Raw genomic sequence first — 56,213 nt, forward strand, 5'->3', positions numbered from 1 at the left:
GGGTTTCCGGATCGAGTTGGGGGAGATCGAGGCGGCGCTGCGCAGCCATCCCGGTATCGCGGAGGCGATCGTGGTGGCGTGTGCCGACGATGCCGGCCGCAAGCGTCTGGTCGGGTATGTGGTGCCGGCCGGTGGCGAGGCGCCGGAGACGGCGGCGCTGCGGGCGTTGCTGGGTGGGTTGTTGCCGGATTACATGGTGCCGTCGGCGTTCGTGACCCTCGAGGCGCTGCCGCTCAACGCCAACGGCAAGGTCGACCGGCGGGCGTTGCCCGCCCCGGACTTCGCCGCCGCGGCCGGCGATGGCTACGTCGAGCCGCGCACCGAGACCGAGCGGGTCCTCGCCGGCATCTGGGCCGACGTGCTCGGGGTGCAGCGGGTCGGCGTCGAGGACAACTTCTTCGAACTCGGCGCGGACTCCATCCTGACCATCCAGGTCGTGGCGCGGGCCCGGCAGGCCGGGCTGAACCTGGCGGCCAAGGACCTGTTCCTGCACCAGACAGTCGCGGCGCTCGCGCCGAACGTCTCGGCGGCCGACGACGGGGCCGGCGCGGAGGAGCCCGTCGTCGGCCCGGTGCCGCTCACCCCGATTCAGCACTGGTTCTTCCGGACCCATCCGGCCAACCCGCACCACTTCAACCAGTCCACCCTGGTCGAGCTCGTCGAGGAGGTGGACCGCGACCTGCTCGGGCGTGCGCTCGAGGCGCTGCTGACCCACCACGACGCGCTCCGGCTGCGCTACGAGCGCATGGACGGGCAGTGGCGGCAGTACAACGGCCCGGTCGAGCCGGTGGAGGTGCTCCAGCGGTACGACCTGTCGACGACGGATCCCGACGCGCAGCAGTGGGCGATGGAGCAGACGGCCGACGAGGTCCATGCGAGCCTCCACCTCGAGCGCGGCCCCCTTTTCAGAGCGGTGCTGTTCGAGCGCGGGGCAGGACGATCACCCGTCCTGCTGCTGGTCGCGCACCACCTGGTCGTCGACGGCGTCTCCTGGCGGATCCTGCTCGACGACCTCGGCGTGGCCTACCAGCAGGCGGCCCAGGGCAAGGACATCAACCTCGGCCCGAAGTCGACGTCGTTCAGGGAGTGGTCACAGCGCCTGGGCGAGTACGTGGCCGCCGGTCACCTCGACGCGGAGGTGGACTACTGGGCCGGCGCGGTGGACGCGCCCCCGCTCCCGGCGACACCGCCCGGGGCCGAACCGGACGCCGACGCAGAGCCGGTGCCGGTGGCGCTGAGCGCCGACGACACCGAGGTGCTGCTGCGGGGTGCGCCCTCCGCGTACCGCACACGGATCAACGACGTGCTGCTCGCGGCTCTCGCGTGGGCGCTGGCGCGCTGGACGGGGCACAGCCGGGTCACCGTTGACCTGGAGGGCCATGGCCGCGAGGAGATCCTCGACGGGGTGGACCTGTCGCGTACGGTGGGGTGGTTCACCACGATCTTCCCGGTCGCCCTCGACGTGGCGGCCGCCGACGAGCCCGACTGGCGCGCCCTGGTCAAGTCCGTACGACGACAGTTGCGTGCCATCCCCGGCAACGGGTTCGGCTTCAGCGCGCTCCGCTACCTCGGCCCCCCGTCGGTGTGCGACCGGCTCTCCGCCGGGGCCGGCGGCCCGCAGATCGTGTTCAACTATCTGGGCCAGTGGGACGCCCGGTCCCAGGAGGACGCCGACGGGCTCTACCGTGCCGTGCACGGCTCGCTGGGACAGGACCACGACCCCGCCGACGTCGGCTCCCATCTGCTGGACATCGCGGGTGAGGTCCAGTCGGGCCGGTTGGAGTTCTCGTGGTCCTACCGCCCGGACGTGCTCACCCGATCTACTGTGGCGGACGTCGCCGCCGACTTCGCCGAGGCGCTGCGGCGCATCGCCGACGACTGCCGGAGGGCGCGGTGACGACGTCGCTGGCGCGAAACCGCAACTACCAGCTGTTGTGGGGCAGCCAGGCGCTCGCCGAGTTCGGCTTCAACGCGACGGCGATCGCCTTCCCGCTGCTCGTGCTCTCGGTCACCGGTTCGCCCGCGGCCTCCGGCCTGGTGCTGGGTGCGATCGCCGTCGCGCAGCTCGCGGCCGGGCTGCCGGCGGGCGCGCTCGTGGACCGCTGGAACCGCAAGAAGATCATGCTGGCGTGTGAGGCGACGCAGGCGGTCGCCGCCGCGAGCCTCGTCGCAGCCGTGGTGTCGGGCCGGGTGAGCGTGGCGCACATGCTGGTGGTCGCCGCCGTGATCGGGCTGTGCGCCGCGCTGTTCGAACCCGCCGAGGAGGCCACGCTGCCCGGCATCGTCCCCGTCGAGCAGGTCGCGTCGGCCGTGGCCATGAACTCGGCACGGGCGTCGCTCGGGCACCTGTCGGGCACCGCCGTGGGCGGGTTCCTGTTCGCCGTGGGCCGGGCGGTCCCGTTCGTGGTCGACGCGGTCACGCACAGCGTGGCGTTCTGCGCCCTGGCGTTCCTACGCCTGCCGCCGCGCGAACCGCGTACCCGACCCGCCGGCCACCTGGGCCGCGAGGTGGCCGAGGGGCTGCGCTGGGTGTGGCGGCACCGGCACATCCGGGTCACGTCGCTGTGCGCGGTCGCGCTCAACCTGTTCTTCAGCGCCTTCTACATCGTCGTGATCGTGCTGGCCCGCGCCCGCGGCGTGCACGCCGGCGAGATCGGCGTCATGGCGGCGATGCTGGGCCTCGGCGGGGTGGTCGGCGCCCTCGCCGCGCCGTACCTGCACCGCCTGCTCACCCCGTACGCGTCGATCGTCGCGGTGTTCTGGGTGCTGGCGGCGCTCACCCCGCTCGCCGTCTTCGCCCGCAGCGGGTACGTCATGGGCGCGCTGTTCCTCGCCATGGCGCTGCTGCCACCCACCGCCAACACCACCATCACCACCCAGCAGCTGCTGCTCACCCCGGATGAGCTGCGCGGCCGGCTGAGCAGCGTGCTCGGCCTGATCGTCGGCGTCTCGTCCGCGGTGGGCCCGGCCCTGGGCGGTGTGCTCGTACAGGCGCTGACCCCGACCGTCGCGGTGATGATCTGCGCCGGCGGCATCCTGACCGTGACGGTCGTGGTCACGTTCAGCGCGACGCTGCGGACTTTTCCCCGCCACGCGACCGCGGACGAGCCCGCGGTCAGCGTGTGAGTTCCCCATAACAGTTCACCCCACGGAAGGAGACAGCAAGGTGGACGACAACGCCAGGTACCAGGTGCTACGCAACGACGAGGACCAGTACTCGCTCTGGCTGGCCGACGCCGAGGTGCCCGCGGGCTGGCACCCGGTGGGCAAGGAGGGCACCAAGGAGGAGTGCTCGGCCTACGTAGACGAGGTGTGGACCGACATGCGGCCGCGGTCGCTGCGCGAACGGATGGACAGCGCGACGCAGTCCTGACCACGACGGGTGCCTCGCCGCCGGCACGCCGGTGGCGAGGCACCCGTCGTGAACACACGACCTGGAGGGAGGAGACATGGTGATGCGCAACGGCGTCGACGTCCGCGCCGGGCACCCCGCCGAGGCGACGCGCTGGATCGTCGGCGACGGGCCGCAGGCGGCCGGTGGCGCGCTCGTCCGGCTGTTCTGCTTCGCGCACGCCGGCGGCGGCGCGGCGTTCTTCCGCCCCTGGCGGACCGCGCTCGCACCGACCGTGGACGTGCGCCCGGTGCTGCTGCCCGGACGGGAGGCGCGGCTGGACGAACCCCCGTACCGGCGGATCGAGCAGCTGGTGGACCCGCTCTGCGCGGCGCTCTCGCCGCAGCTGGACGCACCGTACGCGCTGTTCGGCCACAGCATGGGCGCGGCGGTCGCGTTCGAGGTGGCCCGCCGGCTGACCGACGCCGGCCGGCCCGGCCCGATCTGCCTGCTCGTCTCCGGGCGGCAGGCGCCGCGGGCGGTATCCGCGCGCCGGACACTGTGGACGTTGCCGGACGACGACTTCGTGGCGGCGGTCGGGCGCATGGGCGGCACCCCGCCGGAGGTCCTCGGCGAGCCCGACCTGCTGCAGATGTTCCTGCCGGCGCTGCGGGCGGACTTCGAGCTCAGCGAAACGTACCGGCCGCTTCCCGGCGGGCGCCTGCGCTGTCCCGTCGTCGCGTACATGGGGGTCGACGACCCGGAGGTCGACCGGAACGGGCTGCTGCGGTGGCATGAGGAGACGAGCGGGGCGTTCACGCTGCGGCTCTTCGCCGGTGACCACTTCTATCTCAAGGGCGGCCGTGCCGACGTGCTGAGCGCGGTGCGCCACGACCTGCAGCGGGCCGCCGAGCTGCGCTGAGGCGGGTGCCGCCGGCTGACGGCCGGCGGCACCCGCCCCTGGTACTCCCCGGTGGTCGCGCTACCCGTGTCGGGCGGCGTGACCGGCGTGGGCGAACGGCACCGTCAGCTTCTCCAGTTCGGCGGCGAACGCCTCGCCGATGGCGCGCATCTGGGTGGTGGCGCCGTCCATCTGGGTGGTGGCGCCGGACACGGCCGACAGGATGCTCCGGCCGAGCGCGGCCAACCGCTCCGCCTGCTCCCGGTCGGCGTTGTACTCCACCCCGGCGACCGCGCGATAGGTGTGCGCGGCGCGGTCGACCTCCTGCCGCGCCCGCGCCACGATCGCCTCCGCCTGGGTGCGGGCGTCGTGCTGCATGGCGCTGGCATGGGCCTGGGCGTCGGCGATCAGACGGTCGGCGTGGGCTTGAGCGCGTACCAGCACGGTGACGGCCTCGTTCGACAGCTCCTGGGCGCGCCCGGCCTCGGGGTCGACCCCCTGGTTGCGGAAGTAGTTGCGCAGCCGGTGGACCTCGTTCTGCGCCTCGGCGTAGGCGGCGGTCCACCGGTCCACCTCACTGGCCACCCGGTTGAGGAACAGGTGGACCTCCTCCGGGCGGTAACCGCGGCGCCCCAGCGGGGTCTCCCGGAAGGTCTGGTGGCGGATCCGTTCCGCCGACAGGGGCACCCATTCATGCGCATTGGTGTGTTGGTGGTTTCCGTTGACGGTGGACCCGGTCATCGGGTCGGCACCTCCTCAAGTTCGGTGACCGCGTCGCCGGCCATCGGCCGGTACGGGTCGTTGTTGTAGTCCTCGCACCGGATCTGCTCGGCCGGAACCCCGCCGGCCAGCAGCGCTTCCCGGGTCGCCGTCGTCATCTCCGCCGAGCCGCACACGTACACGTCGTGGTCGTGCCATCGGCCCAGCCGCTGGGCCACCTCGCCGACGGTGCCCCGTTCGCCCGGATACCAGGGGTCGTGTGACAGCGCCGGCACCACCGTCAGCCAGCCCGCCTGCCTGGCGAGGGCCTCGAACGCCGGCAGGTCGTAGAGGTCGGGCTGGGTACGGGCCCCGACGATCAGGGTGACCCGGCGCCGGCCGCCCTCGGCGGCGACCTGCTCCACGAGCGCCTTCAACGGGGCCAGCCCGGTGCCGCCGGCGAGCAGCAGCAGGTCGCGGGTCGCACCGGGCGCCAGGGTCAGCTGCTGACCCACGGGTGCCGAGAGCTTCACCACATCGCCGGGCTGCAGGCCGTGCACGATCGCCGTGGAGATCTGCCCACCCGGCACGGCCTTCACATGCAGGTCGATGCGGCCGTCCGGACGGGGGAGGTTGGCGGGGGAGTAGTAGCGCCACAGCCTCGGGCGATCGGGGATCTCCATCGCGCAGGACTGCCCCGCGACGTACGGGTACGGCTGCTTGGGGTGTAGCTGCACCACCGCGATGTCCAGCCCCCGCCGCTCGTGGCCCACGACGGTGGCGGTCCAGTACGCCGGGGTCGAGGCGGCCGAACGTTCGGCCGCCTCGCTCATCACCTGGGCGACGAGCTGGTAGGCGGCGCCCCAGTCCTCGGCCAGCTGCGGTGTCCACGCCTCGCCGAGGAAGTGCGCGAGCGTGCGCAGCAGCGCGTCGCCGACCATCGGGTAGTGCTCGGCCCGTACGTCGAACCGCCGGTGGTCGCGTCCCAGCCCTTGCACGAACGGCACCGCGGCGTCGATCTGGTCCACGTTGGACACGATTCGGCCCAGCGCGGACACGAGGCGGTCGCGCTGGGCCGCCATCGACATCGGGAACATCGATCTGAGCTGCGGGTGCGCCATGAAAAGGATGGCGTAGAAGAAGCTGGGCACGGCGTCGCCGTGGCGGACGACCGCCGCCCAGCTTCGTTTGAGCGCGGCCGGATCCATTACCCGACCTGACCGGCCAGCCCGCCCGCGCCGACCATGGATTCGGCGACGATCTGGCTGCGGGAGGCGGTGAGGACGTCGCCGACGGCGTCGATGATGTCACGTGGGGCGTGCGCGACGAGCAGCGCCGCGGTCAGGTAGTCGCCGACGCGCGCGTAGTGCTCCGCGGTGATGCCCAGCGGGGCGTGGGCCACGGCGAGGGCGCGGCCGTCGTACTCCTTCGGGCCGCCGAGCACCTGCGACAACAGCGCGGCCATGTGCCGCTTCTGACTGGCCAGGTCAACGTTGTCGAAGTAGCTGTGCAGCTGCTCGTCCTCGATGATCAGGACATAGAGCCGCTCAACGACGGACCGCACCACCTCGCCACCACCGAGTCGGTCGTACATCGACCTGGTAGCGGGTGATACGTCCATAGCCGTGTCCATTCGTCTCCCGTTCCTTCCCTCTGGTGCCCGGGTCTGACTCGTGTCGCACCTGTTCGGGCAGCCACCGGCCGGTGGCTGCCGTCAGTTGCCGTACCTGGAACTGGCCGCGCGGGACCGTCGCGATCAGGTAGATCGTGGCCTCGTCCGCCGGGTTTGTGAGCTGCTCACCGGCGCCTCCGATCGAACCCCATCGCACGGTAGTCGTCCGGTGACGGTTCAGGGACCCCTCAGCGCCCAGTTTTCGTGAATGTTCATCAGCGCCGATGCGCACATCACGCAAAAGTTCGAAGGTTTCGCCCCGCGCCCGGGCGGTTCCCGCCAATCGCGCTGAATTCGCAGGTCGCGCGGGTTCGCCCGGGGTTGGCCGCGTTGGCGAACCGGACGGCGCCGCTGCCTGAGTGCGGCCCCGGTCATGCTCGTGGCATGAACCCGGGGCCGCGGGTGAGCGGAGGTGACCGTACGGCGGGTGCCGGTGCCCTACCCGTTCACCGGCACCGCGCCGCGTTCGTAGAAGATCCGGTCGAGGGCGACCGTGGCCGCGCCGAGGACGCCGACGTGCTGGCCCAGGGTCGACGGCTCGACGGCGACCTGACCGCGCAGCACAGAACAGATCTTGGGGCTCGTGGCCGACAGGATCCGCTGCAGCACTTCCTTGGGGGCGGTGGCGAGGATGCCGCCGAGCGCCACCCGGGTGGGGCTGAAGACGTTGACGTTGAGCGCGATCGCCGTGCTCAGGTGTTCGATGAACTCCTCGAGCAGGTCGCGCGCGAGGCCGTCATCGGCGCGCGCCGCCGCGTCGAGGGCGTCGAGCAGGCCACGGTACTGGCGCTGGGCCCGCGCAAGGGTCGGGCTGCGCTGCGCCGCCTGCTCGACCCGCCCCCGCAGGTTCGGCTCGCTCAGCACCGCTTCCAGGCAGCCCACCGACCCGCACCGGCAGCGGGGGCCGTCGCCGGCGACCTGGTGATGTCCGAGCTCGGACACCCCGTGCGCGCCCTGCCGGAACGGCTGGCCGTCGACGATGAAACCGAAGCCGACACCTTCGCCGACGTGGACGTACAGCAGGTTCTCGGCCAGCTGCCCGACACCGTACCGGGCCTCGGCCACGGCCATCGCCCGGACGTTGTAGTCCACCACGGTGGGCCGGCTGAACTCCTGCTCGAAGCGGTCGGCGATGTCCACCTCGCGCCAGCCCAGCGCGAGCGACAGTGCGCACCGGCGCCGGTCGGGGTCGACCGGACCCGGCACGCCCACGCCGATGGCGATCAAGGTACGCCCCGCCGACTCGATGAGCGGCGCCGCGGTGGTGGTCGCCAGCTCCAGTACCCGTCCGGGCGACGCGCCGCGCTCGAACGGCGCCCGGGTCGTCTGGGTCACCAGTCCGGACAGGTCGATCAGGCCCAGCCGCACCTCCTCGGGTCCGATGTCGACACCGAGGAACGTGTACCCGTGGCGCGACAGCGTCACGACCGAGGCGCGTGGACCGCGGCGTACGGGCCGGTGCACGCGCGGGATCGACTCGGTCAGGTACCCCTCGCTGGCGAGGTCGGTGACGATGGACGACACCGTCGGGATGCTCAGGCCGGTGCGGCCGGCGAGTTCCCGACGCGACAGGGGCCCCTGCTCGGTGAGCAGTCTTAACAGCAGGCCCCGGTTGTGCGCGCGTACGTCTTCCGGTAACCAGGAGCGTCGATCCACCCGGTGCCTCCCCAACGGCCGGAGTGTTCCAATCCGCGAGCACTGTAGCGGCAGCGACACGAAGCGTGGAACAAGAAGACCACGTGACGATTTACACGATCATCGATTCGATGACCGTAAGTACGTTGCCGCTCGGCCGCTCGGCCAGCGGTAATTTCCGGTCCGCCGGCGGGTCGGAAAGCACCACCGTACGATGCGTCACCCGTTGCCTGTCTGCGCAGAAATGCCCTTGATGGGACCCGACAGCGGCAGGCGCGGGGTTACGCGGTCTTCAATGCGTCCATACGGTTGCGCCGACCACACACCTGGGGCGTCGGTTCGCGACGGCGTACCGGCCGGGCGGGTCGCGCCCCGCAACCGGAGGGAGCCCACACAGTGCGACAAGCGCTCGCGGCAGTCGTCACCGCTCTCGCGGTCGTCCTGGCCGGAACACCGGCCAACGCCGCCGTACACAGCGCGGCCGGCCCGGCGCCGGGCAGCGCCGGCCTGGGCGACAGCTACTTCCCCGACTACGGCAACGGCGGGTACGACGTGTCGCACTACGACGTGCGGCTGCGCTACTGGCCCGACACCGACCGGCTGGCCGGCACCACGACCATCCTCGCCCGGGCCACGCAGGACCTGTCCCGGTTCGAGTTCGACTTCGCGCTGTCGGTCACGTCGGTGCGGGTCAACGGAGCGCCGGCCTCCTACGCCCGGGAGGGGGCCCACAAGCTCGTGGTCACCCCGGCCCGCCCGGTCACCGACGGGCAGCCGCTCACCGTGGTGGTCCAGTACGCCGACACGCCCTCGGCGGTGAAGGTGAACGGCGCCACGGCGTGGGCGCGTGCGGCCGACGGCGCGGTCGCCGTCGGGGAGCCGGAGATCGCCTGGTGGTGGTTTCCGAGCAACGACCACCCGCGCGACAAGGCGACCTTCGACGTGTCGGTGCTGGTACCCGACGGCACGCAGGTCGTCAGCAACGGTGTGATGCCCGCGCCGGCACATCGGGAACTGCCCGGCTGGAGCCGCTGGAACTGGCGTTCCGTCAAGCCGATGGCCACCTACCTGGCGTTCCTCGCCATCGGCCATTACGAGATCCGCACCGATGTGTCGGTTTCCGGCCAGCCGGTCGTCACCGCGTATTCACAGAACCTCGGTGAGTACGCCGACGCGGCGCACGCCGCGGTCGAGCGCACCTCCGAGGTGGTCGACTGGGAGAGTGGGCTGTTCGGCCCGTACCCGTTCGAGGCGCGAGGCGGCGTCGTCGCTCCACCTGGTACCATCGGGTTCGCGCTGGAGGACCAGACCAGGCCGGTGTACAGCAGCAAGTTCTGGCAGGGCGGCGCCAACGTGTACGTGGTGGTGCACGAGAACGCCCACCAGTGGTTCGGCGACTCGGTGTCGGTGGCGGACTGGCGCAACATCTGGCTCAACGAAGGCTTCGCCAGTTACGCCGAGTGGCTGTGGTCGGAGGCTCAGGGTGAGGGCACGGCCCAGGAACTGTTCGACTACAGCTACGCCGCACACCCGGCCGACGACCCGTTCTGGCAGGTGAAGCCGGGCGACCCCGGCGCGCGGGACCCGTTCGACCGGGCGGTGTACACGCGCGGCGCTATGGCGCTCCACCAACTGCGCCTGGCGGTCGGAGACGAGGTGTTCCTTCGCATCCTGCGCGGCTGGACCGAAAACCACCGGTACGGCAACGCCACGATCGAGCAGTTCGAGGAGTTCGCCCAGGGGGTGTCCGGCAAGAACCTCGGCGCCCTCTTCGCGACCTGGCTGTTCACGCCCGGCCGGCCAACGCTCGGCGCTACGGTGACGCGCGCCCCACGGGTGCTACCGGCCGCGCCCCGGTCATGGAAGGCGATCGAGCAGGCGCACGAGGCTCTGCGCCGCTGATCCCGGCCCGCCGCCCGGGCGGACCCGCTTCGCGCCGGTCCGCCCGGGCGGCGTCCCGCGTCAGCCCAGCGGGGCGCCGAAGTCCTGTGTCCACACTGGAGTGGAACCCTGGCGGGTCAGCCCGATCCCGAGATGACGGAAACGACAGTTGAGGATGTTGGCGCGGTGCCCGGGGCTGTTCATCCACGCCCGCATCACCGCGGAAGCGCTCTGCTGCCCCTTGGCGATGTTCTCGCCGGCCGCTGAGAAGCGGTACCCGGCGGCGGTGATGCGGGCGCCGACGGTGACGCCGTCCGGCGTGTCGTGCGCGAAGTAGCCGCGCCGGGCCATGTCGGCGGAGTGCGCGCGGGCGGCGGCGGTCAGCCTCGGGTCCGCGGTGAGCGCCGCGCAACCGGCCGTTGCCCGTGCCTGGTTGACCAGGGTGAGCACCGCCGTTTCGGTGCCGGCGTCGCCGGATGGCGGCGTCGGCGGTGCGGGTCCGGGCGTCACCGACCCGCCGACGGCCCCCGTGTCCGTCGGTGGGCTTGTCCGCGCGGGCTCGCCGGCCGTCGTTTCGTCGGCGGCCGAGACGCCGACCCGCGCGCCTCGCGACGATGTCGCGTCGGCCGGCGCACCCGCGTCGACGACCGGCGCTGCCGTGTCGGGGCCGGTGGCGTGGCGGCCTGCGACGTGGCCGGAGGCGACCGCGCCGACCGCGGACGAGACCGCGACGGCGACTACCGTGGCCGCCGCGACGACCACTGGCCGCATCGCCCGCCGCCGCCGGCGGGGCGGGCGCCGCGTGGGCGCGGTGGCCACCTGCGGCGGCGGATCGGGTACCGATGCGGGCCCGCGGGCCGGTTGGTGCGACACACAACCTCCGGTGAACGCCGATCAAGGACCCGCAGAGCGTAGACCTGGATCGTTGTGGTGCGGTCGAATGCTCAGGCCAACTTCACCGCAAATTAACGTCGATCTATATCCTGCCCTGTCCCGTCGGTCGGGGTGGGCAAGGATGGCTCCGTCGCGGCCGTCGCACGGGCGGGGGAAGGCGACGGCCGCGACGGAGCCTGCGGTCCGGCATCGCCGCGCGCGTCGGCAGGTGCGAGCGCGGGCCGGACGACTCGGATGGTCGGCCGGCCCGCGCCCATGGGCGTCGCGGTGAGCCGGCTCGCCGTCACGGTCAGTTGCCAGGGTTGTTCGCAGCCGCCCCATTCGCCGGCGGCGCGGCGGCCTTCTTGCCCTGCGGTGTGACCGCGTACCACACGTTGCCCACGCCCTGCCCCATCGCCTGACCCGGTGCGGCATCCCCGGCGTACCGGTAGACGGGCCAACCGCCGATCGTCACCTGCCTGGTCTTGGTGGGGTCCTGGCGGATGAAGCTGCCGACCTGGGCCTGGTCGATGCCCTCGATGCGGACGTCACCGGTGTCGATCACCGGTGGCCACTTCATCCAGCAGTCGTCCATGCAGTTGCTCGTCGGTGGCTTGGCGCTGTCCTTGTCGTACCGGTACAGCGGGTAGCCGTTCCCGTCCACCACCACGGTGCCCACCTGCGGCAGGTTCTGGACGCGCAGCACCAGCACGCCCTGCACGTTGGCGGCCGGCTGGGGGCTCGCCGGGGCGGCGGTGGCGACCGGGTCGTGGCTCGGGGACGTGCACGCCGCAGTGGACAGGGCCGTGGCCAGCGCCACGGCCGCCAAGGTCGCTCGGCGCACCTCGGGTACTCCTTCGTCGAAGTCGGTGTATCGATCCAAGGTACGCATGAACCCGCCCACCGGTTCACCCCGTGGGCGGCGGACGCCGGGGGAAAGTTACGCGGATGTGATTGAGCCGGCCGCGCCGTCCGTGCGTACGTAGGGGCGACAGCCACGCAAGGCTACGGAGGTGGTGGCGGTGGTCGGAGTGACCCCTACGCTGGCAGTGCGCCGATACAGCCCGCACCGGCACTGATGGGCCAACGCGCGACGCACGGCAGGCGTGGGCAGGACCAGGATTGCGACGCGGCCGCACGCGAGGAGGAACTGGTCCGGTCGCTGTACTCCGAGCACGCCGAGGGCCTGCTCCTGTTCGTGCTGCGGCTCACCGGCGGTGACCGTCAGCGCGCGGAGGACGTGGTCCAGGAGACGCTGCTACGGGCCTGGCGCCACGCGCACGAGCTCGCCGACGGCGGCCGGGCCTCGTTGCGGCCCTGGCTGGTCGCGGTCGCCCGCCGCATCGTCATCGACGGCTACCGCAGCCGGAAGGCGCGGCCGCCGGAGACCGACGACGCCTCGCTGGCGACCGTCGCCGCCCCGGACGAGACCGACCGGGTGCTGCAACTGCTGGTGCTCAACGACGCCATGCGGGGACTGACGGCGGCCCACCGCGAAGTGGTCTTCGAGACGTACTTCCGCGGACGCACGGTGCAGGAGGCCGCCGACGTTCTCGGCCTGCCCGTCGGCACGGTCAAGTCACGGGTCTACTACGCCCTCCGGGCACTGCGGATAGCGCTCGAGGAGCAGGGAGTGACGGCATGATGACGCCGGAGGACATCCACCGGGATGTCGGCGCGTACGCCCTGGGCGTCCTGGGCCCGCGCGACACCGCGCGCTTCGAAGACCACCTGATGGTGTGCCGGTCGTGTCCGCGCGAGCTCGAGCAGCTGTCCACCGTGGCCTCCCTCCTGTCGTGGGTGGACGCGGAGAGCCTCGCCTTCGCCCAGCACGCCGGAAGCTCGCCGGGCGGCGCCGACGCGCTGCTGTCCGCGGTACGGTCCGACCGGCGGCGGGCCAGGTCGCGCCAGGCGCTGGCGCTGGCGGCGTCCGTCCTCTTCCTGATGGCCGGCGCCCTGGTCGCGGTGAGCCTGGGCCTCGGGCGGACCGCGCTGCCCGGCCTGCCGCCCGTGTCGCCGGCGGCGCAGAAGCTGCACGCCGTCGACGACCTCACCGGTGCGGAGGCCACGGTGCAGGTGGAGCAGAAGAAGTGGGGCTCGCAGGTGACGCTGCAGATGGCACGCGTCAAGGGGCCGGTGACGTGCCGGTTGGTGGCGGTCTCCAAGACCGGGCAGAGCAACGTGGTGATGGGTTGGAGCGTGCCGCCGGCCGGATACGGGACGGCGGCCCAACCGGACCCGCTCGTACTGCACGGCGGCACCGACCTGCAGCTCGGTGACGTGTCCCGCTTCGAGGTCCGTACCGTCAGCGGCAACCTGCTCGTGAGCGTCCCCGGCTGACCCCGGAGCTGCCGGACGAAGATCCGTAAAGCCTCGTGAAGGTGCGTCATAACTCCTCCTTAAGTGCCTGTTCCTGGTCATCCGGGCGGCCTAGCTTTTCGGTGGAACGTGATCCGCGAGCCGCGCACAGGGCCCGCGGGCGCGGCACGCGCGAGACAACGACATAAGGGAACGGAAGGGGAGTGTTCAAGCCGGTGTTCAACCGCTTCTGGGCCAGGCCCGCCCTGTTCGTGGTCACGGTGGTGACGGCGTGGACGATCGCGCCGGCCGCCACCGCGTTCGCCGCCCCCGCCGCGCCCGGCACTGACCTTCACGCGGCTGACCTTCACGCGGCTGACCTGCACGCCCCTGACCTGCCCGCCGCCGGCCGTCCCGTGGCCGCGGCACCCGACCCGTTCAACGGGGCCATTCCCGGCGACGTCAGCGATGGCAAGGGCGCGCTCCCGCCCGCCAACAACCCACCCGGCTCGGGTCAGGTCGTCACCAGCGCGATGCCCGGCGCCAACGTGACCCAGACCAGGTTCGGTGTGATCGACGATGTCGACCGCCTGTTCCTGGTGAAGGTCCGTCAGGCCGGCCTGTGGGAGCGCCCCACCTGCCTGCGCGCCCAGCAGTACGCCGCCAGCGCGCGGGTCAAGGAGATCTGCCAGGTGCTGGCCTCCGAGCATGTGCAGCTCGACGACGAGGGCCGGTTCGTCGCGCGCGAGCTCAACGTCGCCCTGCCTGACCAGCCCGCACCGGATCAGCAGTCCTGGATGCGGGAGATCTGGCAGGCGCAGGGCCACGACTTCGACGTCACCGCGGTCAAGTGGTTGCGCTTCGCACACGGCGGCGTCTTCTCCGCGATCGCTTCGGTGCGCGCCAGCACCCGCAACGAGACGGTGCGCCTGCTGGCGGAGCGCGCCAACATCATGGTCAACAGGCACATGGCGCTGTTGGAGAGCACCGGGCTGGTCCAGTTCGACAACCTGCCGCACGCGGCGATCGGGGTGCCGGCCGCGGCCCTGGCCGCGCAGACCGCCCTCGCGCCCAAGGACACCAACGTGTTCCGACTTCCGGTCGCCGCGCTCGTCGTCGTCGCCGGCCTGCTGGCGCTGGTGAGCATTCGCCGCGTCGTCCGCGGGTCCTAGAACCCGCCTGCCACGAAAGAAAGAGAGGTCTCCCGCGTGCTCGCCGACGCGCACTGCCGGGTCCTGATAGCCCCTGACTGCACCGCCCCGCAGAGTGTGCACCTGGTCGCGATGACCGCCGGATTCCTGTCGTACTTCCTGCTGTGGGTCACCGTGATCTGGGGCATGATGCTCGGCCGCGGGTGGGGAATGACCCGGTTCAAGCATTCCCAGCTGTACGCCACCCACATGACCCTCGCGCTGGTCGGCATGACCCTCGGCTGGGGGCACGCCTTCACGCAGCTGGCCAACCCGCTGCACACCGTCCATCCGATCGACGAGTTCGTGCCGTTCGTCAACGGCCGCGACCCGATCGGCATCGGCGTCGGCGTGATCTCCATCGAGATCATGACCGCGCTGCTGATCTCGATACCGCTGCAGCGACGGCTCGGCTACGCCCGCTGGCGGATGCTGCACTCCCTCGCGTACGCGTCGTTCACGCTGGTGGCCGGGCATGTCCTGCTGTCGGGCTCCGACGTCGGACCGCTGTTCGTCAGGATCCCGATCCTGCTGATGTGGCTGAGCACCGTCGTGCTGTGGCTGGGCGTGTCGAAATGGGCGCTCGCGCGCAAGCGCGCGCTCACCGACCGGGCGACCTACCGGATGCGCGGCCAGATGGCCGAGGTCGCCGTGGACACCCGCAAGTGCGTCCGGTGCGGGCTCTGCGAGCAGGAGGCGCCGACCGTATTCGAACTGCGCGCCGATGGGCGGCTGGGGTACCGGTCCACGGTGCCGTCCGAGGAGATCGAGGCCGTGTCGCGCGCCGTCAGGATGTGCCCCGCGCGGGCCATCCGGATCAACCGGGCCGGGTCCCGGGTGTACATGCCCAAGATCGAGAACGAGACCGTGGAGACGACCGGGGAACGGCCGGCGGAGCATCTCGCCGCCGTCACCGGGCTTCACCGCCGTGGAGGTAAGTGACGCATGCGTCGCGCTAGGCAATCGATGGCGTTCGGCTGGTCGGACCGGATCCTGGTGATCGGAGGTGGCCCGGCGGGCATGGCAGCTACCGAGGAACTGCGCCGTCGGGGTTTCACCGGCGACATCACGCTCCTGTGCGACGAGCCGGACGCACCGTACGACCGGCCGGCCTGCTCCAAGAGTCTCCTCACCGGGCACGCCCGCCCGCAGGACGTTCGGATGCCCATCGACGGCAGTCTCGACGTGCGCTGGATGCACGGGCGCCGCGCCGTCGAGGTCGACATGCGCCGGCGTACGGTGCTCACCCAGACCGACGAGGAGTTCCCCTTCGACGGCCTGGTGATCGCCAGTGGCAGCTACGCCGCGCTGCCCAAGGGCTGGCCCGACGGCCCCGGCATGCACGTGCTCCACACCGTGGACGAGGCCTGGCAGCTGCGCCAGGACCTGCGCCATGCCGAACGCGTCGCCATCATCGGCGGCGGGATCACCGGCTGCGAGACCGCCTGCGCGGTGCGTGAGCTCGCCCGGGAGGCCGTGCTCATCGATCCGAAGCCGTACGTGATGGGCCGCGCCGTCGGCGAGCCGATCGGCTACATGATCGCCGAGGAGCACCGGCGCTTCGGCGTCGAGATGCGGCTGGGCCGGCGGGTCAAGGAGGTCGAGCGCCGCCGCGGGCGCTGGCGGGTGTCCCTCGACGACGGCTCGTACGTGCACGCCGACGTCGTGGTCGCCTCGCTGGGGGAGAAGCCCGACACCGCCTTCCTCGAGGGCACCGGCATCGACATCTCCCGGGGCATCCTCTGTGACGAGAGCCTGCGGGTCGTCGGCACCGAGGGCGTGGTCGCCGCGGGCGCGGCGGTGCGCTGGCCGAACCTCCTGTACAGCAGCGAGCCGATGATGGTCGGCCAGTGGATCGCCGCCGTCGAGATGGGCCACGCCGCGGCCCGTACCCTGCTCGCCGGCGACCGCGAGGTGCCGCCGGTGGGGATCGTGCCGCGGTACTGGACGCTGCAGAACGGCCTGCGCGTCATGGTCGCCGGCGACTTCAAACCGACCGACCACATCGTCATGACCGAGATGCGTCCGGGGCGCAAGGACACCGCCCGGGCGGGGGTCATGGCCAGCTACTACCGCGACGACGAGCTCGTCGGGCTGATCGCGGTGAACGCGGCCCGCGCGTTCACCGAGGTCACCCGCGCGATGCTCATCGACACCCCGGTCCGGGTGCAGCCCGAGCCCGTCAGCCAGCCGCAGCGGACCCGTACCGGCTCGGAGCGGCGGCTCGCGGCCGTGAGCTGACCCCCGGCGCGCCGCGGACCGTCGACGGTCCGCGGCGCCCGTCGATGGGAAAGATCCGTCGGCAACCCGTCACATCGTCGGCCAGCCGGGTCCACCGGCGCACAATCAGTGCGGGTGGCAACCCTTGCAGCTTCATGGGGTGGAGGCTGGCGTTGACGTTCACGCAGCGGGTGCGCGCGGATGGGGCGGGACTGGTGGTCAGCCTGCACGGCGAGATGGACGCCGACGGGTCCGACTCGTTCGAGCGCGCGACACAACGGCTCATCGCGCAGCGGCGCCCGCGACTGCTCCACATTGACCTGGCCGACCTGCGCTTTCTCGACTCGGCCGGGGTCAGTGCGATCGTGCGGCTGTGGCGGCTCGCCCGCCGGGAGCGCTGCTCGCTGCGGGTGGTGAACCCGACCGGGGCGGTGCGCCGCGCCCTGGAGATGACCGGGGCGCTCGCGATCGTCGGAGGCGGCTCCGCGTCCGCGCCGCCGCCCGGCCCGACACTCTGACCGCAACACCGGCTGGCCGTTGCCCGCAGACCACCGGTTGGCCGACGATCGTGCTGTGTCGGGCATCGAACAGCCGCTACCGGGCAACGCGACGGCGGGCGTCGTGCGGGTCGGTGACACCGTTCGCCGTCCGGTCGGTCCGTGGACGGATACCGTCGACGCGCTCCTTGCGCACCTGTGGACGGTTGGTTTCAGCGGCGCGCCGCGTCCGCTGGGCCGCGACGACCAGGGCCGACAGGTGCTGGAGTACGTCCCGGGCGAGATCGGCCCGGAGGCGGGCACGTACCCAACGGCACAGCTGAGGCAGATCGGTGGACTGCTGGCCGACCTCCACCGCGCGGTCGCCGGCTTCGTGCCACCCGCCTCGGCGGTATGGAACGTGGTCATCGCCCCGGACGCCGAAGAGATCATCTGTCACAACGACGCCGCGCCCTGGAACCTCGTCGACTCCCCGCGTGGCTGGGTGCTGATCGACTGGGACGCCGCGGGACCCGGCTCGCGGCTGTGGGAGCTTGCCTACTCGGCGCAGAGTGTGGCGGGCCTGCGACCGGACCGCGCTCCGCGCGAGTCGGCGGTGCGGCTGCGCGCCTTCGTCGACGGGTACGGCCTGGACGGCGCGGCCCGGCCCGCGCTCGCGGCGATGCTCGGACGGCGTGCGGCGGCCATGTACGACTTCCTGCGCGCCAGCTCCCGACAACGGCGCCAGCCGTGGGCCCGGATCTGGACCGAGGACGGCGCGTACTGGCGCGCCACCGCCGCGTACCTCGACGCACACGTCGACCTGTGGACCAGCGCCCTGCTCAGCGCGTGAGTCAGGCCGCCTGCTGCGGCGGCAGTTGGGCGAGGGCGCGCATGGCGTCCTGCAGCGAGATGGGGTGATCGTTCTCCGCGGCGGCCAGCATCTGCTCGACCCACTCGCGCATGAGGGTGCCGGGCTTGGTGCCGCGCTTCTCGGCGTACGCCTGCAGCCGACGCAGCGTGCCCAGCGGCAGCCGGAGCGAGGTCGTCACCAGCATGGCGTCGGTGGTCTCGGCCGTGACCGGCTCGGCGGGCGCGACCGGCAGGTGCTCCCGCAGCCGGACCGTCGCCGCCTCGTCCACCGGTGCTCCGGCGAGACTGGTGGTCAAGGCCCAATCGACGGCGCGGCGCTCCGCGGCCTCGGCGGGTGTGACGGGGACGGTGTCGTGGTGACTGCGATCAGCCATGGTGCGCCTCCCAGGCGGCGAAGATGGCGGCCTCTGCCTCGTCCATGTCCCGCACTCCGCGGATCAACCACTCGAACGGCTTCTCGGTCGCGCCGAGCACGACGATCAGCGGCCGACCGGAGCGGGTGCGGCACCAGACGGTGGGAACCAGCAACCCCTCCGCGCTGCGCATGCTCTGCGGCAGGCGCGGCCGGTCGTCGTAGAGCGCCTGCATCACCTCGTACGGCTCGACACCGAACAGGCGAGGCAGGTACCAGGGGTCCCACTCGTATCCCACCCACCAAATGTAATGCGACTGCATTACAACGGTCCAGCGCGCCAGGTCGCGCCCCACGAGCGGCGCTCAGCGCCGAACCGGTCGCCTCGTCTCGTCGTCCACGGGCGGCTGCGGCAGGTACGGCTTGGTGCCGGGGACCTTCACCTTGATCGCACGGGCCGGGCAGATCTTGGCGGCCATCACCGCTTCGTGCACCTGGCTGGCGGGTACCGACGGCTTGTAGTCGATCCGGTCGCCGACGAGCTTGAAGATCTCCGGCGCCTCGTGCTCGCAGAACGCGAACCGCATGCACTTGCCGGGATTGATCTCGACTTCGGCGCCCTTGGCCCGAAAGAGGCCGCCGCGCTCGCGCGTTGCGGGCTCGTCGACTCGATCATCGCGTACGGGCGGGGCGTCGTCCGGGAGCGGAGCGTCGTCCCAGTCCCGGGCTTCGTCGTCGCGGCGCGGGACTTCGTCGTCCCAGCGCCGGTCGTCCTCCCCGCGCGGGCCGCGCGAGCCCGCCCGTGGCCGATCCCCGATGTCCCGTGGCCGATCCCCGATGTCTGTCCGGTCCGCGATGTCCCGCGGCCGGTCCGCCAGGTTCCGCGGTCCGCGCCGGAACTCCAGCGGCTCGGGGTCGTACTCGCGAGGCTCGCGGTCCAGGTCGTCCGACTCCGGGCGGAGCCGGCGTGGCCCCCGGCTGATGTCGCGCGGCTCGCCGTCATAGTCCCGACGTCCACGGCTGATGTCGCGCGGTTCCCGGTCGTACTCGCGTGGGTCCCGGTCGTACTCGCGTGGTTCCCGGTCGTACTCGCGTGGTTCCCGGTCGTACTCGTCCGGCGCGGAGCGCAGCCGGCGCGGCCCGCGGTCGAACTCCCGGGAGCCGCGGTCGTACTCGCGCGGGTCGCGGTCGTACTCGTCGGGTTCGGTGCGCAGCCGGCGCGGCCCGCGGCCCGCGTCGCGCAGCCCGTACGCGGGGCCGCTCTCGCGGTCCATCTCGTCAGCCAGTCGGGAGCGACGCAGCTTCCAGGCGATCACGCCGAGCCATGCCAGCACGGTGGCGACCGTCAGCGGAATGATCGGGTCTTTGAACAAGTGGGACCGGCCTCCGATCGGACGTCCGTGACACCGCAGCGGACCGGACCCGGCCCATGTCCGGGTCCCGCCGGACAACGTACGACGCGGGCGGACACCGGCAGTAGGCACTTAAAAGGAACTTCAGGCCGTTTTCAACCCGGTCATCCGCGCCCATCGCCGCTGGTCGCGGCCAGCAGCGCGCGGACGGCGGGCAGGGCACGTTCCCGGTCGGCCGGTACGAGTCCGATGCGGGTTCGCCGGTCGAGCACGTCGTCGGCATCGAGCGCGCCCTCGTGTCGGACCGCCCACAGCACCTCGACCCCGGTGACCGGCACGCCGGCCGCGATCGGGCGCAGCAGCGCCGGATCGTGAGTGGCCAGGCCGGCGACCGAATCCGCCTCGGCGCCGTAGCGGGCCACCAGCCGGGCCGGCGGGCCACCCGTCGCGCCCGTCGCCGGCCACGCCGCCGGCCCGGCGCCGACCAGCGGCAGCCGGGCGGTCCGGCACGGGCCGGCGCGCAGCCGCCCGACGGCCACCGCCGCGTCGACCGCGTCGCGCGCCATCCGCCGGTACGTGGTGAGCTTGCCGCCCACCACGGTGACCAGCCCGTCCGCTGAGGTGCGTACGGCGTGGCGGCGGGACAGGTCGGCGGTGCGCTCCGCCGTGCCGGCGAGCAGCGGGCGCAGCCCCGCGTACGCGCCGAGGACGTCCTCGGCGCCGACCGGCACGTCGAGCGCCCCGCGCAACGTGTCCAGCAGGAACGACACCTCGCCGGGGTCGGGCTGGGCGACGTCGGGGACCGGGCCGGTGACCGGCTCGTCGGTGAGCCCCACGTACACGCGGCCGTCGGGCTGTGGCAGCACGACCGCGAAGCGGTTGCGCGCGCCCGGCATGGGCACGGTCAGCGCGGCGGTCGGATGGCCGAGCAGGTGGGCGGGCAGGACCAGGTGGGTGCCGCGGGACGGGCGCAGCCGTACCGACGGGTCGAGCTGGTCGGCCCAGACCCCGGCCGCGTTGACCACCACGCGGGCCCGCAGGTCGAAGCGCCGGCCGGACACCGTGTCGAGCACGGGCACCACGCCCGCGCGCGGCTGCTGCGCCCGGCAGCGGGTGAGGATCGCGGCGCCGTGGCCGGCGGCGGTACGGGCCAGCGCCACGACGAGGCGGGCGTCGTCGACGAGCTGGCCGTCCCAGTACAGCAGGGCGCCGCGCAGGTCGCGGCTGCGGACGGCGGGGAACAGCCGGCGGGTCTCAACGCTGCTGATCCGGCGGCTCGCCGGCAGGGCCGACCGGGGGGTGCCGGCGGTGGCGCGCAGCGCGTCGGCGGCGTAAAGGCCGATACGGGTGGTGGCGGCGCCGACGTGGCCGACCTCGGCGGTCAACGGCAGCACGAACGGCAGCGGTGTGACCAGGTGGGGCGCGGTGCGTTCGAGCAGGATCCCGCGCTCGACGGCACTTTCGTAGGCGAGCCCGACCGCGCCCGCGGCGAGGTAGCGCAGTCCACCGTGGACGAGTTTCGAGCTCCACCGGGACGTCCCGTACGCCAGGTCGTGGGCGTCGATGGCGGCCACCGACAGGCCGCGGGAGGCCGCGTCGAGGGCGACCCCGGCGCCGGTGACGCCGAGCCCGATGACGAGGACGTCGACGGTGCGGCCATCGGCGAGTTCAGCCAGCTCACGGGCGCGGCGGTCGGCCGACAGGTAGGTGGCCGTCATGGCAGCAGGACGCCCGGGTTGAGGATGCCTTCCGGGTCGAGGGCCTGTTTGACCGCGCGCAGCGCGGCGGACCCCGGCGCGCCGATCTCGTCGCGGTACCACGGGATGTGGTCGCGACCGACGCCGTGGTGGTGGGTGATGGTGGCGCCGGCGGCGGCGATCGCGTCGCCGGCCGCGGCCTTCGCGGCCTGCCACTGTGCGACCGGGTCCGCCGCTTGGGCGGCGACGACGGTGAAGTACAGCGATGCTCCGCTCGGGTACACGTGCGAGACGTGGCAGAAGACCAGCGGCGGCGTGCCGAGGTCGGCGAGGCTGGTGGCGAGCGCGTCGCGGACGGCGACGTACGTGTCGGGCAGCGCGCCCCAGAACGCGGCGGTCTCCACGGTCTCGACGAGGGCGCCGGCGTCCAGCAGTGCGTCGCGCAGGTATGGCGCGGCGAACCGCCCACGCAGCCAGGCCTGGCCCGGCCGCGGGCCGAGCGCCTGCGCGCCTAGGCCGGACAGCCGATCGGCGAGCGCCGACTCCATGGCGGTGACCGCGCCGGCGGTGCCCTCGAGGCCGGTGATCATCAGGCAGCCGTCGTCGGCCGCCTGGGCGCCGTCGCTGACCGCGTTGATGGTGGTCTCGAGCTCGTCGGAGCAGCGCAGCACGGCCGGCAGCGGGCCGTCCTGGGCCAGGGCACGGGCGGCCTGCGTGGCGGCGGTGAAGTCGGGAAAGCGCCAGCCGAGGTAGCGGCGCTCCGGCGGGGTGGGCCGGATCTGCACGGTGACCTCGGTTATGACGCCGAAGGCGCCTTCGGAGCCCAGGAACACCTGCCGCAGGTCGGGTCCGGCGGCGGTGTGCGGCGCGCGGCCGACCCGCAGGTCACCGGCGGGGGTGGCGACGCGCAGGCCGACGACCATCTGATCGAACCGCCCGTAGCCGGACGAGGCCTGCCCGGACGACCGGGTCGCCGCGAAGCCGCCGAGCGTGGCCCGTTCGAACGACTGCGGGAAGTGGCCGAGCGTGAAGCCATGGCCGGACAGCAACTCCTCGGCGCGCGGCGCGCGTACGCCGGCGTCGAAGGTCGCGGTACGCGAGACGGGGTCGACATCGTGCAGTTGGTCGAGCCGCGCCAGGTCGAGGGCGACGACCCCGGCGTAGCCGCCGCGGCCGGCCCGCAGGCCCCCCACCACCGAGGTGCCACCGCCGAACGGGACGACCGCGACGCGGTGGGCGGCGCACGCCGCCAGCACGGCGACGACCTCGTCGTGGCCGGCCGGTATGACGACCGCGTCGGGGGCTCCGGTCGCGTCGCCTGCCCGCAGCCGAAGCAGGTCCACCGTCGACATGCCGGCGGCGTGCGCGAGCCGAGCGGCCTCGTCGGTGCGCACCTGCGGACAGGCCGCGGTCAGTGCCCGTAGGGCGCTGTCGGGCAGGGCGGCGGGCGGCAGCGCGGCGACCCGCGCCGGTGGGCGCGGTTCGCGGACACCGAGGGCGTTCGCCAGCAGGGCGCGGACTCCGTCCGGCAGGTTGACGGAGCGGTCGGGGTCGCCCCAGCGGTACGCGGCGCTCAACTCATCCATGTGTTACGATGTTACATATGACGTCCAGTTGTAACAAGCAGGGTTCGCGGACCGAGGAGGACGCCCTGCTGGACGCCGCTCGCGCCGGCATCCTCGCCGTCGGGCTGCGTCGCATGACCCTCACCGATGTCGCGCGGCGCGCCGGGGTGTCCCGCATGACGATCTACCGCCGCTGGCCCGACATGACCGCCCTGGTCGGCGACCTCATGACCCGGGAGTGGGGCGCGCTGACCCGGGCGGCGATGGACATCGCGGTGGGCGACCGGGGCGTGGGCGCCGCCGACTACACCGCGAGGGGTGCGCGCGGATCCGGTGCCGATGCCGGATCCGGTGACGACGCCGGGGACGCGCGCCGCCGGCTCGTGACGGCGGTCGTGGCCGCCGTCCGGGCGCTGCGTCACCACCCGGTGTTCCGGCGCATCGTCGAGCTCGACCCGGAGGTCCTGCTGCCTTATCTGGTCGACCGGCGTGGGCGCAGTCAGGACGAGATGCTGGCGATGATGGCGGGCGCGATCGCCGCCGGTGCGGCCGACGGATCGATCCGCGCCGGGGACCCGCAGGTGCTCGCGCGTGCGGTACTGCTCGCCGCGCAGGGCTTTGTGCTGTCGATGTCGACGATGACCGACGGAGTCGACGAAGCGGGGCTCGACGACCAGCTGCGGCTGCTGCTCGACCGCTATCTCGCGCCGTGAATTAGCTGCGATTGAGCCTCGTCATAAGACTGCCTTAGGTTGGCTGGCGGGCCTGGAGCGGCCGGGCCGGATCCGCCTAAGGTTCACGGTGCGGAGCTGGCCAGCCTGCGGTCGCGCTCCGTGTTTCCCACCGCGTGGCACGCCGGCACCCGCCCTCGCCGGAATGCCTATCAGTCGCCTCGTCGGCAGCGGTCGTTGGTGGTCGACGCCCGCTCGCGAGCGGCGGACCTCGCGAGGAAACCAGGCGTACACGCGGCCGGACGGTGACTCGGGCCCTCCCGCCGCGTGTACGCCTCGCAGCTCCGCGGTCCATTCACGGCGCTGATTCCATCGTGGATGATCGACCCGGGTCGGGGGTGCATCCGACCCTGGCCGGGCTGCTCGATGTGGACACTGCCCGGGTACGCGGCCGACCGCACGTCGCCGTGCGTGCCCGGACTCAGCGCACGCCGCGTGGGCGGAACTGGATGCTGATGCGCGGGCCCACGGGCCTTGCCGTCTTGGGGATGGCGTGCTCCCACGTGCGCTGACACGAGCCGCCCATCACGATCAGGTCGCCGTGGCCCAGGGCGTACCGGATCGTCTCGCCGCCGCCCCTGGGGCGCAGCAGCAGCGGGCGCGGAGCACCGACGGAGACGATCGCGACCATGGTGTCCTCGGTGCGCCCGCGGCCGATGGTGTCACCGTGCCAGGCGACGCTGTCGCGGCCGTCGCGGTAGTAGCACAGTCCGGCGGTGTGGAACGGCTCGCCGAGCTCGGCCGCGTAGTGGTCGGTGAGCGCGGCGCGGGCGGCGTCGAGGACCGGGTCGGGCAGCGGCTGGCCCTCGCCGTAGAAGCTGAGCAGACGCGGCACGTCCACCTCCCGGTCGTACATCTGCCGCCGCTCGGCGTGCCACGGCACCCGTCCCGCCAGGCGCTCGAACAGCGTGTCCGCGCCGGTGAGCCAGCCGGGGAGCACGTCGACCCAGGCTCCCCGGCTGAGCGTCGTGCGCCGCACCGCGTCGAGCGGTCCGACCGCGACGGCGTCGACCGGGTCGAAAAGGGAGCCTTGCAGCGCGGCGGCGGTCATGGCGGAGAGCATACCCAACGATCGAACGACTGTTCTATTCCGTCTGCGTAACCGTGCCGGTGGCAACCGCGCACCGGCCAACCCGGGAACTACCGTGTGCACGTGATCAAAATTCCGGGCCTCGCCATCACCGACCACACGTTCGCCATGCCGCTCGACCACACCGATCCGCAAGGCCCCACGATCGATGTGTTCGCCCGGGAAGCGTGTGCGGTGGACAAGGCGGGCCAGGACCTGCCGTGGCTGGTGTACCTGCAGGGCGGCCCGGGCGGGAAGGGGCCGCGACCGGAGAGCGCTAGCGGTTGGCTGGGCCACGCGGTGAAGACGCACCGGGTCCTGCTGCTCGATCAGCGTGGCACCGGGCGCAGCACGCCGGTGACCGCCCAGACCGTACGCGGCATGGAGCCGGCCGCGCTGGCCCGGTATCTGCGGCTGTTCCGGGCTGACAGCATCGTCGCCGACGCCGAGCTGATCCGGGCCCGGCTGACCGGCGGCGCTCCCTGGGAGACGCTGGGGCAGAGCTACGGCGGGTTCATCACCCTGACCTATCTGTCGCAGGCGCCGCAGGGGCTGCGGGCCTGCTACGTGACGGGCGGGCTGCCCGGCCTGACCGCGACCGCCGAGGAGACGTACGCCCGCACCTATCCGCGGGTGGCCGCCAAGAACGCCGAGTATTACCGGCGCTACCCGCAGGACGTCGCGGCCGTACGTGCGATCGCCGACCACCTGGACAGCACCGACGTGCGGCTGCCCGACGGCGACCGGCTGACCACGCGCCGGTTGCGCACCCTGGGCCAGGCGTTCGGGATGAGCGACGGGTACGAGCGGGTGCACTGGATGCTGGAGGACGCGTGGCGCGGCGGTGAGTTGTCCGACGCGTTCCGGTACCAGGTGATGGCGGCGACCGGGTTCATCGACAACCCTATCTACGCGCTGCAGGAGTTCATCTACGGCCAGGGCGCGGCGGCCACCGGGTGGGCGGCCCACCGGGCGATGGCCGCGTACCCGCAGTTCGCCGAGGACGCCGACCCTCTGCTGTTCACCGGCGAGATGATGTACCCGTGGATGTTCCGCGAGATCGCCGCGCTCACCCCGTTCGCCGCTGCCGCTGACCTGCTCGCCGAAGCAGCTGACTGGCCCCATCTGTACGACCCGGCGCGGCTGGCGGCCAACGACGTGCCACTGGCGGCGGCCGTGTACTTCGACGACATGTACGTGGACGCCGACCTGCAGGTGCAGACCGCCCGCTCGGTCGGCAACACGCGGGTGTGGGTGACCAACGAGTACGAGCACAACGGGCTGCGCGCGGGTGGCGAGCATGTCCTGGGTCGGCTCATGGACATGGTGGCCGGGCGCTGCTGACCTGCCATCCGGTCCGACCTGCGCTACTGTCGTCGGAAGGTCCGTACGGGGTGTCCTGGACGCCAGAGCCGCACGACCAGTTCGTCGCCGTCGACCGCGGTGATCACCGCCTCGCGGAGGTCGAGCCGGAAGGCGTGGAAGCCACCGGCAGGTTCGGTGCCGGTGGCGTAGGCCTCCTTGGCCGCACCCGTCACCTCCGTCGCGATCCCGGCAACCTTGGCGTCGCCGCTTTCACAGGGGTGGGCGTGGATGGCGCAGCGGCCGTCGCGCTGCAGGTCGCGGGCCTTGACCGCGTTGAGCATCGAACCGAACGACAGGTCCGGCCCCGTGAAGTCGACCTCTGTCCCGCTGACCCGTGGTGAGCCGTCCTTGCGGAGCGTCGCGAGGATATGGGTCTCGGCCGACTCGAACCGGGCGCGGACCGCTGCCGCGAAGTCACCCGCCTCGCTTTCGAACTGTTTCCAGGTTGCCATGTCCGCAGTCTGCCAAGAGGGTCCGACAGAACCCGAACCCGCAGACGGCGCGGCACTGGCCGCCTACAGCGCGGCGCGCGCCTCCTCGACCCACCGCAGGACACGCCGCGCGCCGCTGGCTTCAGCGATCGTGTCCGCCTCCTGGAGCAGCGCGAGGGCCTCGTCGCGACGTCCCGCTCCAGCGGAGATGTAGGCCAGCCCGACGAGGTTCGCGGCGACGCCGGGCAGGAATCCGATCTCGCGGCGGAGTCGTACCGACTCCGTCAACTGCTCACGCGCCGCGTCCAACCGTCCGGCGCCATGGTTGCGCATGCCCAGGTGCCGGAGCGCGTACGACAGCGTCAGCTTGTCGCCGGCCTGTGTGGCCAGCTCGTAGGACCGTTCGAGAGCGGGGACCGCCGCGTCGTCGTCCCGCCGGACGACCTGGTGGAAGCAGCCGACCCAGAACAACGCCTCGCCCTCGCCACGCACGTCGCCGAGCAGCCGGTAGAGCTGCGCCGCGCGCTCGAACAGGGCCAGCTCCTGAGGGTTCTCGGCGCCCTCTTCGATGAACCGCGCATGCAGGATTCGGCCGCGGGCCAGTGCGAGATCCGCCGCGACGGCGTCCAGGTCCCGTTCCGCGGTCGCCAGGGCGTCGACGTCGCCGTCGAAGACCGCGCGCTCGTAGCGCACCTGGGCCCGTTCGATCCGGTCGTCCCCGCTCATGGTCACACCGTCCCTTTCGGACCGACGTGGTTCAGGCACGTATCCCGCCGCCGAGCCGCGAGCCTAGTGGCCCAACCGGGCCCTGTCAGTCCCGCACCGTGCGTGCACCACGGGAATCGGGAGCGCCGCGGTACGCCGGCCATTCGTCGGCGAGCATCGCGAAGTCCAGTTCGGTGCTCCACTCACCTTTGAAGAGCTCGTTGTGCACCAGCCGGGCCTCCTGCCGCATCCCCAACCGTTGTGCCAGCTTCGCCGAGGGCTCGTTGCGCTCGTCGATCCGGGCGATGATGCGGTGCAGGCCGAGCTCGTCGAAGCCGAGACGCAGCAGTGCGTGCGCCGCCTCGGTGGCGTACCCGTGGCCGCCGAAGTCGGGGTTGACGACCCACCCGATCTCGCCGCCACCGTGTTCCCGGCTGTGCCAGAACAGCACCACGTCGCCGACCAGGTCACCGGTCCCGGCGAGCTGAATGCCGAGGGTCAGCGCCTGCCCCTCGTCGGTGAGCTCGGTGTTGGCCCACGCCGTGGCGAGCCGCTGGTCGATGACCTCGCGGGTCATCGGCTCGAACGGTACGTACCGGCAGACGTCCGGCCGGCTCCGGTAGGCCAGCAGCGCGTCGACGTCGTCGACGGTCAGCGGGCGCAGCAGCAGCCGCTCGGTTCGGACCGGGTACCCGGGACGCAGCGCCGACGGCAGATGTACGGACACGCCGATCATCATGCCAGTCCACGTCAGCCGCCGATCACGACGACCTGCGGGTACGGGTGGCGCAGGAAGTCGTGGTGGGAGATGTCCCAGCCGTACCCGCCGGCGTTGGCGAACACCAGCAGGTCGCCGACGCGCAGCCGGTCCACCGGCAGGTCGCGGGCGAGCACGTCGCGCGGGGTGCACAGCTCGCCGGCGACATCGACGGCCGTGTGGCGCACCTCGGGGCGGGGAAACGGGTACGACCATCCGTCGACGGGCACGATCGCGGCGGGGTGGCTGTAACCCCACGCGGCGGGCAGCCGGAAGTGGTGGGTGCCGCCGCGCAGCACCGCGAACCAGCGGCCGTGGGTGCGCTTGAGGTCGAGCACCTCGGCGGCGTACCAGCCGGCGGAGGCGACGAGGAACCGGCCGGGTTCGAACGCGAGCGTCACGCCGGCGGGCACCTGCACCGCGGCGAGGCCGGCGCGCAGGGCGTCCAGGTCGAACCGCTTGTCGCCGGTGTAGTCGACGCCGAACCCGCCGCCGACGTTGACGTACTCCAGCGGTACGCCCAGCCGGCGAGCCGTGGCGACCGACCAGTCCAGCGCGTCGGCGACGTACGCGGCGTGCGCGACCGCGTCGAGGTTGTTGGAGACAGCGTGCAGGTGGAACCCGACCAGCCGCAAGCCGGGCAGGTCGCGGGCGAGGGTCACCGCCTCGGCGAGCGCGACCTCGTCGATGCCGAACGGGGTGGGTACGCCGGTCATCCGGTGGGTGCCGGCCAGCCCGGCGCCGGCCCGGTTGACCCGCAGCGCCACCCGTACCCCGGTGTCACCGGCCATGAGCGCGAGGCGGCGCAGCTCATGGGGGCTCTCCACGTGCACCAACGCGCCCGCGGTGACCGCCGCGGCCAACTCGGCGTCGGTCTTGGCCGGCCCGCCGAACACGACCTCCGCCGCGCCCGCGCTCGCGGCGAGCGACAGTTCGCCGCCGGAGGCGACCTCGAGGCCGTCGACGTGGCGGGCGAGGGCCGCCACGACCTTCGGGTCGCCGTTGGCTTTCACCGCGTACAACAGCAGCGCGCCGGTGGGCAGCGCGGCGCGCACGGCCGCGGCGGTGCGCCGCAGCGCGTCGAGGTCGTACACGTATGCGCAGACCGGGTGCGGCTGGGCGAGCAGCGCGGCGGCCACCGCCGGTGGGACGGTGCTCATCGCAGCGGGTTCTGGACGGGCACGTACAGGTCGCCGCTGCCGCGCAGCCGCATTCGTACCAGCGCCTTGTGCGGCACGAGCGGCGCGGTGAGGAACCGGTGGTCGGCGGCCGCGGCCGCCGCCGTGGCGGGGTCGCCGCGCAGCTCGTCGTAGGTTTCGTCGACGACGCCGCGGACCGCCCGCCACGTCGCCTTCTCGTCGAGGCCGTGCGAGTAGACCAGGCGCACCACGAGCTCCCCGAGGTGCGCCTGCAGCGCCGTGTACGCGAGCTTGGCGCGCATGACGTCGGCGTCGTCGCACGCGATGACCGAGCCGGGCCACAGCGACACCGAGTGACCGCCGACCGCCAGCCGTGGCCGGTGCACCCGCAGGCCCGCGAAGTCGCGCAGGGCGAGGCGGTACGGCACCCCGTCGCGGAAGGTGGGTACGCAGTTCTGCAGGTGCGCCTCGATCGCGATGCCGTGGCGGGTGGCCAGCCGCAGCAGCGGGGGCAGCAGCAGTCGGGCGTACTCGGCCAGGAACGCGGCGGCGGCCGCGGCCCGACCGGTGAACCGCCGGGTGGCGGCGTACCGGTCGACCAGCTCGGCCAGGACGGTCGTGCCGGTGACCGGCGAGGTCGCGTAGAGCGCACCGCCGGGTACGGCCACCTCACCGGCGTGCAGGCGGCCCTCGAGGCCGCGGCGGACGATCGCGGCCAGGCCCCGGTCGCCGGGGCCGACCCGGGCGGCGGCGCCGGCCTCCTCGTCGAACAGCAGCAGCCGCTCCTCGCCGGCCAGCAACCGGGCCAGCAGCGCCGCCAGCGCGGGGCCGTTGCGGGTGCTCGCCACGGAGATGGTGCGGCGGGTCGAGGTGACCTGGATGTCCAGCGACAGCTTCAGGTAGCGCCGGGGTTGGCCGGGGCGCGCGTCGAGCAGCAGGGTGCGTACCGCGGCGGTCGGCGACCCGGCGAGGGTCGGGCCGTCCAGCGGCAGCAGGGCGCCGTCGGCGGTCAGGTCGCCGTACCGTCCACCCAGGACCTGGGCGCGCTGCCAGGCGTGTACCGGCTGCGCCACGTACCCGGGCGGCGCGGCGTCGACGCCGAGCAGCGCGCCGACGTCGTCGCCGACGTGCAGGTCGCGGCGGACGGCGACGAAGCCGATCGTCGTGGTGGCCGCCTCGAGGTCGTGGGCGAGCGCGTCGGCGACGCGCCAGCCGAGCCGGGTGCGCCCGCACGGGTGCAGGTTGTGCCCCTCGGTCGACAGCCGTTCGAAGAAGACGGCCTGGTCGTCGGGGGTGTGGCGGGCGGCCAGCTCCACGGCGTCGGCGGCGCCGGCGGGCGCGGCGACCGGCGGCCGGGCGTACGCGAGCGCGAGGTTGACCGCCGCGTCGGCCAGCTCGACGGCCAGCCCGTGGCCGCCGATGCGGTCGGGCAGCTCGGTGAGGACACGGGCCGGGTCGCGGACCGCCCGGGTGCTCGTCCGGTCGAAGGCGTGGCACCGCACGCCGGCGGCGACCCGCGACAGCGCGCCGGGCTCCCGGAGGCCGGCGAGGTCCTCCCGGTACGCGGCGTCGACGAGCCGGCGGGCGACCGTCTGCACCGCGCGCGGCAGCGTGTCGGCGAAGCGCGCGCGCAGGTCGGGGGCCACCTCGGCGAGCTGGCCCCGCGCCGCGGCGACGGCGGCGTCCAGGGCGGTTGGCGCGAGGGTCGTCATCGGGCCTCGAGGGGGTTGTCGTGCCAGGTCCACAGGTCGTCGAGCGGATCGTCGGCCAGCCGCATCGCGGCGGTCGCCTTCACCGGCCATGGTCCGCTCCGGAGCGCGCGGGCGTCGCCGCCGGCGCTGGGGGGCAGCGCGGCGTACGCGTCGGCGAGGGCCCGGTCGGCGATCCGCCACATCGTGGCGGGCTCGAGGCCGTACTCGCCGGCCAGCACCGCGACCAGCTGCGCCACGACCGTGGACAGCAGCGCCGCGGCGAGCTTGGTGCGCAGCACGGCCGGGTCGTCGCTTTCGAGGTCGCCGTGCAGGGGCGGGGCGGCGTAGCCGCACGCGGCCAGCCGCCGCGGGCTGACGCGCACGCCCCCGAAGTCGCGGTAGAACAGCCGGACCGGCCGGCCACGGCGTAGCGCCACGCACATGTTCTGACCGTGCGCTTCGAGCGCGACGCCGCGGTGCAGCAGCGTGGTCAACGGGGCGAACAGCAGGTGGATGAGGTCGGTGAGGAACCCGGCCGGGCGTCCGCCGTACCCGGCCGTCACGGCCTCGCAGACCAGGGCCCGACCGTCAGCGGGGGAGCGGGCGGCGAGGGCGGCCAGCGGCACCACGACGTCGCCGGCGGGTACGCGGGGCGCGCGGCGCAGCACCATGGCCAGGCTGCGTACCGGCGCGCCGTCGTCGACGACCGCGCCGGCGGCCACCTCGGCCAGTACCTCGAACCCGGGCAGGTCGCGGGCGACGTCGACCAGCAGCGCGGACAGCGCGGGTCCGTTGTGGACGGCCGCGGCGGACACGGTGCGGACGGCGCTGGTCATCTGAACGTCGACGGCGGTCTTCACGTGCCGGTCCGGCTGGGCGACCGGCGCGAGGGTACGCAGCGACATCAGCGGCCGGGCCGGCACCGTAGCTCCCGTGACCCGCAGCCAGGGATAGCGGTCGAGGACGTGGTCGCGCTGCCACGGGTGTACCAGCAGCCGGGGCGGTGCGCCGGTGCCGGTGGCGAGCCAGCGATCGGCGGGCACCTCGACGGCGGCGAGGTCGACGATCGGGCGGTGCTCGGGGGCGTACGCGAGGATCTCGGCCGTGGACAGGCCGATGCGGGTACGGCAGCAGGGGTGCAGCGGGTGCCCGTCGACGACGAGCTGCTCGGCGTACGCGACGGCGGCGGCGGGGTCGCGGCGGGACAGCCGGTCGAGGACGGGCGGGCCGCCGTCGGGTGGGGGCTGGGCGGCGCGGGCCAGGGCGAGGTTGGCGACGCTGTCGTCGACCTCGGCGCGCAGCCGCGCGGCGTGACCGGGCAGGCCGAGCGCGGCGACGAGGGTCGCCGGGTGGTCGAAGGGCGCGCCGTCGAGGGTGAGGGCCAGACCGTCCGGTACGGCGGCGAAGGGCCGGGCGGCGGTCGCGGGGCCGCGCAGCAGCCGGCCGTCGGCGAGGCCGACGACGAGCTCGCCACCCTGGCGGGCAACGGTGGTCACCCCGTTGATCGGTTCGCGGGTGAGCGCGCCCCACAGGCGGGAGAGGACGGCGGCGCGGGCGCCGGGGAGCGCTGCGGCGTACGCGGCGCGCAGCGCGGGACGGCTGCCGAGCGCGGCCTCGGTGGTCTGCTCGGTGCCGCCGGCCGAGGGTGCCGCTGTGCCGCTGCTGCCTCGCTGCGCCACCCAGCACCCCCTGTCGCCCGCGGCTGTTGTTCAGGCTATCGGGTCGATACGGACGGTCGCGTCCAGGAGGGGACCTAGCATCCTAGGATGGCCTACGCGCGGTGGGTGGGGTCACCGCGCGCGGATCGCGCCGATCAGGCCGGCCAGGGGAGGGGCGGCTCCCCCTGGCGCTTCGGCGATCTTGGACATCTACGCCGGTTATAGGTGGCCTAGATGTCCAAGATCGCCGAGGGGTCTCCGCCGTGGCCGCGTCGGCGCGCACCGGCCTCCCGGCAGCGCAGCGGATGGCGGGGTCTCGGCGCGACGACCACCGCCTGACGATGGCGCCCAAGCCTCGAGGAAACACGCCTCAGCTCCTTTGATTCCTAACCTAGCGTCCTAGGATGCCCTAGCCGACGTGGCTACCGCCACGCCGCACAAAAGAGCCGCTACGCGGCACGGCCCGCCCGGGCCGCTCGCCGTCGGGTACGACCAGGCCCGGATACATCCAGGCGGCGTACGACGTCAGACCACGCACAACCGGATCGCACTTGAGTGGCTCCGCTCGGGCAACGTGGGTCGCGGAGCCTCGGGGACGATGGCTTCCAAGAGGTCGCGGCCGCGCCGGATGCGGTTGCTCGTCGCCGCGCTCGTGGGCGTCGTGTTGCTGGCCGCCGGGTGCGGTTCGTCGCCCGGCCTTCCGTCCGGCTCGACGTCGTCCGCGCAGTCGACTGGCACCCACTGGCCGTCGTCGCCCGGCCTGGTGGCGACGGGCGCGTCCACGCTGGTGCTGTACGACGCCGGGGATCAGTACTCGGAGCTGTACACGATGGAAGTGGCGAACCTGGTGTCGCACTTCGGCGGGTGGACGGCGCATCCGGTGGGCGGGTACGCGCGGGGCGAGGGTGCCCGTTACACGGCGGTGGTCTACATCGGTTGGGTGGCTGGCGCCCGGTTGCCCGCCGCGTTCCTCGACGACGTGCTGGCGGCGCGGGTGCCGGTGATGTGGCTGGGTGACAACCTCGATCAGTTGATGGCCCGGAAGGCGGGCGTGGCGTCGCGGTTGGGCTTCACGCTCGGGGATCTGGATCGGTCGCCGGTGGCGGAGGTCCGGTACAAGGGCACGTCGCTGGCGCGGGACGCGGCCCACAATACGTCGGGCGTCAGGAGGGTCGAGGTCACCGCGGGGTCGAAGGTCGCGACGCTGGCCGAGGCGGTGCGCGGCGACGGTGGCACGTTGCCGTGGGCGGTGCGCAGTGGCGCGTTGACGTACCTTGCTGAGCTGCCGTTCGCGTATATGACGCCGGACGATCGGTACCTGGCGTTCACCGATCTTTTGTTCGATCTGCTGGCGCCGTCGACGCCGGTGCGGCACCGGGCGCTGGTGCGTATCGAGGATGTGGGTCCGCAGTCGGATCCGGCGCAGCTGCGGGCGATCGCGGACTATCTGTCGGGCGCGCATGTGCCGTTCGCGGTGGCGGTGTTCGCCGAGTACGACGACGCCGCGGGGGTCTACAACGGTGGCCGGCCGGTGCATCGGCGGTTGCGGGACGCGCCGGAGGTGGTGGCGGCGCTGGAGTACATGGCCGCGCACGGCGGCACGTTGATCGCCCACGGGTACACGCACGGGTACGCGGGTGGGCCGAATCCGTACGGGGTGAGCGCCGAGGACTTCGAGTTCTGGCGTTCGCATGTGGACGCGGCGAACCAGGTGGTGCTGGACGGGCCGGTGCCGGAGGACTCGCCGTCCTGGGCGGCGGATCGGCTGACAGCGGCGCGGGCGGAGTGGGCGGCGGTGGGGTTGCCGACGCCGGACATCTTCGAGTTCCCGCACTATCTGGCGAGTGCGGATGACTACCGGGCGATCTCCGGCCTGGTCGCGGCGCGGTACGAGCGGGCGAACTATTTCGCGGGGGTGCTGACCGGCGGCCGGGTGGACCCGGCGGTGTACGCGAGCCAGTTCTTCCCGTACCCGGTGCGTGACGTCTACGGCGCGGCTGTCATTCCGGAGACGTTGGGGAACGTCGCGACCCAGATGTACAACCAGAACGAGCCTCGGTCTCCCGCGCAGATCCTGGATTCGGCGCGGCGGCAGTTGGTGGTCCGGGACGGGGTGGCGAGCTTCTTCTATCACCCGTTCCTGGGGTTGCAGTACCTGCCGCAGTTGGTGGCGGGTATCCGGTCGCTCGGTTATACCTTCGTGCCGGCTCGGGAGCTGATCCCCGCCCGGTAGGTGTGGCGCGAGAAGGAGAGATGATGGCCAAGACGCCGGCGGAGAAGCTGGGCGTGAAGCCCGGCTCGACCTTGGTGTTGATCAACGCGCCGGGGGCGCCGGAGACGATCCTCGGGTCGCTGCCCGACGGCGTGCGGGTAGAGACCGCGGGTGGTGGAGGTGGCGCTGACGTCGCGTTGATGTTCGCCGGCGACAGCGCGGAGTTGCGCGAGTACGCGCCCGTGGTGTTGGCGGCGGCTGACGACGACGGCAAGGTGTGGATCGCCTACCGCAAGGGCGGGGTGTCGGATCTGAGCCGCGACACTCTGATGCCGGCGCTGACCGGTCTCGGCTGGCACGGCGTATCGCTGGTGTCGCTCGACGCCACCTGGGCCGCGGCCAGGTTCCGGCGCCTGGAGCAGATCGGCCGCTGACGGGGTGAAGGGCCGTGCGGTCGAGGGCCTTCAGCCGACCTCGCGGGCCTTCAGACGACGTCGAGGGCTTCGAGGTGACGTAATGCCGTGCTCGTTCTGGTTGACCAGCCGGCCGCGGCGGTCCGCCGCGGAGATCTCGCCGATGTACACGGGTACCGTCGCCAAGACACAGCCCACCGCCAGCCCCAGGATGATCCGGGCCCCCATCATCACGGCGGCGTTGGGCGCCAGCGCCGAGCCGAGCGTGCCCAGGGATGAAGACGATCGCGGTCAGGCGAATTGTCCTACGGCGCCCGACGCTGTCCGCGAGCCTGTCCCCGAAGGAGGCGCCGAACGCCGCCCCGACCAGCAGTGAACTGACCACCAGCCCTTGCGCGGCGGAGGACAGACGCAGATCCTGACGGATGTACGGCAGGGCTCCGGCGATCACACCGGTGTCGTAGCCGAACAGCAGCCCGCCCATCGTGGCGACCACCGCGAAACGCGTCTGGTTCCTGCGGGCCCGCTGCGCCCCCTCCTCGGGTGGGCCCGGCGTCGCCTGTGTCGCCGGCACCCGTCACCTCCTCCGGCACCGGCCGGGATACCCGCGGTTCGCCGATTAGCACTCCGAGTGCCCGCACCCGCCCGGAGCGGTTGCGGGCAGCGGGACGAGCCGGATACGTCGGGTGGGTGGGGTCGGCTGGGTCAGGGGGCGCATTTTCGCCGATCCGGACGGGTCAGCGCGGCTGCCACGCATCCGGTGCGGCGGTGAGGCGGCGGACGTGGGCCGGCAGCCGGCCGCGGATCAGGTCGGCGAGGCTGACCTCGTCGAGGACGTTGCGGACGGCGGCGCGGACGGCGACCCACACCTGCTGGAGGTGGAGGGCGGCGCCGTCGTACGTGGTGTCTTCGGGCCGCTGCCCGCGTACGGCGGCGAGCGGGCCGTCGACGGCGCGCAGCACCTGCCCGACGGTGATGTCGGCGGGTGGGCGGGTCAGCAGGTACCCGCCGTCGACGCCGCGCAGCCCCCGCACCAGGTCGGCGCGGCGCAGGTCGGCCAGGATCGCTTCGAGGAACTTGCGGGGCATCCCCTGGTCCTGGGCGAGGGCCTGGGCCGACACGGTGTCCGGGTAGGCGGCGGCGAGTACGAGAGCGGCCCGGACGGCGTAGTCGCCGCGGGCGGAGACCTGCATGCGCACATCATGCCAAGCGGGTGCCGGGTCGCCGCCCACCGGGGACGATCACAGGGGGTCCGGGTGGCGGCTGGGCGGGACGACCGTGGGGACCATATCGTTGCCTCAAGGTGCGGCTGGCGACGTTCAACCTGATGCATGGGCGGTCGTTGTACGACGGCCGGGTCGATCCTGCCCGGCTGCGGGCGGCGGTCGCGGTGCTGGACGCGGATGTGCTGGGGATGCAGGAGGTCGACCGGGACCAGCCGCGCAGCGGCGGCGTGGACCTGGCGGCGCTCGCGGCGGCGGTGCTGGGGGAGCGGGCCGCGCACCGGTTCGCGCCGGCGGTCATCGGTACGCCGGGTGAGGCGTTCCGGACGGTGACGGCGACGGACGCGGGCGCCGGCGAGCCGCACTACGGGGTGGCTCTCGCGACCCGGTGGCCGGTGCTGGCGTGGCGGGTGGCGCGGCTGCCCGCGGCGCGGATGCGTTCGCCGGTCTACTCGCCGGGCCGGCCCGGTGGGCTGATCCTGCTCGACGACGAGCCCCGGGTGCTGCTGGCCGCCGTGGTCGACGGGCCGGTCGGGCCGATGACGGTGGCCACGACGCACCTGTCGTTCATCCCGGGGTGGAACGTGCGGCAGTTGCGGCAGGTGATCCGGGCGCTGCGGACGTTGCCGGGGCCGCGTGTGCTGCTGGGTGACCTGAACATTCCCGGCCGGATGGCGGGGGTGGTGTCGGGGTGGCGGATGCTGGCGCGGCGGCCGACGTATCCGAGTCCGGTGCCGCGGGTGCAGTTCGACCACATCCTGCTCGATCCGCGTGGTGGCGGGGCGCTGCCGCCGGTGCGGGTGGTGGAGACCCCGGTGGTCAGCGTGTCCGACCACCGTCCGCTGGTGGTGCAGCTGTGACGGCCGCGTCGCCGGCGGCGAGCGGGCCGATGATCGCCTCGCTGATCTGGCGGAGCTGGCGTACCTGTTCGGGTGTGAGCGCGTCGAAGAGGTGTACGCGTACGCCGTGGACGTGCCCCGGTGCGGCGGCGGCGAGGGCGGCGTACCCGTCGTCGGTGAGCACGGCGAGCTGGCCGCGCTTGTCGGTGGCGCAGTCGCGGCGGGCGACCCAGCCGCGTTCCTCCAGGCGGGCGACGGCGTGCGACAGGCGGCTGCGGGACGATCCGGTGTGGCGGGCCAGCTCGCTCATGCGCAGGGACCGTTCGGGCGCCTCGGACAGCCGCACGAGGATCTCGTAGTAGGCATGAGGGATGCCGGCGTCGCGTTGCAGTTCGCGGTCGAGCCGGTCGAACAGCAGGTGGGTGGCGCCAAGGAAGGTGCGCCAGGTGCGCTGCTCCTCGGCGTCGAGCCAGCGGGCTTCGGCCATGTTGTCCACCATACCGTACTTGTTGAGGGCTCAACTAAGTTGCTACGGTGATTGAACGTTGCACTACTGAGGAGACAGCGATGCCCGTCCACCGCCTCAACCACGCCGTCCTGTACGTCCGCGACGTCGACCGCAGCGTCGCCTTCTACCGCGACGCCCTCGGCTTCCGTACCGTCATGTCGTTCCCCGGAGCCGCGTTCCTGCAGGCGCCCGGCTCCACCAACGACCACGACCTCGGCCTGTTCGCAATCGGCGGGGCGGCGGCCGACTCCGGCGCCGGCCGCGGCCGCGTCGGCCTGTACCACCTCGCCTGGGAGGTCGACACCCTCGCCGAACTCGAACGCCTCGCCGGGGTCCTCGCCGACGCCGGTGCCCTCGTCGGCGCCTCCGACCACGGCACCACCAAGAGCCTGTACGCCAAGGACCCCGACGGCCTCGAATTCGAAGTCGTCTGGATCATCCCCGCCCACCTGCTCGACGACGCCGCCCGCACCGCCGGACCCGCGCCACGGCCCCTCGACCTGGCCGCCGAGAAGGCCCGCTACGGCGCCGACACCCGCGGCGGCGTCGGCATCTCCGTACCGGCCTGACCGGCCACGGCGGCGGGGTGCGGCCCGCGCACCCCGCCGCGACCGTCACCAGGCGGCCGGATCCGCGCCCGGCCGGTGCGGGGGAGTGACCCACCCCGGCACGTACCCGTCCAGCGCGCCCGGCGGCCGCAGGTAGTCGAGCACGCCGAACGCACTGTCCATCCGCGACACCAGGTCCTGCGGGAAGGCCGGCTCGGCCGGCGGCTCCGCCGCGCCCACCCGGCCCAGCCCGTCCAGCCAGCGTGCCGTCCGGGCCAGCGACAACCGCGCGTGCCACGAACCACCCGACACGTGCCGCCGGCGCAGCCCCTCCATCGCGGCGAGAGCCGCCAGCCACCCCGTACCGTGGTCGAGCGTCTGCGCCGGCAACGCCACCGGCCGCCCCGCCGGCGACCAGGCGATCCCGGTCGCCAACTGCACGAGGCTGTCGAACCCGCGCCGCTGCCGCCACGGACCGACCTGCCCCCAGGCGCTGACCGACACGTACACCAGGCCCGGCCGCAGCGCCGCACACTCGGCCGGGCCGAACCCCAGCGCGTCCAGGGCCCCCGGCCGGAACGCCTGCACCAGCACGTCCGCGCCGCGGATCAGCGCACGCAGCGCCTCCCGCCCCGCCTCCGTACGCAGGTCCACATGAGTGAACCGCTTGCCGAACCCCGTGTCGACCACCAACGCCGGCACCAGCGCCAGGTGGTCCGCGCCCACCCGCAGCACGTCCGCGCCGTACGCGGCAAGGGTCCGCCCCGCCACCGGCCCCGCGATCACGCGCGTCAGGTCCAGCACCCGCACCCCGCCCAGCGGCCGGTCGGCCGCCGGCAGCGGCCTCGCCGGGCAATCGCCCACCCGTTCGAACTCCACCAGCGGCAGCCCGGCGACCGCGGTGCCCTGCGGGTGGGCCGCCCACTCGGCCGGGGTCCGCAGCGCCGCGGCGGCGCCACCCGCGGCCGCCACCGCCTCCTCGACCGCCGCCGCGGCCCGGCCGGCCACCGCCTCCGCCACCCGCGCGCGCTCCGCAGGCACGTCGAGCGCCCGCACGATCGCGTCCCGGTGGGCCGGATAGTTCGCGTGCAGACGCACCCACCCGTCAGCGGCCCGGTAGTCGCCCGACAGATCCGCCCACACCGGCGGCGCCTCGCCGTCGATACGCAGATACCGCTCGCTGCGGAACGCCAGCGCCGCATGCCGCACATCCACGTACGCCCGCGGCGCCGGCCCGCCACGGGCGTGCCACAGCCGCCCGGCCGTCAGCGTCGTCGCCGCCACGGCGGCCGCAGCCGCGGCGTCCACCTGGTACGCCGACGCCAGCACCGGCGCATCCCCGCTGATCTCCAGCGCGCCCGGACCGTCCGCGCCCAGACCACCCATGACGGCGGCCACCGCGTCGTTGATCACGTCTTTCATGCTCCGACCGTACGGCCGCCCGTCCCGGCCGCCGGGCAGCGTCCACCGTCACGTCAGTCACACCATCGCGTCACGCCTCGATCAGCTTGCGTCGCCGGAGATAGGCGTACAGGGCCGCGGCGGCGCGCAGCCGCGGCAGGCTCCGATCCCGGCCCGCCTCGGCGTGGCTGGCGTCGAGCACCGCCAGGACGGTGTCGAGGTCGCCGTCGTGGACGGCACGCATGATCTGACGGGTACGGGTCCAGCCGTGCCCGTCGGCCAGCCGGCGCGCCACCGTCAACGCCGCCGCATGGTCGTCGGTGAAGATGCGGTAGCCGCTCGCCGTGCGGGCCGTCGGCGGGAGGATGCCCAGCTCGACGTAGTTGCGCACCTGCTGGACCGAAATCCCGGCCGCCTGCGCCAGACCGGTCGCGCGCAGCCTGCCGTCGGGTCGGGGGATCGTCGTCACCCCGGCAGCGTAACGCCTCTATTTGCGACTTTCCGGGACATTCTGCCGCGAAACCCGGGGTTAGCCGCACCAAGTCTCAAACGTGCCAACCGAACGCCCGGGGGACTGCCCTCCGGCGAGCCGCGGCCGTGACGTCGACGTGGGTCGATCGACCCGCCCGCCCGGCGCGTCACGGTCCGACCTAGCATCGTCGGCGTGTACCGGGCGATACTGCTGGACCTATACGGCACCCTCGTGCACGACGACGACACACAGGTCGACGAAGCCGCCACCGTGGTCGCCGACCTGGCCGCGGTCACCCCCGACGTCGTCGCACAAGAGTGGTACACGCGTATCTGCGCCATGGCCGATGCCGCTCACGGTCCCGACTTCCGCCACCTGGCGGAACTGAACCTCAGCAGCCTCACCGACACCGCAGCCCACTTCGGGGTACGCGTCGACGCCCGCCAGATATGTCGACGGCAGATGGAGTTCTGGCGCCGCCCGCCACTGTTTCCCGACAGCCGTCCCTTCCTGGCCGCCGTCGACGTCCCGGTCTGCCTGGTTTCCGACGCCGATCGCGACGACCTGGAAGCCGTCCTGGCTCTCCACCAGATCACCGTGGACACCCTGGTGACCAGCGAGGACGCCCGGGCCTACAAACCGCGTCCCGAACCGTTCCAGTTGGCGTTGCAACGGCTGGGCCTGACCGCCGCCGACGTCATCCATGTCGGCGACTCCCCATCCTCGGACATCGCCGGAGCCAGCCAGGTGGGTATCGACACGGCCTTCGTCAGCCGCGACGGCCGCCGCCTACCGGCACACCTGGCCGCCACCCACACCGTCGACACGCTGACCGCCCTGTTACCAGCCCTTGGCTGACGCCTCACACGGCGACGACACCGGTTCCGCGGCTGCTGACCGCCGGCCGAACCCCGACCTATGCGGGCCGACCCCGCTGTGTTGGACACACCTCGCCCCGTACGGCCAGGTCAGGCTCGACATGACCAGCCGGCTGCCGCTCGGCACGACGTAAGCCGAGTCGAAGGTGCGGTGTCTCACCGCTCCCGCCTGCACCCGCGGTTGCGGGTGTGCGCGAGGGAGGGCTAGCCTTGTCTACGGTTTTGAAGAGGGCACCTCGTTCGGTGAGGCGTCTTCACGGACACAGGCCACTGATCCCACCCGTCGAGAGACGCTCCGGATCAGGACAGGTCTCCCCGGCCTAAGGGGTGACCCCAAGTGGCTTCCCCTGCGAGGGGATCACGCCGTGAAGTGCCAAAGCTCTGACGAGTTGGGGTGAACCGGCCGCATCGGCGGGCCGGTCCGCTCCTTGCCGAGTCGAGATGGGCGCGAGTTCATGCGCGTCCCGGCCGGAAGGAGGCGAGAGACATGGATTGCAGTAGTAGTCCGGGCCATAGACGGCCCGTTGTCCGCCTGTCCTCGTATTCTTCCGGCGCGCGGTAACCACCTCTCCTGCGCGGCGTCCGGCCGCGCCCACGTCCACGCCATGATCGTGGCCGGTTGACGGGCCCCTGTGCGTTCACGCAGGGGGAATGGTGGCTGCGTGCCTTCCAACACCTGGCCCCGCTAGGGGCGCTGGGAGGCCACCATGAGCGACACGATCCAGTTCCAGGCGCCGGCGCCGCGCGCGACCGCGGTGCTCGACGAGGCGCACCTCGGCGACATCCACGGCGCGCTTGGCACCATCCGCCTGGGCGACACCGCAGCCCGCAACGGACTGTCGGCGAAACTGAAGACACTGCTGGCGATCATCGGCCCCGGGCTGATCGTGATGGTCGGCGACAACGACGCGGGCGCCTTCGCCACCTACGGGCAGGCCGGGCAGGACTACGGCACCCGGCTGCTGTGGACGCTGCTGCTGCTCGTACCCGTGCTGTATGTCAACCAGGAGATGGTGCTGCGGCTCGGCGCCGTGACCGGGGTCGGGCACGCCCGGCTGATCCTGGAGCGGTTCGGCACGTTCTGGGGCGCGTTCAGCGTGATCGACCTGTTCCTGCTCAACGCCCTGACACTGGTGACGGAGTTCATCGGGATCACCCTGGCCAGCGGCTACCTGGGCCTGCCGAAGGTCGCCTCCGTCGTGCTGGCCGCCGTGATCATCGTCGCGTCGGCGTTCACCGGATCGTTCCGCCGCTTCGAACGGGTGGCCATCACGCTGTGCGCGGCGTCGCTGCTGCTGGTGCCGATCTACGTCATGGTCCACCCCGCGGCCTCCCGGATGGCCCGTGACTTCGTCGTGCCGTCCCTGCCCGGCGGATCCGGTCAGCTGGCCACGGTGATGCTGCTGGTCATCGGCATCGTGGGCACGACGGTGGCACCCTGGCAGCTGTTCTTCCAGCAGTCGTACGTGATCGACAAGCGGATCACCCCGTGGTTCATGCGCTACGAGAAGGCCGACCTGTGGCTCGGCATCGTCGTGGTCGTCGTCGGGGCGGCCGCGATGATGGGCTTCACCGCGGCGGCCTTCGCCGGCACGCACGGGTTCGCCCACTTCACCGACGCCGCCGGAATCGCCGCCGGGCTGCAGGCCAAGGCCGGCACGGTGGCCGGGGTGCTGTTCGCGATCGCGCTGCTCGACGCCTCGATCATTGGCGCGTTCGCGGTCTCGCTGTCCACCGCGTACGCCATCGGCGACGTGCTCGGTCTCAAGCACTCCCTGCACCGTGGCGTGTCCGGAGCCAAGGGCTTCTACGCCGTCTACGCCGGACTCGTCGCCGCGGCGGCCGCCATCGTGCTCCTGCCCGGCTCCCCGCTCGGCCTGCTCACCGAGGGCGTGCAGACCCTCGCCGGGGTGCTGCTGCCCTCTGCGTCGGTGTTCCTGCTGCTGCTGTGCAACGACCGGGCCGTGCTCGGCCCGTGGGTGAACGGGCCACGCACCAACGCCTTCACCGCCGCCGTGATCGGGGTCCTGGTCACCCTGTCGGTAATCCTGACCGCCGCCGTGCTGTTCCCCAACATCTCGGCGACCGCCATCCTGCAGATCATGGCCGCCTGCGGGGTCGCCGGGGTGATCGTCGCCGGGTACGCGTTCACCCGCCGCCGCTCCGGCACCGTCGAAGACCCGATCGACCGCACCGGGCGCGACACCTGGCGGATGCCCCCGCTGGAGACGCTGACCAAGCCGGTCATGTCGACCTCCTACAAGATCGGCATGGGCGCGCTGCGCACCTACCTGGTCATCGCGACGGTTCTGGTGATCATCAAGATCGTCCAGGTGGCGCTCGGCCGCTGACCACTCCCGGGGGCGCCGAAACTCCGGGAACGGCCCGACGATCCCCAGACCAGGCACGCCGCCAGCAAGCCAGTCGCCGCACGCCGGAAAGCCGCGCATTCTTGTCCAAACCGCTGCCGCACTGCCGCCCGAAGGAGGTGCCCCGTGCACGCACTGACCACCCTCGAGTTCCTGACCCGGCTGGCCACAGGCGTGGCCTGTGGTGCCCTCATCGGCATTGAGCGGCAGTGGCGCGCCCGCATGGCGGGCCTGCGCACCAACGCCCTCGTCGCCACGGGCGCCACGCTGTTCGTGCTGTACAGCGTGGCGACCAGCGACCCGGCCAGCCCCACCCGGGTCGCCTCCTACGTCGTGTCCGGCATCGGCTTCCTCGGCGGCGGCGTCATCCTGCGCGACCGCGGCGGGGTCCGCGGGCTCAACACCGCCGCCACCCTGTGGTGCTCCGCGGCCGTCGGCGTGCTGTCGGCCACCGGCAAGACCACGTTCGCCCTCCTCGGCACCGCCACCGTCCTCGCCGTTCACCTCGTCCTGCGCCCCGCCGGACGCCTGCTCGACCGCGCACCGTCGGCCGGCTCCGACCCGGACACCACCCAGGCCGCCACCATCCACCTGGTCTGCGAACGCGGCGACGAGCCGCACATCCGCGCCCTGCTCCTGCAGTCGCTGGCAGCCAGCGGCCTGACCCCAACCGGTCTGCGCGCACAGCGCGGGCAGACCGAAGCCGTCAGCCTGCGTGCCACCGTCACCGTCAGCGGCGACACCGCCCAAGCCCTGGAGCCCGCCATCGCCCGCCTGTCCCTGGAACCCGGCATCCAGGACCTGCACTGGCGCCTCGACGAAGACGACACCGTACGCGAGCCCGTTCCCGTCTGACCGGCCCTCGCGCACCGCCAGATAGGCTAAGCACATGACGGCCCTGCCGATCGCCTACGGCGTGCCGTGCACACACAAGTGCGGGCCAGCCTGGCACGGGCTGATCTACCTCGCGGTCCTTGCCGCGGTCGTGCTCGTGGTCATCGCCCGCGCCGGGTACTTCGGCCAACTACGCCATCGCATTCGCCACGTGGGACACAGTCCTCACCGCAACAAGCACCATCCGTCAACGGGCGCCGGCCGGCGGCACCACTGACCAGTACGGCCAACCGATCACCCCAGCCCGCGTCCGTCACGCCTCGTCCGCCGGGGCCTGCGCACCACCCAGCAACGTCCCCAACGCCCGGTTGGTGCGGTTGGCGCGCACCGCCGCCCGCTGCTGACCCGCCGTCACGTCGATGTAGTTCTGGCTCGTCGCCAGGCTCGCGTGCCCCAGCAGCCACATGATCTCCGACGCCGTCGCCCCGTCCTCGGCCAACCGGGTCGCGAACGTGTGCCGCAACGCGTGCAACTGCGCACCCCGCGGCACCCGGTCGGTGATCCCGGCCCGCCGGTAACACGACTCCACCAGGTACTGCAGCCCACCGCGGCGCAACGGCTCACCGTGCCGGTCGACCAGCAGCGCCGAGTCCGTCCGCACCGTATGGGCGCCGAACCGCCGCCGCCGGCTGTCCAGATAGCGCTCCAGCACCGCATCCAGCTCGGGCTCGACCGGCACCACCCGAGGCCGACCACCCTTACCGGCAACCTCCACCCGGCGCTCCCGCGGCCGGCCGGTGAACGAACCCACCCGCAGCGCCAGCAGCTCCGACAGCCGCAGCCCCGCGCACAACGCCAACGCCAGCACCGCCACGTCGCGCTCCGGCCACGGATGGCGCTGACGCCGGTCGTCGCGCGCCACCGCCGTCAACAACCGCTCCGGAGTGTCCTCACCACGCAGCGGCTTCGGCAGGGGGACAGGGGCGCTCGGCCGGTCCACCGCCGACATCGGATTCCCGGCCACGACACCGTCAGCCACCAGAAACGTGAAGAAGTTGTTCCACGTCGACCAGGCACGGTAGACCGAGGCGGGGGCGCGGGGAGTGGCGAACGTCGCGAAGGCGGTGCGCAGCGCCCGGGTCGTGAGCGCGGAGATCGGCAGCGTGGCGAGGGGGAGGGGAGCGGCCTCCGCGACCAGCCCGGCGACGGCCACCAGATCACGCCGGTACGCCTGAAGGGTGTGCGGAGAGGGTTTACGCGCCGCGCGGGCGGCCAGAAACTCTTCGATCAGCGCCAGAACGCGTTCGTCCTCTTTGTCCTGCATAAGGAATATTATGCATGATTTACCGGTACTCGTCGATGGACGGGAAGAGGGGTTGCCCGACGGTCGGACCGGCGCTTGCGACGCGCCTCTCGCGTCCGCCTCGAGAAGCGTCCGCGTCGACGAGCGGGCACGCTGGCACAACGGGGCGCGCGACGGAGCGTCGACGAAGGTCGGGTGCGGCGACGGTTCAGCGCCGATAGACGAATCCGGGGGCTGCGGACGCTGTCTGTGCGGGCCGCCACAGGGCGCCGCGTCACGAGCATCCGGCGTGCCGTGTCCGTGGCGCGCGTGGGCCATTTCTCCTGTGTGTCGTGCCGACGTCACGAGGGGCCGGGGTGCCCCAGGGAAGCCCCTCTCCGAGCCTTCACCCACTCAGCTTGACATAATGTGCATTATCGACCAACTATTACCGTCCTGGATCCGCACTCGTCAAGGGCCTGTCTCCGCCCCGCGACAGACCGGAGCTTTCGTGCGGTACGTCGTACCGATGCCGACGGTCGCGTCGCGTCACGCGCGTACGGTCGGCATCCGCTCGCTGACGTCGGCGCTGGACGCGCGTTACCGTGGCGCACCGCCGGGACGCCCGGCGCGCCGGCACCCAAGTCGGCCGTCGGCGTGATCGCTTGTGGATCGGCTGGCCGGGTCCGTCGTCACCGACCGGCATGCCCGGCTTTCGTGGTGGGTCTCCCCCATGTGGCCACGCCTTCGCGACACTATATCGAATTTGTCCTATATGGGCGGTTTCGCGGTGAGGTGTGGGACTAGGTGACGTCGGCAGGGGTAGTCGGCCCGAGGTCCGCTCCACTCGACGTGATCAGGAGGAGCCTGATGGCAATCAGCAATCCCAAGGACCTGTTGCTCTACGAGATGTCCGGCGTGCTCGACGCGGAGAAGAAGACCGCCGCGTGGAAGGGCGAGATCGCCGGCCAGATCCGGAACGGAAACGTGCAGCAGATGTTCCGTGCGGAGCAGCAGGAGGGTCAGCAGAGGATCAAGAACCTGGAGTCGTGTTTCCAGGCTCTCGGTGGCCGGCCCAGTGACGTTCCCTGTCTGATGGTCGACGGGGTGCGGGCGGAGGCTCAGCAGTTCATGAGCCAGCAGCCCTCACCGGAGTGCCTCGAGATGTTCGCCGTGGGCACCATGATGAAGCTCTCGGCGTACGGGAGTGGCGCCTACGCCGGCCTGGTCGACAAGGCCACCTCCATGGGACAGACGCAGTGTGCCCAGATCCTGGCGAGCAACCTGGTCATGAAGGAAGAGAGCGTCGGCCGGCTGAAGCGGATCAGCCACGAGATGAACCAGCGGGTGATGGCCACCGCTTAGCGGCCGGGGACTACGTGAACGTTCTGGTCGGCGGTGTCGGCGCAGCGGGTGCCGGTGCCGTCGACCTTCGCGTGCCGGTGGGAGCTGACGTACGGAAGGGCGTCGCGCCGATCTGCCGGACCCTGCTGCTAGAACATATGTACCGAAGGCATGTGGGGAAGGGTTCGACCATGGCCGTACGCAACAATGCCCGTGGGCTGTCGCCGGAGGAGTTGGCGCACATCCGCGGCGCCCTTGCCGCGGGTCGGCGGCCCAAGGTGATCTTCACTCAGGCTGCCGGGCAGATCGCCGGCCAGCACGGCCAGGTCGTGGAGCTGGGCGACCCGGAGCGCAGCGAGGAGTGGGTGGTGGTCCGGTTCGGGCGTGACGAGCTGCCGTTCTCCCCCACGGATCTGGCGATGGCGCCCAAGGGCGCGGCGCCACGGCGGGCTGCGAAGGTGACGAGCCGGTCGCCGGCAACGGCGCCCGTCGCGCCCGGTGCGCCGTTGCTGCCACCAGCGGAGCCTTCGGTGGCCAAGCCTGCCGCTGCTCCCCCGCCGGTCGCGGCTGCCGCGCCGGCCGGTGGGGACCGGACGGCCCAGGCTGCGGGTAGGTCGGCGGCTGAGGGTGGTGCGCGGCCCGGCCGGCCGGCGGCGAAGGCGGCGGCTCGCAAGGCCGGTCGTGGTAGGCAGCCGTCGGCGCTGACGGTCACGGTGACCTATGCCGACGGCGAGTGGACGGTCGCCGCGCATCAGGGCGGCAAGGTGCTCGCCAAGCCCTATCTGATCAAGGCGGCGGAGGCGCTGAAGATGGTGGGGATGCTCGACGTTCCGGGGGTTCAGGAGGCCGTCGAGGAGATCGTGGCGGCGGACCGGGCCGAGGCGGAAGCCACGGCGGAGCGGCTGCGCGCGGAGTTGGCGGAGGTCGAGGCGCGTCTGGCGGAGCTTCGCGGCACGTCCTGACCGGGCGGTTGGCGCCGACGTGCTCCCTGGGGGGCGACCTACCCACGCGACAAAGTCACTCGGATTAAGCGCTTCCTTAGCTTTCGCTTTAAATCGGATTTTGCCCCTCCCGCCCGAATTGGCCGCCCCGCATCCTGGGATGGAACGTGATTGCAACTTCCATTCTGAGACTTCCGCATGCTGCGGTCGGTGAGGCGGGCCTGTGACGAACGTCAGTCGGTGGGTGTCCGTGTTCTGCGGCGCCGCTGCCGCCCTGGCGCTGTCCACCTGGGGTACACACATGGCGCTCGCCGCCCTGCTCGGCGATTCCGCCGGCCCGGCGCCGGGAGGCGGGCGCGGATGCGCGGTGGTGACCGCCTGCCCGCCGTACCGCTACCTCGACGACCGCCCGCCGGCACCGGAGTCGGGACAGTTCCCGGACACCTGGTTGCCGGTCGCGCCGCCCGCACCCGCGCCCACCGGGCAGCCGGACTCCCCCAGCGCCGGCGCCTCCCCCACGGCCGCCCCCGCTGGCGGCGGGCCCACCCACCGGTGACCGCGGCAAACGATCCACAGGAAAGGTCAGCGCCAGTCCATGCATAACCAGCGGTACGAATCGCCAGGCCGGGACGCCGCGCGACGAGGTGTACGCCGCCAACCACGACGTGTGCTCGTCGTCGCGGTCAGCCTGCTCGTCCCCCTCGCGCTGATGGTCGGGGGTCGGATGGCGCTCGCCGCCCAGAACAACTCCGACCAGGCCAACCCCAACTGCACGTTGATCGTGCCGCCCCAGCCTCTCAGCGCTGCAGGCCTGGCCACGCCGTACCGGCTCGTGGCCACCAACCCCCGTCAGGGCCCCTGCCGTGAGGCCAACGCCAACCAGGCGGCGTTCGTGCAGGGCACGGTGCTCGACCCGGCCACGGGCAAGCTGTCGGTGTACAACCCGCTCGTCGTCGACGACCGCCAGCGCCCCGCCGCGACGCCGGTCACGCCGACGCTGCCGGCCGGCGCGGTCGTCGGCCTGTGGTTCGGCTTCAACGGCACCAACCTGACCCTGCGCGACACCAACGGAAGCCTGAAGGCGGGTCACTGCGTCAACGGCCTGGGCACCTCGGTGTTCGGCGAGTACGCCTACTGCAACGCGCCGGAGTTCTTCCGGGCCGCGAACGACGCCATCGCGGCCGGCAAGCTCGTCGTGCCGCCGCTGGGCACCGCCGCCGATGGGCAGGCCTGTCCGAGCACCCGCGACTTCAGCGCGGTCGACCAGGACCAGAGCGACAACGTCACCGCCACGTACCTGGTCGTGGGCAACACGGCGGCGCAGAACACCGCCGCCAACCGGGCCCGGCTGGGTGGCCGCGGCAAGGTCCAGGTCAACGCCAGCGACAACCTGCTGGTCGACCAGTTCATCGACAAAGCTCTCGGCTGTACCCCGTTCACGGCCCCCGACCTGGCCGACAACAACACGATGGTCACGTCGCTGGCGCTCAACGAGTTGCAGGCGGCGGCCGGGCAGGGCGCGCCGGTCGCCCTGGTGCCGCCGAACGACCCCATGGTCCTGGTCAACAACAGGACCAGCCTGGCGAAGGTGAACCTGTACCGCGCGGGCGTGGACATGCCGCCGCTCGACCAGGCGGGAAACCTCGCGACCACGTACTGCCAGAACATGATCGACATTCAGCAGAAGCGGCTGCAGGCCGACCGGGGCCTGTTCAGCCGGGTGACCTCACCGGACCCGGCGGCCGCCAACAATTTGTTCAGCTTCCTGGCCAACCGGCTCGACACCTCGTTCGCCAACCTCGGCTGCCGCAACCTGCTGCGGATGAACAGCCCGGTGACGCTGATCCAGCGCAACGGCGTCGTGGTCGACGCCCTCTTCTTCGGCCAGGGCAGGACGGTCACCGCGAAGCCGACCACCGGCGGCGGGACCGGCACCTCCGGCCGGGGCCGCGCCGGCGCGAGCGCCACGGCGAGCCCGACCCGCGCCGGGGCGGCCGGCGCCGCCACGGTCGCGCCGAGCACCCCGTCGGGCGCGAGCGGCATGCCGACCGGCCCGAGCCGCCGATCGACCCGCCCGACCGGCGTTCCGGCGCCCAGCGCCCCGGCCGGGTCGCCGCCGGCGGGTACGTCCGCCAGCAGCACGCCGTCCCCCGCCCCCACCCGCGCGCCGGTCCTGCGGCCCGACCCCAACACCGCCGGCGACGGCACGAACGCCAAGCACGGCACGTTCTAGCCGCCCGTTCGCCCCGACGGTGGGGGCCGCGCCCGGTGCGTGGCCCCCACCGTCGTCCGGTGCGGCGCCGGTCCCGCACACCGGGGCTCGGCGCCGGTGCGCGGGACCGGCACAATGCACACCATGGCTGGGCACCCGCACCCGCACCCGTACCTGGACGCGCCGACCCCGCTGGCGTTCGCGCACCGCGGCGGGGCGGCCGGCGGCGACGAGAACACCGTCGCCGCGTTCGCCCGTTGCGTCGCGCTCGGGTACCGGTACGTCGAGACGGACGTGCACGCCACCCGCGACGGTGTGGCCGTGGTGTTCCACGACCCGACGCTCGCACGGATGACCGGCGACCGGCGGCGGGTCGCCGACGTGCGCTGGGCGGACCTGGCGGCGCTGCGCATCGCCGGCGAATCGGCGGTGCCGCGCCTCGACGACCTGCTCGACTCGTGGCCACAGGTACGGTTCAACATCGACGTCAAGTCCGACCAGGCGCTCGGACCGGCCCTGGAGGTGATCCGCCGCGGCGACGCGCACGACCGGGTGCTGCTCGCGTCGTTCTCCGACGCCCGGCTGCGGCGCATCCGCCGCGAGCTGGGGCCGGCGGTCGCCACGTCGATGGGTACCCGGGAGGTCGCACGGCTGTGGGCGGGCGCCCGGCTGGGCCGGCTGCGGCGGCTGCCCGCCGGTGTGGTGGCCGCCCAGGTTCCGGTGAGCCAGAACGGCATCCGGGTGGTCACACCGCGGTTCCTGGCGCACGCGCACCGGCTCGGCCTGCAGGTCCATGTGTGGACGGTCGACGATCCCGTCCGGATTCACGAGTTACTCGACCTGGGCGTGGATGGCATCATGACCGATCGCATCGAGGTGCTGCGCGAGGTGTACAGCGCCCGCGGGCTGTGGCCCGCCGAGACGAGATGAGGACGCCGATGGTCGCCGACGCAGGCGTGCGCCAGGAGCCGAGCACGCGCCGCGAACGCGTCGGCTGGTACTTCTACGACTGGGCCAACTCGGCGTTCCCGACCACCGTGCTGACGGTGTTCCTCGGCCCGTACCTGGGCTCGGTGGCGGAAGCCGCCGCCGACGGGCACGGCCGGGTGTACCCGCTGGGCATACCCGTCGCCGCCGGGTCGCTGTTCGCCTACACCGTGTCGTTGTCGGTGCTGCTGCAGGTGTTCGTGCTGCCGACGATCGGAGCGATCGCCGACCGTAGCTCGCGCAAGAAGGAGCTGCTGGCGCTGCTGGCGTACCTCGGGGCGGCGGCCACGGTGGCGATGATGTTCGTGACCGGCGGCCGGTACCTGCTGGGCGCGGTGCTGTTCCTGGTCGCCAACGTCGCGTTCGGCGCCAGCAACGTCGTGTACTACTCGTTCCTGCCGCAGCTGGCCGGCCCCGACGACCGCGACCGGGTCTCCAGCGTCGGCTGGGCGATCGGTTACATCGGTGGTGGTCTGCTGCTCGCGCTGAACCTGGCCGCCCTCACCATCGATCCGGGCGGTGCGGGCAAGGCCACGATCGCGCGGTGGAGCATCGTGTCGGCCGGCCTGTGGTGGGCGGGGTTCACGACGTTGCCGTTGATGCGGCTGCGTAACCGGCCGGCCGTGGCCGGTGAGGCCCGCGGTCCGGTGGTCATCGACGGGTTCCGGCAGCTGTGGCACACGCTGCGCGAGCTGAGGGCGTTCCCACTGACGCTGTTCTTCCTGGCCACTTACCTGATCTACAACGACGGCATCCAGACGGTCATCGCGATGGCCAGCGTGTACGCCGACAAGCAGCTCAAGCTCAGCCAGAACGTCCAGGTCTCGACGGTTCTGCTGGTGCAGTTCCTGGCGTTCGCCGGGGCCCTGGCGCTGGGCCGGCTGGCTCGCCGGTTCGGCGCGCGCAAGACGATCCTCGCCAGCCTGGTGCTGTGGACGGGGGTGCTCGTCGCGGCGTACGGGCTGCCGGCCCACCGTCCGCTGGCGTTCGTGGCGATGGCCGTCCCGCTGGGTATCGTGCTCGGCGGCAGCCAGGCGCTGAGCCGGTCGCTGTTCAGCCAGCTCATCCCGAACGGCAAAGAGGCCGAGTACTTCGGCATCTACGAGATCTCCGACAAGGGCACCAGTTGGCTCGGCCCGCTGCTGTTCGGGCTGGCCTACCAGCTGACCGGCAGCTACCGGGCGGCGATCGTGTCCCTGGTGGTGTTCTTCGTGGTCGGGTTCGCCGGGCTCGCCGCGGTGCCGGTGCGGCGGGCCATCGTCGCCGCCGGCAACACGCCGCCGCGGGTACTGTGACCGGCCGTCCGGCCGATCAGCCGCGCCGGGACCGGGCGGCCGAGATCACGAATGTCGGGTCGCGGTCGAGGTTGTGCCGGTCGCGGTCGTAGCGGCGGGTCGTGCGCGGGTCGGCGTGGCCCATCGCGTCCTGGACGTCTTCGAGCGGCACGCCCTCGCCGCGGGCGATGGTGGCGAAGGCGTGGCGCAGCGAGTGCGGTGACACGTCGGCCCACGCGGGGATCCCGGCTTCCCGGGCGAGCCGCCGGACCAGCCGGAACACCGCGTGCCGGTCGACGCGGGCGCCGGAGGCGGTGACGAACAGCGGCCCGTCGGGTGGGCCGGGGCGCACGGCGAGGTAGGCGTCGAGCACCGCGGCGGTGGCCGGGGCGAGGGCCCGCCGGCGGGGCTTGCCGCCCTTTCCGACGAACCGCACGGTGCGGTGGCCGCGTTCGACGCCGAGATCGGTGACGTCCAGGCCGGTCAGCTCGCCGACACGCAAGCCCAGGTCGGCCAGCAGGGTGATCATCGCGCGGTGCCGGGCGGCCTGCGGCCCGCCCTCCGCGTCGGCCGCGGCCAGCAGGGCGTCGACCTCGGCGGCGGTGAGCCCGACCGTCGGCGAGTGGTCGCGGTCGACGCGGGGCCGGTCGGCGCCGGAGACCGGGTTGGTGTCGACGGCGCGCAGCCGGACCAGGAAGTCGTACCAGCTCGACAGGCCCGACAGCCGCCGGGCGATCGTCGTCGCCGCGGGCGGACGCCCCGACCGTGCATCCACTGTGGACTCCAGTTCGCGGGCGTACTCGTTGACGTGCAGGAACGACGCGGCGAGCGGATCGACGCTCCGGCGGGCGCACCACTGCAGCCACGCGTCGACGTCACGCTGGTAGGCCGCGCGGGTGTGCGCGGACAGCCGCCGGTTGCGCAGCCAGGCGCCGGTGACGTCGACCAGGCTGTCGGTGGGCGCGAGGGCGGCGCCGGTGGGCGGCACGGCACGGATCGGCAGGCTCATCGGTACGCCGAATCCTACTGATCGACCCGCCCGGGGCGGCGCATCCGCCCGGGTCGTCGGCGCGTCACACGACGAGAGGGCTGCGCCGCTCGACGAGCAGCACGTCCCGCCAGCGGCCGTGCTGGCGGCCGAGGCGTTCCCGGGTGCCGACGACCCGGAACCCGAGCGCCGTGTGCGCGGCCAGGCTCGCCGTGTTCTCCGGGAAGATCGCCGACTGGATGGTCCAGATCCCGGCGGTCTCGGTGGATGCGATCAGCGCGTGCAGCAGCGCCTTGCCCAGGCCCATGCCGCGGGCGTCGGGGTGGACGTACACCGAGTGCTCCACCACTCCCGCGTAGACGGCGCGCTGCGACACCCGGGTGCAGGCGACCCAGCCGACCACCCGGCCGGCGGCGTCGACGGCGACGTGGCGGTGGCCGGGCAGCCGGGTCGCGGCGAACCGTTCCCAGGTCGGTGGCTCGGTTTCGAAGGTAGCCTCGCCGCCGTCGATGCCGAGGCGGTAGATGTCGAGCACCGCGTCGGCGTGATTGTCCTGCATGGGCACGATCCGGGGCGGTTCACTGCGTGGCACGTGCCCACTGTAGGGGGCGCGGACGCACCGCCCGGCGGCCGCACCAGCGCCTCGACGAGGTGCCGCACCTCAACGGCTGGTGACGGCCGGCTCCTCGGCAGGGCACAGGACGAGCCGCTGGCCGTGCGCCGCGCCGTCCTCGACCAGCCGGTGGGCCTTGGCGGCGGCGGACAGGGGCAGGGTCTGCACCGTGGTGGGGGTGAGCGCGCCGGTGGCGAGCAGCTGGTTGATGCGCGCGGCCGCCGCGGCGAGGTCGCCGGTGGACGTGTTGCTGATGGCGAAGCCGACGATCGAGGCGTCGCGGGTGTACAGATCGCCGACCGGCAGGGGTGGGGTGGCGTCCCGCCCGGCGATCAACACGATGCGGCCGCGCGGCGCCAGCAGACCGACGGCCGCGGTGAGATCGTTGTGGCCGGACGTGTCGATGTGGACGTCGACGCCGTGCGGCGCGTGGAGGCGCAGCCGCTCGGTGAGGTCGGCCGCGCGGTAGTCGACGACGGCGGCCGCGCCCCGGGCCCGGCACCGCTCGTGGTCGTCGTCGCGGGCGCTGGCGACGACCCGGGCACCGGCGCGCGCGGCCAGCTCGATCAGCGCGGTGCCGACATTTCCCCCGCCGCCGGCGACGTACACGGTCTCGCCCGGCTGCAGCCGGGCGTGGCGGAACAGCGCCAGGTAGGCGGTCGCCGCCGGGTGCAGCACGGCCACCGCGTCGACCGGGTCCACCCCGGCCGGCAGCGGGTAGAGCCGGTCGGCCGCCACCACGGCGTACTCGGCGGCGGCGCCCTGACGGCCGGCGTGCCCCAGGCTGTTGCACCACACCCGGTCGCCGGGCGCGAACCCGGACACGCCGGACCCGCCGGCGACGACGACGCCGACGAGGTCACGGCCGACGATGAACGGCGCCGGCATCGGGGTGCGGTAGGTGCCGGACCGCACGAACGTGTCGACCGGGTTCACCGCCACGGCGAGCACCTTGACCAGCACGTCGGTGGGGCCGGGCGTCGGCACCGGCAGCAGCCCGTACCGGATCTCCTCGGCCGGCCCGGGCCCGGTCACGTACGCGGCCATCATCCGATCCGGTAGCCCCGCCACGGTCATCGCACCCTCCCAGCCGGCGATCGTCGCACCCGCGTCAGGCCGTCATCCGCTCGTGCCGGCCGTACCGCTGATTGATCATCCTCCCGGCTGCGCTGTTGGCCGGCGGGGTGGTGCGGGCCAGGTGCAGCAGCGTGTCCAGGTTGACCACCACGTCGCCGCTGACCGACGCCCGGTCCATGATCCCGGCGCAGGCCGCCTCGCGGTAGCCGGCGTCAGTGTGGCCGGCCCGTTCCAGGACGGCCAGCACCTCCTGTCGGGCGTCGGCGAGGCTGCCCTGCCGGCGCGGGCCGACCACCCGGGGACTCGCGGCGCGGATGGCCTGCGCCGGCGTAACCCTGGCCGGGGCCGGCGGCACGGGCCCGGACCTGGTCGGGGCCGCGGGCGCCGAGCGGGGCGTTGCGGGCCCGGCCGGGGCCGTTGCCTCGTCGGCGGCGTCGCCGGCCGGGCCCAGGTCGACGACGTGCTTGGCGCACCGGTACTTCTTGTTGGGGTCGGCGCGGCTCTCCATGTGCTTGTAGACGGCGACCCGGTGGCCGACGAGGGTCCTGGCCGTCTCCCACAGGGTGCGCCCGGCCGGGCTGTCGGTGCGGTCGCTGCGGATGCTCTCCTCCACCGTCTCGCCGTCCTTGACGACGTCGAGGGTGAGCATGGCGCGCGTCGTCGACGGCTCGATCTCGACGGCGGTGAGCACCCCGACGAACACCTGGGAGCTCATCAGCTCGGTCAGCCGGCGGGTCAGCTCGCCCCGGGGGCCGCTTTCGATCCACAGGTCGACCGCGAGCGCCCGGACCCGCTCCAGGTACTGGCCCTGGGACTCGCCGTCGCGCCGCGCCCCGGCGGCGTGGACGGCCACCGGCAGCAGCCGCAGGGCGAGGTCGGCCGCGTCCCGCGCGGTCTGTTCGGGTGACATGGTGGCTCCAATCCACGCCAGTTGGAACTGGTGTACGAATCCCAGTAGACCGTAGGGGTATGACAATTCGCGCCGCGCGGTGGTCCGGGTGTGCGTGCGGGCCGGCCGGGTTGTACCAGTTTGTGCCTTACGCCAGGCGGGTTCGGATAGCCTGAGGGCGTGCTGGCCGACATCACGGGCCTGTCCCGGCACTTCACCCCGGACAGCCTGCGCGCCCACCTCCTGGAGCGCGCCACCCGCACCCCGGACGGGTGCCTGATCGTCCACGGCTACGGCGCACGGCGCGGCACCTACCAGAAGGTCGCCGGGCGGGCCTGGGCGCACATC

At 72.7% G+C, this 56,213-nt stretch carries 57 protein-coding genes, 1 pseudogene and 1 riboswitch (1 of these 59 running past the window's edge); of the genes and pseudogenes, 29 read left to right on the forward strand and 29 right to left on the reverse strand.

Features of this window, described 5'->3' with window-relative positions; all coding sequences use genetic code 11:
* The 4 genes from HC031_RS20460 to HC031_RS20475 all read left to right on the forward strand — a co-directional run.
* A partial coding sequence (locus HC031_RS20460; protein WP_240942745.1) for a condensation domain-containing protein occupies positions 1-1,897 on the forward strand: 1,897 nt, incomplete at its 5' end.
* The gene (locus HC031_RS20465) at positions 1,894-3,126 is read left to right on the forward strand and encodes an MFS transporter (RefSeq protein WP_167926988.1); all 1,233 of its coding nucleotides are present in this window, start codon (positions 1,894-1,896) and stop codon (positions 3,124-3,126) included. The genes HC031_RS20460 and HC031_RS20465, both read left to right, overlap by 4 nt.
* Before the next feature lie 40 nt (positions 3,127-3,166).
* On the forward strand, positions 3,167-3,373 hold the full coding sequence (locus HC031_RS20470) for an MbtH family NRPS accessory protein (protein ID WP_167926989.1): 207 nt from the start codon (positions 3,167-3,169) through the stop codon (positions 3,371-3,373).
* Between the two features lie 76 nt (positions 3,374-3,449).
* Positions 3,450-4,253, forward strand: a complete 804-nt coding sequence (locus HC031_RS20475) for a thioesterase II family protein (protein ID WP_240942746.1) — start codon at positions 3,450-3,452, stop codon at positions 4,251-4,253.
* A 60-nt stretch (positions 4,254-4,313) separates the two neighbouring features.
* Here the strand turns inward: HC031_RS20475 and HC031_RS20480 are convergent, their stop codons facing one another.
* The 4 genes from HC031_RS20480 to HC031_RS20495 form a co-directional block, all read right to left on the reverse strand.
* Complete coding sequence (locus HC031_RS20480; RefSeq protein ID WP_167926990.1) at positions 4,314-4,973, reverse strand: DivIVA domain-containing protein; 660 nt, start codon at positions 4,971-4,973, stop codon at positions 4,314-4,316.
* Positions 4,970-6,139, reverse strand: coding sequence for a globin domain-containing protein (locus HC031_RS20485; protein WP_167926991.1), 1,170 nt, complete (start codon positions 6,137-6,139; stop codon positions 4,970-4,972). The genes HC031_RS20480 and HC031_RS20485 overlap by 4 nt, the downstream gene beginning before the upstream one ends.
* Complete coding sequence (locus HC031_RS20490) at positions 6,139-6,525, reverse strand: group I truncated hemoglobin (protein WP_167926992.1); 387 nt, start codon at positions 6,523-6,525, stop codon at positions 6,139-6,141. Before HC031_RS20490 ends, HC031_RS20485 begins: the two co-directional genes overlap by 1 nt.
* A gap of 516 nt (positions 6,526-7,041) precedes the next feature.
* Positions 7,042-8,259, reverse strand: coding sequence for an ROK family protein (locus HC031_RS20495; protein ID WP_167926993.1), 1,218 nt, complete (start codon positions 8,257-8,259; stop codon positions 7,042-7,044).
* 375 nt (positions 8,260-8,634) lie between these two features.
* Between HC031_RS20495 and HC031_RS20500 the strand changes: the two genes are divergently transcribed.
* Positions 8,635-10,140, forward strand: a complete 1,506-nt coding sequence (locus tag HC031_RS20500) for a M1 family aminopeptidase (protein WP_167926994.1) — start codon at positions 8,635-8,637, stop codon at positions 10,138-10,140.
* 60 nt (positions 10,141-10,200) lie between these two features.
* Here HC031_RS20500 and HC031_RS20505 read toward each other — a convergent pair whose 3' ends face one another.
* Positions 10,201-10,890 carry a CAP domain-containing protein gene (locus HC031_RS20505; RefSeq protein ID WP_167927119.1) on the reverse strand — a complete coding sequence of 230 codons (690 nt, stop codon included), beginning with the start codon at positions 10,888-10,890 and terminating at the stop codon, positions 10,201-10,203.
* Between the two features lie 412 nt (positions 10,891-11,302).
* Positions 11,303-11,836: a hypothetical protein gene (locus HC031_RS20510; RefSeq protein WP_167926995.1), complete on the reverse strand. Its 534-nt coding sequence runs from the start codon at positions 11,834-11,836 to the stop codon at positions 11,303-11,305.
* Positions 11,837-12,070: 234 nt separating this feature from the next.
* Between HC031_RS20510 and HC031_RS20515 the strand changes: the two genes are divergently transcribed.
* From HC031_RS20515 to HC031_RS20545, 7 genes are all read left to right on the forward strand, one after another.
* Positions 12,071-12,637, forward strand: coding sequence for a sigma-70 family RNA polymerase sigma factor (locus tag HC031_RS20515; protein ID WP_167926996.1), 567 nt, complete (start codon positions 12,071-12,073; stop codon positions 12,635-12,637).
* On the forward strand, positions 12,634-13,332 hold the full coding sequence (locus HC031_RS20520) for a zf-HC2 domain-containing protein (protein WP_167926997.1): 699 nt from the start codon (positions 12,634-12,636) through the stop codon (positions 13,330-13,332). Before HC031_RS20515 ends, HC031_RS20520 begins: the two co-directional genes overlap by 4 nt.
* Before the next feature lie 182 nt (positions 13,333-13,514).
* A complete protein-coding gene (locus HC031_RS20525) occupies positions 13,515-14,462 on the forward strand; it encodes a DUF4142 domain-containing protein (RefSeq protein ID WP_167926998.1) in 948 nt (315 codons plus the stop codon).
* Positions 14,463-14,498: 36 nt separating this feature from the next.
* A complete protein-coding gene (locus tag HC031_RS34455; protein ID WP_167926999.1) occupies positions 14,499-15,422 on the forward strand; it encodes a ferredoxin in 924 nt (307 codons plus the stop codon).
* A 24-nt stretch (positions 15,423-15,446) separates the two neighbouring features.
* Positions 15,447-16,721 (forward strand): NAD(P)/FAD-dependent oxidoreductase, encoded by a 1,275-nt coding sequence (locus tag HC031_RS20535; protein WP_277349751.1) that lies wholly within the window; start codon positions 15,447-15,449, stop codon positions 16,719-16,721.
* A gap of 134 nt (positions 16,722-16,855) precedes the next feature.
* The gene (locus HC031_RS20540) at positions 16,856-17,218 is read left to right on the forward strand and encodes an STAS domain-containing protein (RefSeq protein WP_167927001.1); all 363 of its coding nucleotides are present in this window, start codon (positions 16,856-16,858) and stop codon (positions 17,216-17,218) included.
* 55 nt (positions 17,219-17,273) lie between these two features.
* Positions 17,274-18,029: a phosphotransferase gene (locus tag HC031_RS20545; protein ID WP_167927002.1), complete on the forward strand. Its 756-nt coding sequence runs from the start codon at positions 17,274-17,276 to the stop codon at positions 18,027-18,029.
* A 1-nt stretch (position 18,030) separates the two neighbouring features.
* Here the strand turns inward: HC031_RS20545 and HC031_RS20550 are convergent, their stop codons facing one another.
* From HC031_RS20550 to HC031_RS20570, 5 genes are all read right to left on the reverse strand, one after another.
* Positions 18,031-18,423, reverse strand: coding sequence for a hypothetical protein (locus HC031_RS20550; protein ID WP_167927003.1), 393 nt, complete (start codon positions 18,421-18,423; stop codon positions 18,031-18,033).
* Positions 18,416-18,700 carry a hypothetical protein gene (locus HC031_RS20555; protein ID WP_167927004.1) on the reverse strand — a complete coding sequence of 95 codons (285 nt, stop codon included), beginning with the start codon at positions 18,698-18,700 and terminating at the stop codon, positions 18,416-18,418. Before HC031_RS20555 ends, HC031_RS20550 begins: the two co-directional genes overlap by 8 nt.
* Before the next feature lie 66 nt (positions 18,701-18,766).
* The gene (locus HC031_RS20560) at positions 18,767-19,774 is read right to left on the reverse strand and encodes a hypothetical protein (RefSeq protein ID WP_167927005.1); all 1,008 of its coding nucleotides are present in this window, start codon (positions 19,772-19,774) and stop codon (positions 18,767-18,769) included.
* Positions 19,775-19,917: 143 nt separating this feature from the next.
* Positions 19,918-21,471 (reverse strand): glycerol-3-phosphate dehydrogenase/oxidase, encoded by a 1,554-nt coding sequence (locus HC031_RS20565; RefSeq protein WP_167927006.1) that lies wholly within the window; start codon positions 21,469-21,471, stop codon positions 19,918-19,920.
* Positions 21,468-23,036 carry an FAD-binding oxidoreductase gene (locus tag HC031_RS20570; protein WP_167927007.1) on the reverse strand — a complete coding sequence of 523 codons (1,569 nt, stop codon included), beginning with the start codon at positions 23,034-23,036 and terminating at the stop codon, positions 21,468-21,470. The genes HC031_RS20565 and HC031_RS20570 overlap by 4 nt, the downstream gene beginning before the upstream one ends.
* Positions 23,037-23,053: 17 nt before the next feature.
* On the opposite strand from HC031_RS20570, the gene HC031_RS20575 reads away from it, so the two are divergent.
* Positions 23,054-23,728, forward strand: a complete 675-nt coding sequence (locus HC031_RS20575; RefSeq protein WP_167927008.1) for a TetR/AcrR family transcriptional regulator — start codon at positions 23,054-23,056, stop codon at positions 23,726-23,728.
* A gap of 439 nt (positions 23,729-24,167) precedes the next feature.
* Here HC031_RS20575 and HC031_RS20580 read toward each other — a convergent pair whose 3' ends face one another.
* Positions 24,168-24,797 carry an alpha-ketoglutarate-dependent dioxygenase AlkB gene (locus tag HC031_RS20580; RefSeq protein WP_167927009.1) on the reverse strand — a complete coding sequence of 210 codons (630 nt, stop codon included), beginning with the start codon at positions 24,795-24,797 and terminating at the stop codon, positions 24,168-24,170.
* Positions 24,798-24,899: 102 nt separating this feature from the next.
* Between HC031_RS20580 and HC031_RS20585 the strand changes: the two genes are divergently transcribed.
* Positions 24,900-26,159 carry an alpha/beta fold hydrolase gene (locus HC031_RS20585; protein WP_338090759.1) on the forward strand — a complete coding sequence of 420 codons (1,260 nt, stop codon included), beginning with the start codon at positions 24,900-24,902 and terminating at the stop codon, positions 26,157-26,159.
* A 23-nt stretch (positions 26,160-26,182) separates the two neighbouring features.
* On the opposite strand, the gene HC031_RS20590 is transcribed toward HC031_RS20585, so the two are convergent.
* The 6 genes from HC031_RS20590 to HC031_RS20615 form a co-directional block, all read right to left on the reverse strand.
* On the reverse strand, positions 26,183-26,632 hold the full coding sequence (locus HC031_RS20590) for a pyridoxamine 5'-phosphate oxidase family protein (protein WP_167927010.1): 450 nt from the start codon (positions 26,630-26,632) through the stop codon (positions 26,183-26,185).
* Between the two features lie 63 nt (positions 26,633-26,695).
* A complete protein-coding gene (locus tag HC031_RS20595; RefSeq protein ID WP_167927011.1) occupies positions 26,696-27,337 on the reverse strand; it encodes a tetratricopeptide repeat protein in 642 nt (213 codons plus the stop codon).
* Positions 27,338-27,422: 85 nt separating this feature from the next.
* Positions 27,423-28,043, reverse strand: a complete 621-nt coding sequence (locus HC031_RS20600; RefSeq protein ID WP_338090760.1) for a GNAT family N-acetyltransferase — start codon at positions 28,041-28,043, stop codon at positions 27,423-27,425.
* 23 nt (positions 28,044-28,066) lie between these two features.
* On the reverse strand, positions 28,067-29,233 hold the full coding sequence (locus tag HC031_RS20605) for an alanine racemase (protein WP_167927012.1): 1,167 nt from the start codon (positions 29,231-29,233) through the stop codon (positions 28,067-28,069).
* Complete coding sequence (locus tag HC031_RS20610; protein WP_167927013.1) at positions 29,230-30,924, reverse strand: IucA/IucC family protein; 1,695 nt, start codon at positions 30,922-30,924, stop codon at positions 29,230-29,232. Before HC031_RS20610 ends, HC031_RS20605 begins: the two co-directional genes overlap by 4 nt.
* Positions 30,921-32,582, reverse strand: a complete 1,662-nt coding sequence (locus HC031_RS20615) for an IucA/IucC family protein (protein ID WP_205863012.1) — start codon at positions 32,580-32,582, stop codon at positions 30,921-30,923. Before HC031_RS20615 ends, HC031_RS20610 begins: the two co-directional genes overlap by 4 nt.
* Before the next feature lie 577 nt (positions 32,583-33,159).
* Between HC031_RS20615 and HC031_RS20620 the strand changes: the two genes are divergently transcribed.
* Together HC031_RS20620 and HC031_RS33280 are read left to right on the forward strand one after the other, a co-directional pair.
* Positions 33,160-34,794: a DUF2334 domain-containing protein gene (locus HC031_RS20620; protein ID WP_240942749.1), complete on the forward strand. Its 1,635-nt coding sequence runs from the start codon at positions 33,160-33,162 to the stop codon at positions 34,792-34,794.
* A 23-nt stretch (positions 34,795-34,817) separates the two neighbouring features.
* Positions 34,818-35,207, forward strand: coding sequence for a hypothetical protein (locus HC031_RS33280; protein ID WP_167927014.1), 390 nt, complete (start codon positions 34,818-34,820; stop codon positions 35,205-35,207).
* A gap of 30 nt (positions 35,208-35,237) precedes the next feature.
* On the opposite strand, the gene HC031_RS33285 is transcribed toward HC031_RS33280, so the two are convergent.
* The 3 genes and pseudogenes from HC031_RS33285 to HC031_RS20635 form a co-directional block, all read right to left on the reverse strand.
* Entirely contained in the window at positions 35,238-35,459 is a 222-nt protein-coding gene (locus HC031_RS33285) for an MFS transporter (RefSeq protein ID WP_277349753.1), read from the reverse strand.
* A gap of 4 nt (positions 35,460-35,463) precedes the next feature.
* Positions 35,464-35,760, reverse strand: a pseudogene (locus HC031_RS34835) (MFS transporter); the annotation flags it as partial.
* A gap of 163 nt (positions 35,761-35,923) precedes the next feature.
* Positions 35,924-36,379: an RrF2 family transcriptional regulator gene (locus tag HC031_RS20635; protein WP_167927015.1), complete on the reverse strand. Its 456-nt coding sequence runs from the start codon at positions 36,377-36,379 to the stop codon at positions 35,924-35,926.
* Between the two features lie 110 nt (positions 36,380-36,489).
* Here HC031_RS20635 and HC031_RS20640 point away from each other — a divergent pair, with 110 nt between their 5' ends.
* Positions 36,490-37,269, forward strand: coding sequence for an endonuclease/exonuclease/phosphatase family protein (locus tag HC031_RS20640; protein ID WP_167927016.1), 780 nt, complete (start codon positions 36,490-36,492; stop codon positions 37,267-37,269).
* On the opposite strand, the gene HC031_RS20645 is transcribed toward HC031_RS20640, so the two are convergent.
* Complete coding sequence (locus HC031_RS20645; RefSeq protein ID WP_167927017.1) at positions 37,229-37,735, reverse strand: MarR family winged helix-turn-helix transcriptional regulator; 507 nt, start codon at positions 37,733-37,735, stop codon at positions 37,229-37,231. The two genes, HC031_RS20640 and HC031_RS20645, sit on opposite strands and share 41 nt — an antisense overlap.
* Before the next feature lie 80 nt (positions 37,736-37,815).
* Here HC031_RS20645 and HC031_RS20650 point away from each other — a divergent pair, with 80 nt between their 5' ends.
* Positions 37,816-38,325 (forward strand): VOC family protein, encoded by a 510-nt coding sequence (locus HC031_RS20650; protein ID WP_167927018.1) that lies wholly within the window; start codon positions 37,816-37,818, stop codon positions 38,323-38,325.
* Between the two features lie 45 nt (positions 38,326-38,370).
* Here the strand turns inward: HC031_RS20650 and HC031_RS33985 are convergent, their stop codons facing one another.
* A complete protein-coding gene (locus HC031_RS33985; RefSeq protein ID WP_277349749.1) occupies positions 38,371-39,726 on the reverse strand; it encodes a CoA transferase in 1,356 nt (451 codons plus the stop codon).
* A 70-nt stretch (positions 39,727-39,796) separates the two neighbouring features.
* Complete coding sequence (locus HC031_RS20660; protein WP_167927019.1) at positions 39,797-40,174, reverse strand: MerR family DNA-binding transcriptional regulator; 378 nt, start codon at positions 40,172-40,174, stop codon at positions 39,797-39,799.
* 195 nt (positions 40,175-40,369) lie between these two features.
* Here HC031_RS20660 and HC031_RS20665 point away from each other — a divergent pair, with 195 nt between their 5' ends.
* From HC031_RS20665 to HC031_RS20680, 4 genes are all read left to right on the forward strand, one after another.
* On the forward strand, positions 40,370-41,035 hold the full coding sequence (locus tag HC031_RS20665; RefSeq protein ID WP_167927020.1) for an HAD-IA family hydrolase: 666 nt from the start codon (positions 40,370-40,372) through the stop codon (positions 41,033-41,035).
* A 248-nt stretch (positions 41,036-41,283) separates the two neighbouring features.
* A riboswitch (M-box (ykoK) riboswitch) is annotated at positions 41,284-41,456 on the forward strand.
* 306 nt (positions 41,457-41,762) lie between these two features.
* Positions 41,763-43,406, forward strand: a complete 1,644-nt coding sequence (locus HC031_RS20670; protein WP_167927021.1) for an NRAMP family divalent metal transporter — start codon at positions 41,763-41,765, stop codon at positions 43,404-43,406.
* Positions 43,407-43,550: 144 nt separating this feature from the next.
* Positions 43,551-44,279: an MgtC/SapB family protein gene (locus HC031_RS20675; protein WP_167927022.1), complete on the forward strand. Its 729-nt coding sequence runs from the start codon at positions 43,551-43,553 to the stop codon at positions 44,277-44,279.
* Positions 44,280-44,313: 34 nt separating this feature from the next.
* Positions 44,314-44,535, forward strand: a complete 222-nt coding sequence (locus HC031_RS20680) for a hypothetical protein (RefSeq protein WP_167927023.1) — start codon at positions 44,314-44,316, stop codon at positions 44,533-44,535.
* Positions 44,536-44,571: 36 nt separating this feature from the next.
* Here HC031_RS20680 and HC031_RS20685 read toward each other — a convergent pair whose 3' ends face one another.
* Positions 44,572-45,582 carry a tyrosine-type recombinase/integrase gene (locus tag HC031_RS20685; RefSeq protein WP_167927024.1) on the reverse strand — a complete coding sequence of 337 codons (1,011 nt, stop codon included), beginning with the start codon at positions 45,580-45,582 and terminating at the stop codon, positions 44,572-44,574.
* A gap of 828 nt (positions 45,583-46,410) precedes the next feature.
* On the opposite strand from HC031_RS20685, the gene HC031_RS20690 reads away from it, so the two are divergent.
* The 6 genes from HC031_RS20690 (at position 46,411) to HC031_RS20715 (ending at position 52,319) form a co-directional block, all read left to right on the forward strand.
* Positions 46,411-46,905, forward strand: a complete 495-nt coding sequence (locus HC031_RS20690; RefSeq protein WP_167927025.1) for a YciE/YciF ferroxidase family protein — start codon at positions 46,411-46,413, stop codon at positions 46,903-46,905.
* Positions 46,906-47,075: 170 nt separating this feature from the next.
* A complete protein-coding gene (locus tag HC031_RS20695; protein ID WP_167927026.1) occupies positions 47,076-47,846 on the forward strand; it encodes a hypothetical protein in 771 nt (256 codons plus the stop codon).
* 202 nt (positions 47,847-48,048) lie between these two features.
* A complete protein-coding gene (locus HC031_RS20700) occupies positions 48,049-48,381 on the forward strand; it encodes a hypothetical protein (RefSeq protein WP_167927027.1) in 333 nt (110 codons plus the stop codon).
* A gap of 111 nt (positions 48,382-48,492) precedes the next feature.
* Positions 48,493-50,058 (forward strand): hypothetical protein, encoded by a 1,566-nt coding sequence (locus HC031_RS20705; protein WP_205863014.1) that lies wholly within the window; start codon positions 48,493-48,495, stop codon positions 50,056-50,058.
* Between the two features lie 123 nt (positions 50,059-50,181).
* Positions 50,182-50,967 (forward strand): glycerophosphodiester phosphodiesterase family protein, encoded by a 786-nt coding sequence (locus tag HC031_RS20710; RefSeq protein WP_167927028.1) that lies wholly within the window; start codon positions 50,182-50,184, stop codon positions 50,965-50,967.
* An 8-nt stretch (positions 50,968-50,975) separates the two neighbouring features.
* Entirely contained in the window at positions 50,976-52,319 is a 1,344-nt protein-coding gene (locus HC031_RS20715) for an MFS transporter (RefSeq protein WP_240942750.1), read from the forward strand.
* Positions 52,320-52,335: 16 nt separating this feature from the next.
* Here HC031_RS20715 and HC031_RS20720 read toward each other — a convergent pair whose 3' ends face one another.
* The 4 genes from HC031_RS20720 to HC031_RS20735 form a co-directional block, all read right to left on the reverse strand.
* Positions 52,336-53,307: a tyrosine-type recombinase/integrase gene (locus HC031_RS20720; RefSeq protein ID WP_167927030.1), complete on the reverse strand. Its 972-nt coding sequence runs from the start codon at positions 53,305-53,307 to the stop codon at positions 52,336-52,338.
* 64 nt (positions 53,308-53,371) lie between these two features.
* Positions 53,372-53,845, reverse strand: a complete 474-nt coding sequence (locus HC031_RS20725; protein WP_167927125.1) for a GNAT family N-acetyltransferase — start codon at positions 53,843-53,845, stop codon at positions 53,372-53,374.
* Positions 53,846-53,947: 102 nt separating this feature from the next.
* A complete protein-coding gene (locus HC031_RS20730) occupies positions 53,948-54,976 on the reverse strand; it encodes an NADPH:quinone reductase (protein WP_240942751.1) in 1,029 nt (342 codons plus the stop codon).
* Between the two features lie 34 nt (positions 54,977-55,010).
* Complete coding sequence (locus HC031_RS20735) at positions 55,011-55,886, reverse strand: hypothetical protein (protein ID WP_167927031.1); 876 nt, start codon at positions 55,884-55,886, stop codon at positions 55,011-55,013.
* A 159-nt stretch (positions 55,887-56,045) separates the two neighbouring features.
* On the opposite strand from HC031_RS20735, the gene HC031_RS20740 reads away from it, so the two are divergent.
* Positions 56,046-56,213, forward strand: partial view of an HNH endonuclease gene (locus HC031_RS20740; protein ID WP_167927032.1) — the 5' portion only. Its footprint extends 327 nt past the window's final position; only the first 168 of its 495 coding nucleotides appear in the window; it begins with the start codon at positions 56,046-56,048; its stop codon lies off the right edge, out of view.

Source organism: Planosporangium thailandense (genome assembly GCF_011947195.1).
Lineage (GTDB): Bacteria > Actinomycetota > Actinomycetes > Mycobacteriales > Micromonosporaceae > Planosporangium > Planosporangium thailandense.

Bases quoted from the DNA above. Each gene is read 5' to 3' on its own strand.
- HC031_RS20650 (WP_167927018.1), top strand. From the start codon at position 37,816: ATGCCCGTCCACCGCCTCAACCACGCCGTCCTGTACGTCCGCGACGTC.
- HC031_RS20475 (WP_240942746.1), top strand. From the start codon at position 3,450: ATGGTGATGCGCAACGGCGTCGACGTCCGCGCCGGGCACCCCGCCGAG.
- HC031_RS33280 (WP_167927014.1), top strand. From the start codon at position 34,818: ATGGCCAAGACGCCGGCGGAGAAGCTGGGCGTGAAGCCCGGCTCGACC.
- HC031_RS33985 (WP_277349749.1), bottom strand. From the start codon at position 39,726: ATGAAAGACGTGATCAACGACGCGGTGGCCGCCGTCATGGGTGGTCTG.
- HC031_RS20635 (WP_167927015.1), bottom strand. From the start codon at position 36,379: ATGCAGGTCTCCGCCCGCGGCGACTACGCCGTCCGGGCCGCTCTCGTA.
- HC031_RS20730 (WP_240942751.1), bottom strand. From the start codon at position 54,976: ATGACCGTGGCGGGGCTACCGGATCGGATGATGGCCGCGTACGTGACC.
- HC031_RS20535 (WP_277349751.1), top strand. From the start codon at position 15,447: ATGGCGTTCGGCTGGTCGGACCGGATCCTGGTGATCGGAGGTGGCCCG.
- HC031_RS20695 (WP_167927026.1), top strand. From the start codon at position 47,076: ATGGCCGTACGCAACAATGCCCGTGGGCTGTCGCCGGAGGAGTTGGCG.
- HC031_RS20520 (WP_167926997.1), top strand. From the start codon at position 12,634: ATGATGACGCCGGAGGACATCCACCGGGATGTCGGCGCGTACGCCCTG.
- HC031_RS20710 (WP_167927028.1), top strand. From the start codon at position 50,182: ATGGCTGGGCACCCGCACCCGCACCCGTACCTGGACGCGCCGACCCCG.
- HC031_RS20595 (WP_167927011.1), bottom strand. From the start codon at position 27,337: ATGAGCGGGGACGACCGGATCGAACGGGCCCAGGTGCGCTACGAGCGC.
- HC031_RS20690 (WP_167927025.1), top strand. From the start codon at position 46,411: ATGGCAATCAGCAATCCCAAGGACCTGTTGCTCTACGAGATGTCCGGC.
- HC031_RS20590 (WP_167927010.1), bottom strand. From the start codon at position 26,632: ATGGCAACCTGGAAACAGTTCGAAAGCGAGGCGGGTGACTTCGCGGCA.
- HC031_RS20580 (WP_167927009.1), bottom strand. From the start codon at position 24,797: ATGACCGCCGCCGCGCTGCAAGGCTCCCTTTTCGACCCGGTCGACGCC.
- HC031_RS20620 (WP_240942749.1), top strand. From the start codon at position 33,160: ATGGCTTCCAAGAGGTCGCGGCCGCGCCGGATGCGGTTGCTCGTCGCC.
- HC031_RS20645 (WP_167927017.1), bottom strand. From the start codon at position 37,735: ATGGCCGAAGCCCGCTGGCTCGACGCCGAGGAGCAGCGCACCTGGCGC.
- HC031_RS20570 (WP_167927007.1), bottom strand. From the start codon at position 23,036: ATGGATGAGTTGAGCGCCGCGTACCGCTGGGGCGACCCCGACCGCTCC.
- HC031_RS20490 (WP_167926992.1), bottom strand. From the start codon at position 6,525: ATGTACGACCGACTCGGTGGTGGCGAGGTGGTGCGGTCCGTCGTTGAG.
- HC031_RS20565 (WP_167927006.1), bottom strand. From the start codon at position 21,471: ATGACGGCCACCTACCTGTCGGCCGACCGCCGCGCCCGTGAGCTGGCT.
- HC031_RS20550 (WP_167927003.1), bottom strand. From the start codon at position 18,423: ATGGCTGATCGCAGTCACCACGACACCGTCCCCGTCACACCCGCCGAG.
- HC031_RS20485 (WP_167926991.1), bottom strand. From the start codon at position 6,139: ATGGATCCGGCCGCGCTCAAACGAAGCTGGGCGGCGGTCGTCCGCCAC.
- HC031_RS20725 (WP_167927125.1), bottom strand. From the start codon at position 53,845: ATGCAGGACAATCACGCCGACGCGGTGCTCGACATCTACCGCCTCGGC.
- HC031_RS20685 (WP_167927024.1), bottom strand. From the start codon at position 45,582: ATGCAGGACAAAGAGGACGAACGCGTTCTGGCGCTGATCGAAGAGTTT.
- HC031_RS20540 (WP_167927001.1), top strand. From the start codon at position 16,856: ATGGGGTGGAGGCTGGCGTTGACGTTCACGCAGCGGGTGCGCGCGGAT.
- HC031_RS20715 (WP_240942750.1), top strand. From the start codon at position 50,976: ATGGTCGCCGACGCAGGCGTGCGCCAGGAGCCGAGCACGCGCCGCGAA.
- HC031_RS20480 (WP_167926990.1), bottom strand. From the start codon at position 4,973: ATGACCGGGTCCACCGTCAACGGAAACCACCAACACACCAATGCGCAT.
- HC031_RS20515 (WP_167926996.1), top strand. From the start codon at position 12,071: ATGGGCCAACGCGCGACGCACGGCAGGCGTGGGCAGGACCAGGATTGC.
- HC031_RS20575 (WP_167927008.1), top strand. From the start codon at position 23,054: ATGACGTCCAGTTGTAACAAGCAGGGTTCGCGGACCGAGGAGGACGCC.
- HC031_RS20610 (WP_167927013.1), bottom strand. From the start codon at position 30,924: ATGACGACCCTCGCGCCAACCGCCCTGGACGCCGCCGTCGCCGCGGCG.
- HC031_RS20605 (WP_167927012.1), bottom strand. From the start codon at position 29,233: ATGAGCACCGTCCCACCGGCGGTGGCCGCCGCGCTGCTCGCCCAGCCG.
- HC031_RS20670 (WP_167927021.1), top strand. From the start codon at position 41,763: ATGAGCGACACGATCCAGTTCCAGGCGCCGGCGCCGCGCGCGACCGCG.
- HC031_RS20680 (WP_167927023.1), top strand. From the start codon at position 44,314: ATGACGGCCCTGCCGATCGCCTACGGCGTGCCGTGCACACACAAGTGC.
- HC031_RS20505 (WP_167927119.1), bottom strand. From the start codon at position 10,890: ATGCGGCCAGTGGTCGTCGCGGCGGCCACGGTAGTCGCCGTCGCGGTC.
- HC031_RS20735 (WP_167927031.1), bottom strand. From the start codon at position 55,886: ATGTCACCCGAACAGACCGCGCGGGACGCGGCCGACCTCGCCCTGCGG.
- HC031_RS20720 (WP_167927030.1), bottom strand. From the start codon at position 53,307: ATGAGCCTGCCGATCCGTGCCGTGCCGCCCACCGGCGCCGCCCTCGCG.